Consider the following 57,671-nt stretch of genomic DNA (forward strand, 5'->3'; position numbering starts at 1 on the left):
ATCGCAAACGATAACCAGCCAACAAATAGCACCACAGGAATAAGTAATATTGAGTGCCAGCCATCTGGCATCTTGTGGCGAATATGCTCAGGTAGCTTAGTCCAGAAAAATGCCGTCGCTATCACAGCCAAAGGTAACAACAGTAATAAAGCAACAATTGCGGGTAAGTGTGTTTCAATCAATGGTGCTAACCATAGGCCCGCTAAGAAACCAAGAATAACCGTTGGCAGTGCTTCCATAATTTCTACTGTTGGTTTTACCACACGACGTAACTCACTAGACATGAAGTAAGCTGTATAAACGGCAGCTGATAATGCTATAGGTACAGCAAATAGCATGGCATACATTGCCGCTTTAATAGTACCGAATGAAATTGGGACTAGTGAAAACTTAGATTCAAAGTCATCTGAAGCCGAAGTTGATTGCCAAGTGTAGGCAGGCTCTGGATAGCCCTCATACCAAACTTCTTGCCACAAGGCAGACCAAGTTACTTCAGGGTGCTCATTATGCACATCAAATACTGATAGCTTGTTATCGGCCAGAACTAATACCGCATTTGAGCGAGGAGATACCGCAAACGACTCGATAGCACTTTCACTTACCTTACCTTGCCATAAATGCGCTTCACTAGTGGTATAGTAGATCCCCAAGTCACCACTGCTATTTGTAGTGAAAAAGGTGCGTCGATAATATTCGCTGTATATGTCTACGTTGCTATTTTTGGGCGTTTCAAATGCTCTGATTTTTTGAAATTTACGCCCCGTTTCAGAGTTTACTTCAAACCATTGCGATACTTCGCCATTATCATTTGCTAGCATCAGCGAATTAGCACCTGCTAACAACGTCGTTCCAACTAAATTTGCATTCTCTTCATTCGCAGCCAGTACTTGGATCTGTTCAACTTCACTTGGATAGCGAGTATCAAATATATAAATTTGGTTTGCAGAACGAACAAACGTACGCGTTGTATCAGGGCTCATTAATAGCTCATCAATGCGTCCGTCAATCTCAAGCTCAGTACGCTCAACAACCCATTCAACTTCGCCGCTGAACATGTTCTCTTCTGCCACAAAGGATGCAAAAATAAGACGTTTATCCGAAGTAAGCGCCACAACCGCTGTTTTATCTTCATAGTGGCTAAACGCAAAGCGCTTGATGGCTTTGCCCTGCTCATCGACAAGTAATTGCTTACCTTCTAGCGGATAGCTTAATCGCGGCGAAATAACGCGCTCATTACCAGGGAAAGTAACAAGAAATGAAGGTTTGACTAGCGCAACTTGGCCATTGTCTAAACCATATGCATATTGACCTAAAAATGGTGCGCTTTTCGCAACACTGGATACCTGACCATCAAGATTAACCGACAGGCGCTCAATATGCTCACCAGCCTGCGCCCCTTTAACTTGGTAGAAGTCGACATGTCCTGTACGTGTCAGTAGGTAAGCAATCTCCGTTTGTTCTTCAACACCAACACCCACATATTGCTGTGCGTTACTCAATGCAACGTCAACACGCTTTTTAACTGTGGCTGATTCGAATATAGGCTGAACGACATAGAGTAGATAGAAGAAAATTAGCAGCAATGCTACCAATACCATCACCCCACCAGCTGATATACCAAACTGTGCAAACCGGTCTTTGAATAGACGGCTTCTATCCGTTTTAAAAGACGGTTGCTGCGGATTTGAAGACATCAAAACACCCTTTCATTTTAAAGTTAGCGGGCATTATATTTCATCAAGATGACAGTTATGTTACACAAAACTGAGTGGCCCACCATAAAGTTGAGTCATTTTTATGCCATTTCCCTAGCTTTTTTGATTTGGTACAAATTGTTTTCATTTCTTTACAAACTAACTTTAGATTCCGTTGGACATCATGACTTGGTGAACTAATCTTAGAGCGCGGTATCTACCTTTGTAGGCTATGTATAAGGATTATACCCTCATTTGCTTAAACCGTATTTTTCCAACGCTATGCTTTTTCATAGCAAAAATAATTAAAGAGACACGCATTATGAAGCAGTTAGTTTTAACAATCATAGGAAAGGACCGACCCGGTCTGGTAGAGGAAATATCTTCAGCAGTACTCGCGCACCATGGTAACTGGCTCACCAGTAATCTCAGTCATTTAGCTGGCCAATTTGCTGGGATAATTCAAGTAGAAGTCGCCGAGGAACACTTACAACAACTTCAAGATGGCCTAGCTGTGCTTCCAGGACTAGATGTTAAGATGGAAACAGGAGATTTGCTTGATGAAGAACAAACTCCTGAAACAATCAACTTGGTTATAACGGGTAATGACCGTCCAGGCATCGTCCAAGAGTTAGCGAGTGTTATCCGCCATAAAGGAGCAAATATTACCCATTTAAACTCTCGTCAGCAAAGTGCACCTAATTGGGGCGTGCCTATTTTTAGTGCGTTTGCTACCGTAACTCTGCCCATCGGTATGAATAAAGACAATGTTATTGATGCATTGGAATCTATCACTAGCGATCTGATCGTCGATATTGAAACGGAATAACCTCCCCCAACAACAGATTTGCATTTTGCGTAAAAGCACGGATATACATGTATGGCAAGTGGTCAACATATAAGACACTTGTCATATCCACGTCATAAACTGGACCTATATTTGACGCAGCGTATTTTTCGTGGATTTAAAAATGCAAGCACTGCCCTCTCAGCCAAAAACCGTTAGTTATTTTGCCAAAGAACTAAGTTGGTTATCTTTCAACGAACGTGTACTTCAAGAAGCCAAAGACGATAGTAACCCAATCATTGAGCGCATTCGGTTTTTGGGGATCTTCTCAAACAATCTTGATGAGTTTTTCCAAGTGAGAGTTGCTGACGTTAAACGCCGAATCCTCCTAAATAATCTACCCGACACTAACTTTGAAGAAGATGAAGCACTGCTGAGCCAAATTAATCAAAAGGTGCTGCTATTAGGAAAAAAATTCAACCACATCTATCAGCAAATTTTAACTGACTTAGCAAAATACCACATTCATATCAGTCAACCTCAAACACTTTCTGAGTTTCATCAATCTTGGTTGAAGCACTACTTTGAAGACCAAGTATTACCCAATATGTCACCTGTGCTTTTGAGTGAAAGCAAAGATTACTCAGACAACATGAATGACACCATGACCTACTTTTTTGTACACATGAATGGTGAAAAGCAACACTATGCATTGCTAGAAATCCCCACTGATAGATTAGAGAGATTTGTACAGCTACCACCTGAGCGCACCCGCCGCCAAAAACATATTGTGATGCTTGACGACATCGTGCAGTTTTTCTTAGCTGATGTTTTTAAAAGCTTTTTCCACTTTGAGAGTATTGAGGGTTATTCAATTAAGTTAACCAGAGATGCACAGTATAATCTCGATGATGAGATTGAAGAGGGCCTATTAGACAAAATGTCCAAAGGCTTGAAGCAACGCCTATACGCAAAGCCTGTTAGGTTAGTCTACGATGAATCGATGCCCGAATACATGCTCAAAGTATTAAAAAAGCGTCTGAGAGTGACTAATCAGGACGCATTAATTCCAGGGGGCCGCTATCGCAACTTTAGAGACTTTATTGGTTTTCCTAATGTTGGCCGTCGTCACTTAGAAAACAAGCCACTTCCCCCTTTGCAAAGTCAATCTTTCAAAAAAGATGCCAGTGTATTTAATGCAATCTCAGAGCAAGATATTTTACTTTACTATCCTTATCACACATTTAATCACATGCTTGAATATGTTCGCCAAGCAGCGTTCGATCCTAATGTAACGCAAATTAAGGTAAATATTTATCGTGTTGCCCGCCAATCTCGACTAATTGCCTCACTGATCAGCGCTGCAAAAAATGGCAAACACGTTACCGTTATGGTTGAACTTAAAGCACGATTTGATGAACAAAATAACATTGAATGGGCAAAGCGTTTGAGTGAGTCTGGCATTAAAGTGATGGTCGGTATTCCTGCACTGAAAGTACACAGTAAGTTGTGTGTAATTCACCGCAAGGAAAAAGGAAGGATTGTTAAATATGCCCACATTGGCACCGGAAACTTCCACGAAAAAACAGCAAAAATATATACCGACTTCAGCTTATTTACTCGCCACCCAGAAATATGTGAAGAGTGCGACAATGTTTTTCGCTTTATCGAAACAAGCTATCGGCCATTTCATTTTGAGCATTTAATGATTTCTCCCATTAACGCCAGAGATAGGATACTTGATTTAATCGACCAAGAAGTTAAACATGCAGAACAAGGAAAAATCGCCAAAATAACAATAAAAATAAACAATTTAGTAGACAAACAGCTTGTTGACAAACTTTACTTTGCAGCCCGTCATGGTGTTAAAGTACGCATTATTGTGCGCGGTATGTGTGCGCTTGTCGCAGGCTTGCCACGCTTTAGTGACAACATTAAAGTGATCAGCATTGTAGACAGGTTTTTAGAGCATCCACGCGTAATGGTGTTCGAAAATATGGGTGAGCCATTAGTATATCTTTCTTCTGCCGATTGGATGACTCGTAACCTAGATCATCGAGTTGAAGTAGGTGTACCGATTTATAGTGAAGAACTAAAGCAACTTATCATTGATATTTTGGAACTACAATTTCGTGATCGAACTAAAGCACGAATAATAGATGCAGAGCAGAAAAACCATTATGTAAGACGTGGTAACCGAAAGAAAATTCGCTCTCAAATTGCGATATATGACCATTTAAAGAAATGGGAAATGAATAAGAGTCTCTCATGACAGAATACCCATCCATAGCCGCTGTAGACTTAGGTTCCAATAGCTTCCACTTATTAGTTGCCCGACAAGTGGATGGCAGCTTTCAGGTACTACATAAAGAAAAGCAACGGGTAAATTTAGCGGCAGGCCTTGGACCAGATATGATGCTGTCAAACGAGGCGATAGACAGAGCTCTTGTCGTGCTCAAGCAATTTTCAGCAACATTGCAAAACTTCCCCCATAGTAATGTGCAAGTTGTCGCCACCTATACATTGCGAAACTGCAAAAATATCAAGCACTTTTTAGCCAAAGCAAAACAGCATTTTAGCTTTAAGATTAATGTGATCTCCGGACAAGAAGAAGCGAGGTTAATTTACCAAGGCGTTGCTAACTACGAGCATAATGATGGAAACCGGTTAGTTGTTGATATTGGTGGTGGTAGCACAGAGCTTATTATTGGTGAGCACCTCACTCACAAATTATTGACGAGCAGAAACATGGGATGCGTCAATATCACGCAGCAATTCTTTAGTCACGCAAAGCTGTCAGAAAAGCGCTTTATGAGGGCACAAATAAAAGCAGAGCAATTATTGGAACCAATTACTGCCAATTATATCAAGCTTGGATGGCAATGCTGTTATGGTACCTCAGGAACGATTAAAGCGCTCGTGGGCGTCGCTCAAACTCTCTTTGATACCTCAGTCCTAACACACGGTATTTTGCTAAAAATAAAGTCGTTAATCTTGCAGTTCGATAATTATAATGATCTCAACATAGCTGGTCTACCAGATGAAAGAAAGGGCACGATCCCAGGTGGTTTAGCCGTGTTACTTGCCGTATTTGAGCAGTTAGGAATCAATGAGCTTCATTATAGCGATCATGCTCTACGTGATGGTTTGCTGCATGAAACCTCTACTAACAATGAATTTGATATTCGTACCAGAACTATCCAAACGCTCAGCGAACACTATAACGTTGACAGACAGCACAGTGAACAAATTTGTCGCACGCTAGAGCGTTTCTATGAGCAGCTTGATACTAGTTGGTCTTTGCAAAAAGTCGACCTGCAAATGTTATGCTGGGCGGCCAAGTTGCATGAAGTTGGCTTAGCTATAAATTCTTCTGGGCTACATAAACACAGCGCTTACATTGTCAAAAATAGTCAGTTGCCCGGTTTTACGCAAGAGCAGCAGCAGCTGTTGAGTAACCTGATCCGTTTTTGCCGCAAAAAAATCAAGCTATCAGAGTTACAACAGGCAAACTCAGTTGAGTTAAGTCACTTCTCAAAGCTACTTAGTCTCTTTAGGTTAGCTATACTCCTTAATGCCAAAAGACAAGATACTATTTGCCCTGTGGTAAAACTAACAAGCTTTTCAGACTCACTACTTATTGAGTTTGAGCCGCATTGGTTAATAGACCATACATTGATGGCAGCAAGCTTGGCTCAAGAACAACAGTTTCTAAAAAAGCTCAATATCTCTTTAATATTCAACTAGTTTTCACTACTGAGAATACGTCATCAGCGTATTCTCTACTTTCCATTGCAAAGTTATAAAGTGCTTTTGTTTTGGTTGCAGGGCGGATCGCATTTAAGATCATTTGTGCTGATTGCCAATCATTTTTTTCAACTTGCATGGTAAGTTGCAAAGCACCGCCTAATAATCCTTTATAGCTGAGCAAAGCACTACTAAGTGAATGATCGAGTGAAAACTCAGCAACAATCACCGACAACTCAACTTCAAGCACAGCATCTAAAACTGACATCAAGCCAATTAAGTAACCTTGTTCAGCCATTTCCTCTCCACCCGGAGCCAAAAATAACTGCATGAACTTAGCTCGCATAAGCCCCATCTTGGTTAACTCGGCAGGTTTGTCTACACCTAATTCGCTCAACGCTAGTACGCGAACGAATTGACGTATCGCATCTTCACCAAGGTACACAACGGCTTGAGAAATCGATTTCATTTCAATTTTATTCTCACCAGCCTTTGCGTTAGCAAGCTTTAAAATCCGTGCTGTTAAACTTAAATCTTTTGCAACTCTTTGTTGTACTTCTTTAAAACAAATATCTTTTTTGGCAGTACAGCGTAATAAATCAAAAACAATTAACTTTGATGGCTCAACGTTGCCATGATTCATCATTTCAGGACGAGCGAAGAAAAAGCCCTGAAAGTAATCGGCCCCTGCGCTTTTAACAAACTCGAAATGCACTTGAGTTTCGATTCGCTCCACAATAATGCGTATATCAGGAAAACTACGTTTGAGCTTTTTGATCAACATGGTTGTTTTAATGATTGGCTCCTCTATTTCGAGCTTAATGTAATCCATATGCTCGAGCAGGGGCTGCCATTTGGGATCACTGTCATAATCATCTAGCGCAAAATGATACCCTCGTTTTTTAAGCGCAATAACTGAGCCAACTAATTTGGGGATGTTTTTTGAACGCTCGACAATTTCAACAACCAAATTATCGGGTTTTAATAGGTTGGGTAACTCTTGAAGCAAAGATTCATCTGATAGGTTAATAAAGGCACGATGCCCGGCTGTTAACCTATCTACGCCTACGAATATTAAAGAGTTAAAGAACATCCGGCCTGTTGCTTGGCCATCAGAGACGCCCATGGGGAACGCATTGTTATTTGAGTCTCGATACAACAATTCATAGGCATAAAGATTCTGCTCTTTATCAAGTATTGCTTGACGAGCAATATACTGAACAGCCGAATTTTTCACTTTAGCAACAGTGCCACTCATTAACATCTAGATCCTTTTCTAGCAAATCAATAGTCGATGTTTTATTTGAGAATACGTGAACCATGACAACCGAGCAAATAAAACTTCCAATTAAATCGTGATGGTAACATGCTTCGTAACCACGATTATTTGACAATTGCCTATCGCCAGTTCGATAGGCTAGTATAACTGCATGAGAATACTATTAATCATAGTCGCTATTTTGATGTGTGGCGCATTAAAAGCAAACACACAGCTGACTTACAGTGTCAGTGGTTCTGGTAACTACTTTCCCTACTATACACATGACCCAAAAAAACCTGGGATCCTACCAGAGGTTGTCCGAGCGATATTGAATGAAGCTCAAATAGAGGGCAAGAACCTTTTACTGCCTGCCAAAAGAACCAACCTGTATCTAGAACAAGGTAAAATAGATTTTGATTTAATCAGCCCAAGCTGGTTGAATGAACAACAGCGTAATGACACAAGATTTGTATACTCTGAGCCTATTCTATCTGTAAACGAATATATTGTTGCAACGCAGCGATTAGCAAAGCCGATTTCATTAACAGGAAAAGAAGTCGGTACAGTTCGCGGCTACTATTACCATGATGATGCACACTTCACACGAATTGACTTTAATTCAGAGAAAGAGCTATTGCAGGCTTTGAGCCGAGGACGTATCGAGCAAGCTATTATGGGAGACTTACCTGCTACCTATTGGTCCGAGAAACTCAACGTCCCCCTGTTTCTAAACACCTTACACTCCCAAGGCTATATGCATATTCGCTTACAGGCCAAGCTCTATGCTCTGCTACCAAGTATAAATAGCGCTATCAAAACATTACAGAGTCAAAATCAATTTAAAAAGATTACCCAGCACTACGTAAAAAACATCCCTGTTAGTGGCACACAAAACCAGTGAGCAGTATAATGGGCGTTTTGACAATGGAACTGAGCTATGAGTATCGAGGCTACCTTGCAAACACGCAGCACTGGCAAGTGTGAGTTATGTACAAGTACAAAAGAATTATCTGTATATGAGGTCCCGCCAGTAACAGAAGCCCACTCTGACAAATGTGTTTACCTGTGCCAAGTGTGCAAGTCACAAGTTGAAGACAGCAATGATTTAGAGGCAAATCACTGGCACTGTTTAAATGACAGTATGTGGAGTCAGGTACCCGCAGTACAGGTGATTGCTTATAGAATGTTGAAACGCTTAGCAGCTGATAACGGCTGGGCACAAGACGCGCTTGATATGCTTTACCTAGAAGATGAAACGCGAACTTGGGCAGAGCAAGCGTTGGCTCACGAAGAGGAAGTTATACATTTAGACAGTAACGGTGCTAGATTAAATGCTGGTGACACGGTCGTGCTAATTAAAGACTTAGACGTAAAAGGCAGCTCACTCACGGCCAAAAGAGGCACTGCAGTTCGCAATATTGGCCTGACATCAAACCCAGAACATATTGAGGGGCGCGTTGAAGGTCAACGTATTGTTATTTTGACTAAATTCGTTAAAAAATAACGCATGAAACAGCCCCTTTCGGGGCTTATAAAATTAAATTCACTGCTCGTTATTCTTCAACCAACTGTTCACTTCTAAAGAAAGCGTCGCTATTTCCCAATATTTCAACGAGCTCAGGTAACACGCCATCCATGGTTTTTTTCAAAGTCCAAGGTGGATTAATCACTATCATACCGGATGCCGTCATACCATGTAGCTCTGTATCTTGCTCAGTAGCCAGTTCAAATAACTGGATATTTTTCATGCCAGAGTTTTTTAGTGCAAGTTCAAGCGCATCAATACGTTGACGAGATACAACAGGGTACCAGATCATGTATGTGCCAGAAGAAAAGCGCTTATATGCTTTGCTAATCATCAAAGCGGCTTGCTCATAATCAGTTTTTATTTCATAAGGAGGATCCATCAAAACACAAGCACGTCTGGATGCCGGTGGTACCAAACCGAGCAATCCCTTAAAGCCATCTTCGCCTCTGACACGCAGCGATTTCTTGCCATGCATGTTTTCTTGAAGAAGTTGCAGATCTTTAGGGTGTAACTCAAAAAACCAGCCTTTATCTTGGCGCCTAAGACAATGCTCGGCTATTTTTGGCGAACCAGGGTAAAAATCTAATGCACCGTGGTTAAATGTTTTAATCACGCTGACATACTCTGTTAGCGCCGTATTACTTCCTTGATATTGCCAAAGTTTAGTAATGCCCTGTAAATACTCTTGCGTTTTTTGTGCATCAGCATTGTTAAGCGCAAATAAACCAGCCCCTGAGTGGGTGTCAATGTAATCAAACCCACCCTCTTTGCGAGTCATATACTCAAGTACGTTTACCAAAACTAAGTGTTTAAGAACGTCGGCTGGATTGCCTGCATGAAATGAATGTCGATAGCTAAGCATAATGTTGCCTATTAATAAAACGGGGTTATTTAGCTGAACCGTTTCTGAATAAAATTGTGTATTAGCTCCATTATCGCTCAAACTCACATAAAAATCAGTATAAAGCCGTGTATTCACTAGCATCCTAAGCGACTTTGTTTTACATTTGCATGACAAAACACTGTGATAAGAGCGCATTTATGAATAACGATACACTTCCCCAACTCGAACAGCTAATTGACCAATTAATCGCCCAAAATGAGCGCTTAAGTAATCAACTTTCTGAGCTTAAAGAACAAAACTCAAAGCTAGTTGATGAAAATGAAACTTTGCAACTTGAAGTACTTGAAAGTGAAGAAAAGCAAAAAGACACAAGTAACACATTGGCAGGTCTACTAGAGAAGCTACAAAGCGCAACTCAGGCTAGCTAATGACAGAGAAAAGTAACCAGGTTGAAGTCACCTTACTAGGAAAGACACATCAATTTGCGTGTACAGAGGGGCAGGAACAAGTGCTCCTCGACGCTGTTTCTTTGTTAAATCAAAGAGTTGAAGACATGAAACAAAGATCAACAGTGAGAAATGAGCAAAATGCTCTTCTGCTTGCAGCATTGCATTTGTGCCACGATTTACAAGCACTTCAACAAACTAATGAATATCAACAAAATCAACAACAAACCCTCATAAACAAACTAACAGAACATTTGGGGAAGTAATTTGTTACTTCCCAAAAAATGCATTATCGGTTAAATTATCACCTCTTTTGTTGTAAGTAATAGGCGATTATGCGTTTAATCTTTGCTGCTATTATCAGCCTGCTATGTAGCGTTGCCCACGGAAACCAATGGCACCATGTTGATGCCACGACTTGGCTAGTATCGCCCTCAAAACCAGCACGCTATATTCAAGAAAATCAAGCAATTATTATTGGCAAGCACTGTGCGGTCATCGTCAACGCCCATGGTGACTTTGTGGCGCTTGAAAGAATGATAAATACAGCAAAGCGTCGATTACAAGTGCCTGTTTGCTATTTAGTCAGCAACTCAGCAGATATTCAACAAGTGATCGGTATATCTTTGCTTCAAAGGGCATTTCCCAGCGCTAAGTGGTACGCAGGACAAGCAATTGCAGACAACTTAGTTCAGTACAAACAAGCCTTAAATGACAAAGTAACACTGCTGCGTCAAAGCGTCTTACTAAGCAAGCAAAGGTTGTCAAAAGCAAAAAATAGTCAAAAGATACAAAAGCATATCGATATCGCTCAGCAAAGGCTGAATGATTGGCAACACTTGAACCTTAACGCTCCAATCGCATTACCTGAACAGGAACGACTGATACTAGAACTCGGTGAACTTGAAATTGAACTCAAAACAGAAACAGCCTTTAGTTCTGCAGACATATCTGTGTTTAACCCCAGCAACCAAGCACTGATCGCAGGTAATAGTGTTGATAGTTTGCCACTAATTAAACACCAGCAATTAGCCAATTGGCTTGCGTATCTAGATAGCCTAAAAACAAATGAGCAAATTAATTGGTTGCTGCCTGCCCACGGTAAACCCTATAAAAAAGAGTTACTGCAGCTGCCCATAATGTTCATAGAAGCGCTAAATAAAGACCTTTCGAATGACTATGTAAAACAGAGTCTATCCGCTCACTACCCTAAGATTGATAGACAGCGACTCATTCACTACTTCCAACTTGCAAAACGTCGCTTAGATACTTATCCGCAGGAAAATGAAGATGCAGCGCTATAATCTAAATCTGCTGCTCCTAAGGTTAAGGCTATTTAGCGTCATAGGCACGTGCGCACTTTTCCTAAACGCCTGTGCTACAACCCAACCTTCAGTAGAAAATAAGCAAGACACCGTAGCCATCAACAACTCATTGGTAAGCACTACTGTAGTTGAGCAGCCTGTAAATAACGAGACTAAAGAAACTGAAGAAGCTCCAAAAAAAATAAGTTTAACCAAAGCAGAGAAACCACAAATCACTGATCTGTGGCAAAGAATAAGTTCACAATTGAGATTTATCATTGAACCCAACGAGCGACTCGAAAAGCGCATCAATTGGTATCTCGCACAGCCAAATTACCTTGTATCTGTGTCAAAACGTGCCAAACCTTACCTTTATCATATCGTCAAAGAGGTTGAGCGACGTCGCCTGCCTATGGAGTTAGTGTTACTGCCATTTGTAGAAAGTGATTTTAGGCCCAAAGTGACTTCATCTCAGCAAGCCGTGGGCGCTTGGCAACTTGTGAACTCAACAGCTTATCATTTTGGTATCACAACCGATCAGTGGTATGACGGACGACAAGATGTGTTGGCTTCAACACATGCAGCCTTAGATTATTTGAGTTACTTGTACAGACGCTTTAACGGTAACTGGTTACATGCATTAGCTGCATATAATAGTGGCGAAGGACGTGTAAAGAGTGCGATAAAAAGAAACAAGCGTCGCGGTAAAAACACCAACTTTTGGCATTTATCGTTACCCAAGGAAACCGCCGATTATGTACCAAAGTTAATTGCGCTGAGTTATCTATTACAAACTGAACACCCAAACTTTAAACGACCAAACATACCAAATTATGCGCTAACAAGCCCATTAGATATTGGTCAGCAATTTGATTTTTCAATTTTGGCATCGTTAACAGGTGTCGACAAAGCATTATTGCATAAACTCAACCCCGGCTACCTGCGCCATCAAAGCTCCCCAAATGGGCCACATATCGTGTTACTTCCCTTTACAGAGCAGGCACTATACACAAGTAGCTTTTTCCAACGTTATTTTAGCCAAACTTATACGGTACAAAACAACGACACCCTTTATCGCCTAGCAAAGCGCTTCAACACATCTATTGAGACGATTAAACTGTTAAACAACAAAACCAGTGATATGATCCGCGTTGGCGAAACATTGAAAATAAGCCAAGCACAGGCCTTTGACAGCCTCCTTATTGACTACGAAATAAGCCCCTATGTCGCACAGGTACAACAACCTAAACAAATGACCATGGAGTTTCACCATACGATTGATGAAGGTGATTCACTGTGGAAAATAAGTAAGCATTACAAAGTATCAGTAAAAGACCTGCTAGTGTGGAACAAACTCAAACCCAACCAAGTATTGAAGCCAGGCAAAGTGCTCGTTTTACATTTGCCAAAAGGGAATGAAACACAGAAAAAACCTGCTCCAAACGTCTTTCTATCGGACTTAGAACGGCTAGTAAAGCCAGAAACTCGTTCTAACCGCTAGCTCTGAGCTCTTCGCTCACGTAAAATACACGCAAACAGATAAAATCGAGATAGCTATGCAAATTGCAAAAGATACCGCCGTTGAGTTTCACTACACGCTTAGTGAAGCTGGAGAACAAATCGAATCAAGCACTACGGGTGAGCCTCTCACTTATTTACATGGCAACGACAGTATGCTGCCAGGTCTTGAAAATGCCCTTGAAGGTAAGGCTTCAGGCGACAAATTCAGTGTGACTTTAGAGCCTGAGCAGGCATATGGAGAGTATCAAGAAGGTCTAATCCAACGCATTCCCCTTAAGCATCTGCAAGGCCTTGGCGATAACAAAGTATGGAAACCTGGCATGTCAGCTATTGTTGAATCAAATCAAGGTCGCCATCAAGTAAGCATCGTAAAAGTAGGCAGATTTAATGCCGATTGCGATCTTAACCACCCTTTTGCAGGAAAAACTCTCACATTTGATGTAGAAGTGATTTCTGTTCGTGAAGCGACTGCTGAAGAACTTGCACACGGTCATGTTCATGGTGCAGGTGGCTGTGGCCACTAAGGGATAAGCAAATGAATAAAGTTGCCATTGTCACCGGTGGCAGCTTTGGCATTGGCTTGGCCATTGTTCAAAAGCTGCTATCACAACAATTCCAAGTTTATAATTTAGATATTGCACCAAGTGATGTCGGTGAGTATGTACACTGTGATGTAAGCAAAGTGGCTGAAGTACAAACTTGTATAGAGCAGATCATTGCTCAAACAGGCGCAGTAGACGTGTTAGTCTCTAACGCCGGAAAGCACCTTAGTGCAAATATTGAAAACACTGATGAGCAGACCCTAGACAGTTTATTTGCGCTGAATGTCAAAGGAGCCTACGCGGCAACTAAAGCTGTGCTTCCTATCATGAAAACTCAGCGCAACGGTACCATTGTGTTCATATCCTCTGATCAAGCAATTATCGGTAAAACAAACTCGTTTGCTTATAACATGACCAAGGCTGCGTTAGCCTCGATGGCTCGTACCACCGCGCTGGACTACGCATCATTTAACATCCGAGCAAATGCAGTATGCCCCGGAACCATAGAAACGCCTTTGTTCCATAGCGCAATTGACAATTACTGCGCAAAAAGTGGTGCCAACAAAGCGGATATTGTTGCTGAAGAAGCACAATTACAACCACTTAATCGACTTGGTCAAGCCCATGAAGTCGCAGCACTTGTCGCTTTTTTGGTCAGTGAAGATGCTAGCTTCATTACCGGAAGTTTGCAGAGTATAGACGGAGGTTATACCGCCCAATGATGCCGATTATTGACCCTCACTTACACTTTTTTGATTTGTCTCAGGGTCAATATAGCTGGCTAACAGGTCCATCAGCACCTTCTTGGCCTAATTTGGATAAAATTGCCCGCAATCACGGACCTGAAAACTTAGTGCTTGATGATACGTTCATGCTTGCCGGCTGCGTTCATATTGAAGCGGGCTTTGATAATGATGCCCCTAGTGCCGAACTAGACTGGCTTGCGTCTCGGGTGACATCACTTCCCTACCAAGCTATTGCTTATCTAGATATCACTCAAGCGCCAGCATTGTTTGCAAAAAAGCTCGATGCGCTAAAAAGCAAAGCACACTTTATTGGGATCCGCGATATCAGTGAGGGTACTCATATCAGCAAATTGAGTCACCCAAATACACCACCCAACCTCGCATATTTGGCCCGCAATCAACTTATCTTCGAAGCCCAATTTGAATTGACCCATGAAACTGCAGCCAAGCAATTTTCAATACTATGCAAAGCACTCAACACACTTCAAGTTGTGGTTAATCACAGTGGTTTTATACAAAAAAATGATAATTGGCATAAGGGGTTAGAACACATGGCAAGCTGCAATAATGTAGCGATAAAATACTCAGGCCAAGAACATGTCAAAAGACCATTAGATGCAAAGGTACAACTAAATTATCTGCTAAATACATTTTCTGATGAGCGAGTAATGTTTGCCTCAAATTACCCTGTGTGTCTGATAAGAGCTGATTATGCCACTGTTTGGCGTGAATATTATCAGCTTGTAAGCAACTCTAAATTATGGAAAAAACTAAGTTACAGTAACGCCAAACGCCTCTACCAACTCTAAGAGCGGATCTGAACCAAATCATAAGCACTCAGGCTAGGCACAATTGTTTGCAAACGCGTCTCTGTCTTGTCTAGTGTGTTAAGACATTCACAATACTCTTCAGCCTTTTCTTCGAGTTGCAGCGCCTTTTTCTGTAATGACTTGTCAATTTCCTTTGAGATAATGTCCATACGCTGCCCCATATCCGTTATTCTATCTTCTATATTGCCTTCACGGGACTTAAACGCATCACCTAACGAAACCAAAATAGCGCCTAACGAGCCATGCACGGCAGAATGGATCTTTTTGCTTATCTCTTTGGTAAAAAAATCATCAATTTTTGAAAGCGACTGAGGAGCTATAAAGAAAAAATCGTCACCACGTTTAAACTTATCCATTAACGCGCGCTCTACATACTGCAGTTGAGTTTTAAGCACTTCAGGTTCTTTGTCAGACATACCCTCAACCACCTGCTCAATAGCACTTAGGCCCAGGTTAACCCCATCCGTAGCCAAATTCACTAGTTCAGGCACTGTGTCTCTTATACCTGTGGCATACTCACGTAGTACCCCTGTTTCTTGCTCTGATAACTCAACCCAATAACCGCGGATCAAAAGCTGATCATCGTTATTGATTTGCACCCTTGTTTGACCGTTATCAACGATGCGAATTTCACTGTCAGTGATTATTAACCCATGACTGAGCTCAACATCGCACTTATTTTTTGCCCATGCAGAATGAGAACCCAATAACATTAGTGTTGATAAACAGGCTAAGCGAAACAAAGCAGTGCTACTCCTCGAAAGAAAACGTGACCAAGAGTAGCAAATTTTTATCTAATGCCAAAGCTATTTGGCGTATCTAACAAGCCGCAAAAAGATATCTGATGTTTTAGCTTTTAGATTGTTTTTACCATCAGAGAATTGGTAGGCCCAAGCATGATCAACTTGAGACGTTGCTGTCGTACTAGTCCAATAATTGTCGCTTTGTGCCGATGTAAATACCGCTAAATTAATTGCAGGCTCAACACAACGATGCTCAAGAATGCTTGCTAATTCTTTAACATTGGGGACATGCCAGTCTTTAAACCCTGCATAATCACTATTTTTGCCTGCACTAAGCGCTTGCTGCCAATTAAGCTGCAACGCTGCACTGTTGCACTGTTTAGTTTGATTATCGAAGCTTTGGCCAAAATCACACACTTGCCACATCAGGCCGGTTTTACTATCTAGCACGGTGCCATTATCGTTAACAGTAAATCGTTCAGAGGGGGTCGTGCTGGGCGTTACCGTTTTTTCTACACAGGCCTGCTCAGCGTAACTGGGGATTGATAAAAATAATAAAATATTAAAAGTTATTAAGCTATAACGTATCTTCACGGCGTTCTCACCAATCTCACGTATGCGGTATTTGATTTTGGATAGGCAAGATCGTTACCCGTTTGCATATCTAAAATAAATGCTTGCGTTAAACTTCGCCCATCAACGCTAGTTTGGGCCGTCCAATAGTAAAGATGCCCAAGCTGTGACTGTGCCGGCATATTCGGAAACATCTCTGTATCAAGCAAATGCAAGGCTTCTTCTATGCCAAAATCAACGAGGCTAAGTAGTTCAACATAGGTTGGCAGTCTCCAGTTACTTCCACCACAAAAGTTACTACTATTGACCGTATCAATGTATGTTTGAACGCCACAATCTACATTACTTGGACACGTAGAGTTAGCAGCTCCAGTCACGCCACCTGGCAAGGCCTCACCTTTGTCATCTAAGACATACCATGTGTAATGGTTATTGGCATCTCTGACGTTGGTATTAGGTACCGTGCCTGTGTTTGCTAATTTAACTTCCCATATTAGTCCATTAATATTATCTCTAACGCAGCTAAAATTAGTTGCTGTATCTGGTAGCTCATCGGCAAACTCATTTAATTTTGTGTAATCAAATGAGGCCCTACCTTTACCGGATTTATCTATAAATGTAGCAACACTGTCTCGTCCAATATCCGCATCTTGGCGAGGATAATCACTACTCGCGCAACTTACTTTTGCGCTGCTATCATAACACTGCGTAACACCGGTATCTTGAATAAGTCCCAGTGCTTTGGGCTCAAGTGAAATCTCAGTAGTATCAGTATCATTAAAATTATTGGGATCTGTGACAGCCACTTGAAATGAAATTGACGTAGTCACATCAACATCTGGCGCAATAAATTGCGTTATACATTTGTTTTTATCTTCTATTTCAACCGACTTACTATTACCCGATAGCGCGACTTGCTCCCAAACACAACTAAAAATTCCTGATGCGGTTTTGCTATTCGATGCATCTAACACAACAGAGTCAAACTCTACCACGGTTTGCGGCTGTCCAGCGTCAGCGATAACAGGTTTATCAGCCTTAAGTAACGTAATGCTAAACTCTGTGCTTGCACTTCCCCCTTCATCATCTGTCAATGTAAGCTGAAATTTTGCCACATCATTTTTGACGAGCAATGGGTGAACAAACCGAAGCGTTTGTTCAGTCGTAGTATCCAGTGACAGAGCAGGCCCTGATATCTGCTGCCACGCATAACCAACGACCTGTCCATTTTCGTCAGGATCACTAGACTCTGCGGCACTGAACTCAATAACATCCAAATATTTAGCTTGTGTTTCTTCTGGAAGAGTCTGGGCAACAACAGGGATTGGCAACTGATTTTGAGAGGTGAATGAAACGGTTATAGTATCTGACACTACATTACCATCTGGCGCGATATAATCAGCTTTAAAATTAGCAACGGTATCAGACTTTACATCGGGTGCTGTAACGGAAACTTCTTCGCCATCTTGAGGAAACCCCTCAATGTTTGGTCCACTCACCACCTGCCAGCTTACAGTACCTCCTTGAGGAGACACCTGTGCGGTGAGCGTAAAATCTGACTTCTCCAAAACCGTAAAATCGTCGCCAACATTAATACTGGCATTTTCTACAGCAGAGCTAGAGTCAGAGCCACCGCCTCCACATCCAACTAACAATATGCCAATTAACAGCGGTAAAGCCTGAGTGATTTGCATCACCTCTCCTTTGTAATGTGTTACAAATAGCTATCTTGGTGTATTCGTACAAAAAGCTTTGTACCTACTTTTGAATAGTCCACTTTATATTCTCTACCGTCTAAAGCCTGAATAAACAGTAAACGTTTTACTTCACCAAAAATATCAACGCTTGAGATTTGAACTACTTCTAGGTAGCGCTCTTTTGCCTCCCTTCGATTTCTCGGTAACTCTTCTTTGAACGGCACAAGGCCCATAGGAGTTACTTTAATCTTTGGGTGAGTCTCGCCATTCACAATAACTAAATCGAGCTTTTTCTCTTTATGTATGATGGTGTTTCTGCCACTCTTAATAAAGGCTCTTTCTGTGCTCATGGATTGTTCCTGTTACTTCTTTCGTTATGGTTGTTTGCTATCCAGCAACAATGCAACCACCTCATCTGGACTTAACTTCCAGCGATTTAATAATGTCGAAAAATGCCATATATCCCTATCTAAAACCGTTGCTGGCAAAAGCAAATCATATCCAGTCAACGTTTTAAGATTATGCATTCTATTTGCAAACATCGCTATCAAACCAGTGTACTGGGCACCTGATGGTGAGCGATAATCGTTCGGTTCAACTAGCCATTCTGATGGGCAGTTGCCGTTTTTGCAATGTATTTTAACAGCTTGTAAAAAAATATACCGCTGTTCTATCAACAATTTTCCAGCTAATCTTGGGCTTAAAGCATTCAAAAACTCATCAATATCCTTAAGTTTAATACCAACCGCATTTAACTCAAGAATTTCAAGTCCCTGTGATACCGTTGGCACCCCTGCGCTATGGAAATTTTCATATTGAATACGCCACATTCCAAACCGGTGTATATAGCATATTTCTTTATTATCAATAACTAAACTATAATACGGCTGCTGACTTTTCAAAAAACCAATTAATATTGCTAACAATGCAGCCGCACTCAACAAAATTTCAACTATGCTGATTGGAGTGCTTCGCAACGAAACAAATAGCATGATAACGATTAAACTAATGGCACCAACCAACATAAACTCAACACTGTGGCGGTTCGCCAAGGCACGTAATTGTACTCGCTTATTCGACATAAAAACCAAAATAGAAAATAAACATCAACAACGCCCAAAGAATCACATATCTTATTGTGATACAGGTACTACAAGGTGCTCGCTTCGGCTTACCTTGTTTTTCAGAACGGTTTAATTGTTTCAATACGGTCAACTTTTCGGCCAATTCACAAAATTATGAGATACCTAACTATATGTATATGAGTTGTATTTTGTACACTAGTAGTATCTCTTTTGGTGGTATTTTTTTATGTTCACACAACAATCTGGCAAAGCACTATTTCCATTTATCATTTTGCTCCTCATTGCCATAACCGGTTACTTATATCTACCCAGCACCCAGGGGAAAATGACTCGAGGCGCAAACAGCGCCACAACGGTTAATGCTCAAACCGTAACAAAGCAAAGTAAAACAATATCACTGTCTGCCGTTGGTAGCGCCCGAGCGAATCATGCTGTGCATATATCAAGCGCTCAAAATGACTACATTACACACATTTACTTTAACGATGGTGATGAGGTTAAGCAAGGCGAGCCGCTGGTACAGCTACAAAGTCAGCAAGAAAAGTTTGCCGTCAAAGAACTTAAAATTAACCTCAAAGAGCAGCAAAGGCAGCTAAAACGATTGGAGGACTTAGCCAAAAGCCAGTCGGCTGCGCGTTCGCAACTCGAAACGCAACGCTCCATCGTTGACGCATTGCAAGCTAGCTTGCAACTAGAGCAAAGTAAACTGGACGAACTGTTGATTAATGCCCCTTTTTCAGGTGTTCTAGGCAAACGGCTCGTCTCTGTTGGTAGCTTTGTCAGCTCTAACACCCCAATAACCACATTAGATGATATCAGCATCATCAAAGTCGACTTTCACGTACCTGAGAAGCACCTAGGCACACTTAAGCTTGGTATGACCGTGGTCGGCAAGAGTGATGCATATTCGAATCAAACTTTTGCTGGCACAGTCACTCACATAGACCCTAGAATTGATAGCGATACCCGCACAGTCCAAGTAACAGCAAGTTTTGACAACACCAACGCCCTGCTTCGCCCAGGCATGCTCATGCATATAGAGTTACAACTTACGTCACTGCATGCTGTAATGCTACCAGAGAAAAGTGTGATCCCTCGTCAAGATAAACATTATGTCTATGTTATTGATGAGCAAAACAAGGCCCAACAAGTTCAGATAAATATACTCGCGCGATTTAAAGGCTGGGTTGCGATTTCATCCGGAGTGGAGCAAGGTCAGCAAGTGATCACCGAGGGGGTAATTAAAATTCGCCCTGGCAGCAACGTTATGGTCAAAGGATAGGAGTCGGCTGTGAGGATCACTGATACCGCCGTAAGACGGCCCGTTTTTGCCATAGTTATTAATCTACTATTATTAACGTTTGGCATAGTCGCATTTAGCATGTTGCCGTTGAGAGAATATCCTGATATTGAAACCCCGATAGTGAGTGTGAGTACCAACTATACAGGCGCGTCTAGTGAAGTGGTTGAAGCTAAGATCACTCAAGTGCTTGAAAACAGAATATCAGGTATTGAAGGCATAAAGAGCATCACCTCATCTAGTCGCAATGGTCGGTCAAATATCACCATCGAATTTAATATAGACCGAGACATCGATGCCGCAGCCAATGATGTTCGAGAACGCGTGTCCCGAGCTTTAGATAGTTTGCCAGAACAAGTACGCCCACCAGAGGTCTCAAAATCTAATTCTGATGAAAGTCCAATTGCTTGGTTTGTGCTTAATAGTGAAACGATGAACACGCTACAACTGTCAGATTATGCCCAAAGGTTCATCGTTGACCGTATTGCGGTAGTGGATGGTGTATCAAATGTTCGCATTGGCGGTGAACGTCAATATGCGATGAAGATTTGGTTAGATAGAAGAGCGATGGCAGCTCGAGGCGTGACTAGTAGTGATATTGAACAAGTACTGAGGCGAGAAAACGTAGAGTTACCAGCTGGCGAAATAGAGTCAATGGATAGAGATTTTGCGGTTCGCATCACCCGTAGCTATAAAACCCAAAAAGACTTTGCCAACTTGATCATCAAGCGCGGTGAGCAAGGCTACTTGGTCAAACTCAAAGAAGTTGCTGACGTACGCCTTGAAGCCGTTGATGATGAAAGCACCTTTCGTGGTAATGGCAACAACATGATTGGCCTAGGCATTGTTAAACAAGCTAAGGCTAACACACTGGATGTAGTTGATAATGCTAGAAAAGAGCTTGAAAAGATTAAACGAAACCTACCTGAAGGCACTACCATAGAAGACAGCTACGACTCGTCGGTGTTCATTCGTGAGTCTATCACCGAAGTGTATCGCACTCTTGCCATTGCAATGGCGTTAGTGGTTGCAGTGATTTTCTTATTCTTGGGAAATGTGAGAGCAACATTGGTTCCAGCACTGACTGTACCAGTGGCATTGGTAGCCACATTTATGTTTTTGCTGGCCATGGGTTATTCAATCAACTTACTCACTTTACTTGCGCTGGTGCTAGCGATTGGCCTTGTCGTAGATGATACCATCGTCATGTTAGAAAATATCCACCGCCGTATAGAGCTAGGTGAACCACCTTTACTAGCGGCATTTAGAGGCGCAAGACAAGTAGGATTTGCGATTGTGGCAACAACGCTTGTATTAATAGCTGTGTTTGTTCCACTGGTATTTATGGATGGCCGAATTGGCGCACTATTTACTGAATTTGCGATGGCGGTAAGTGCAGCTGTACTATTTTCTAGCATTACAGCGTTAACTTTATCTCCTGCCTTATGCTCCAAAGTACTTAAACCAAGTGAAAAAGAAAACCGCTTCACTCAATGGACGGAAAAGCTGCTCTCACGTTTGGAGCAAAGCTACCGAAAAGTACTTCAAGATAACCTTGTTCGTAGATACAGCCTGATAGTGACACTGGCGCTTGCAGGACTAGCTAGCTATACGCTCATGCAACACATTTCTTCTGAGCTCACGCCAAAAGAGGACCGAGGTACTTTCTTTATCATGATGAATGGCCCTGAGGGGGCGAGCTACGAAAATAATTTAGCTAATATGGAACAAATAGAGCAACGCTTGCTCCCATACGTTGACAAGGGCGAACTGAGCCGAGTCTTAGTGCGTGTGCCCGGATGGGGCGGTCGCGGGGGCGTTGCCATTGTTGGTATGCCAGATTGGGATGAGCGCAAGCGCTCTTCATGGGAAGTCATGGCAGAGATCAGTGCAACTATGCGCGAAGTAACCGATGTGCGAGCGTTTGCAATTATGCGTCGTGGTATTGGCGGTGGCGGCCAATCTAGACCAGTCGAGTTTGTGCTGCAAGGTAACGACTACGATGAGTTAGTGCAATGGCGAGATAAGATTATTGCGCGTGCTCAACAAAACCCAGGATTAGTAAGAATCGATCATGACTATAAAGAAACTTTCCCTCAATTTTTAATCAGTATCGATAAAACCAAAGCCGCCGATCTTGGCGTGTCGATTAGCGACATAGGTCGCACCCTAGAAACAATGTTAGGCCAGCGCCGTGTCACCACATTTATAGACCGTGGTGAAGAGTATGATGTCATTTTAAAAGGCATAAAATCTGACTTTAGCGCTCCCAACGATATCCATAATATTTTCGTAAAATCTCGCACCGATGCGCTTGTACCACTTGATAGTTTGATCAGTATCCGTGAAGAAGCAACTGCAGCGCGACTTAACCGTTACAACCGTATGCGGGCAATCACGATTACTGCCAACCTAGCTGACAATTACACACTCGCTGAAGCACTTACATTTTTGAATGACGTCGCAGCACAAGAAAATGACATTGATGGGGCGATTGATTATAAAGGCGAATCACAACTTTATTATGAAGGCGCATCAGCAATGACGTATGTGTTTGTGTTAGCGCTGACCGTTACCTTCTTAGTACTGGCCGCACAATTTGAAAGCTTTGTGCACCCATTGGTTATCATGTTAACCGTACCGCTTGGGCTCGTCGGCGCGCTTTATGGGCTCTATTTAACAGGTAATAGCCTTAATATTTATAGTCAAATAGGTATCGTGATGTTGATAGGGTTAAGCGCTAAAAATGGTATCTTAATTGTTGAGTTTGCCAACCAACTTCGTGATCGCGGTATCCCCTTTGAACAAGCGATCTTAGATGCCTCTGTACAAAGGCTAAGACCCATCATCATGACCTCTTTGACTACCGTAATGAGTGCGATCCCATTAGTTTTAGCATCGGGGCCCGGTGCTGAAAGCCGTATGGTAATAGGTGTGGTTATTTTTGCAGGGGTAAGTGTCGCGACAATTTTGACGCTATTTATAATCCCATGTGCATATAACGCGTTAGCGAAACACACACAATCTCCTGAGTTTATTAGCCAAAAACTGGCCTCTCAGGCAAAAGAACACAAGGAGTTAGAACATGACTAACCTACACAAAGCGACTTTAGGAGGCGGATGCTTTTGGTGTATTGATGCCGCTTTTCGTCAAGTAAATGGAGTTGTTAAAGTGCGTTCTGGGTACTGTGGCGGACACATCGAGCAGCCAACTTATCAGCAAATCTGTCAAGGTGATACAGGCCATGCAGAAGTCGTTGAGATCCTATTCGATCCCCAAGTTATCAATTACAAACAACTACTAGAGATGTTTTTTACACTGCATGATCCAACTCAGTTGAATCGACAAGGTAACGATGTGGGTACACAATATCGCAGTGTGATTTTTTACCATGATGAGCAGCAACACCATCAAGCAAAGGATGAAATAGCGTCACAGCAAACTGCCCACCCCGAGCCGATTGTGACTGAAGTATCTGCTGCATGCCCATTTTATAGTGCAGAATCATACCATCAGGACTATTACACCAATAATCCTAACCAAGGATATTGTAGTATCTTAATAGCCCCAAAACTGGCTAAGTTCAAAACACAATTTAGCCACCTATTAAAAGAGTAAAAAGCAAAAAGCCAGTTTCATGAAACTGGCTTTTTGATTGACCACATATTTAATCTACTAAACAATTAAAATTGTACTGTTACACCGACATAAGCTTGCCTACCCTGCGGTACATATCCCAAAGTGTCGCCATTTGTTGCAATACCGGTAGCAGCCGTAATGTACTCTCTGTCGGTGAGGTTTTCCAACCTCGCGTTAAGCGCAATATTATCAAACAGTGCATAGTTTGCCGCTGCACTAAAGATGGTATAAGCACCTAAAGTTCTTTCCACAGCATTAAATTGGCTATCGTACAACGTGATACTGGGTCGCGATGAGCGATATTGCAGTGTTAAACTCGCATCTAGTTGCTGCCATGATTTCGAGAGTGTGTAATTGAATGACGTATCTGGCCTACGTACTAGTTTTTTACCTGTCGAGTTATCTTTTGCATCTAATAAAGTTAAATTAACACGATGGTCAATTCCCCAAGCAGAAGCAACCGCTGATAATTCCACTCCTTTCATGCTCGCTTTATTGATATTGCTAGCCACATATTTACCTGTTTCGTTTGGCAAGCTCACGATCATCTTATCTATTTTATTATTGAAGACAGCGACATCGTAGTGGCCCCACCCAGTTTCAAGTGACACACCGATCTCGCTATTCGTGGCTTCTTCAGGCTTAATATTTGGGTTAGGCAAATACCATGGGCTGTTTTTTACATACGCATGAGTTAGTGTCGGTGCTCTAAATGCCGTTCCATGATTCACTCTAAAAGTAACAGTATCATTTGCTTTAAAGCCAACCCCTGCTGTGTAGGTATTAGCTCGGCCGTGAAAGTCATATTCATCTGTACGTGTCACTATGTTTGCAAGCCACGGTCCCTGCTCAAAAAATCCGCCAACATATATCGCTTTGTTTGTACGTTCAGAGTGGGTAAATTCGGCTGACGCCTCAGATAAGTCCTCGTTTAAATGACTTAGACCCGCTGACAACTGCAGCGCCTCTGACCATCGATAAAGTGCGCGATATTCAAACTCAACACGCTCAGTACTATAAACATCATGCTTAGGTGTGCCAGTTTGGGTATTTTCTTCTTGTGATGTACTCACACTCGCGTAATGCTCCACTGCACCATATCGCTTGTCCCAGCCAAGTTTAGCAGTATAATTTTCAAACTCGTAGGCATCGTTGCCCCATGAACTATCATAATCACTATCGCCCTCACTATATTGTACTTGTGCCGAGAGTTTACCGGCAAGTTGACTGTCATAGCTCAAATTAAAACCGATATTTTTATTCGTATAACCATCGCTATCATGGTTTTTATCAAGAGGCATATCAGCAGCCTTCGCCGTTACATCAAAGCCATCCGTGTCTTCATAACCAAGATTAAAGCTAAACGACAATGCCTCAGATGAAAAGTGTCCAGCTTGCTGATAAGCAACATAATTATGACTACCTGATGTAAGACTTATTTGGTGCTGCTGTGCTTCTCTAGTAATAATATTGATAACGCCAGCCAATGCATCAGAGCCATAAACGGCGGCACGCGCACCTTTTACTACTTCAATACGCTCAATACTGTTCAATGGAATGTTAGTAAACGACACGCTGCCCGAATTTGCATCACTGATCCGCACCCCATCAACAAGCACCAACACGTGCTTGGTGGCAGCCCCACGCAAAAACACGCTCGCTTTTTGGCCAAAGCCACCATTTTTCACAACATCGATACCTGCGACAGTATTCAATAATGAAGGTAAATCTCTAAGATTGCTTTGCTCAATTTGCGCACGTTCAATAACATTGACCGTTGCCAACGTGTTGTTGATAGCTTGCTCAAACTTATTTGCAGTAACGGTTATTTTTTCAATGTCTTGCTGTGTGGTTTGTGCACAGACACCAGATGATACAGCAGCTAAAATAGCCACTGCCAAAGTTGATTTGTTTTGCATGATATCCTCAAACTTGCGCCCACCGCACAAGTAATACTAGTAAGTTGAATTTAAGGCCGGTCTCCGGACTTTGCCACTTTGACATCACCGTTGCGGGGGCAGTGTTGGATTACAGTCACTCCTATGAATGTCACCAACTTCCCGATTATCTTAGCTATTTAATTGAAATTTTCTTTATCACGACAGCGCAACACACTGTCTAGCTAAGCACCTTAAATGGAGGCGCTATTGTGCGAACTTTAGAAAGGATTGTCAATGGACGTCTAGAAATCTAAAGCAAGCAAATTCAGTCAGTGCTTGCTTTAGATGATTTGGGTTGTTTTTTGCAATTGAGCGCAAGCTAAAGCACGCTTAATTAATCTCGGAAGTTTTTAAACTGAAAAGGCTGGCCAAGCTCTGCACCACGTATAAGCTGCATCACTTCTTGTAAATCATCACGCTTCTTACCGGTCACGCGTACTTCTTCACCTTGAATAGCCGCTTGTACTTTAATTTTTGAGTCTTTGATCAGTTTAACGAGCTTCTTAGCCATCTCTTTTTCGATACCTTGCTTTAAAGCAACTTTACGCGACACATGTTTGCCAGCACGTTCGATATCTTTTAATTCTAAACTAGCCACATCAAGGCCTCGCTTAGATGCCTTATTTGCTAAAATATCAAATAATTGCATAACTTGAGGATCGGCTTCGGCTTTTAACGTGATCATTTCATTCGTCAACTCAATAGATGCATCGACCCCACGGAAGTCATAGCGCGTTTCAAGTTCACGCTTTGCATTATCAACCGCATTTTTTGCTTCGGTCATTTCGATTTCAGACACAATGTCAAAAGAAGGCATGTTATTCTCCTAAAATATGAATAGCTCAATTATATCAATCAAAATAAGAATGTGGGTAAAAAAGTGATATTCACCCACCAGCCAGTTTTAGGTGATATACTGAGCCCCAAATAAACGGCTTTTAACCAGATAGGAAGTTTTGTGACCAGGCGGGTTTATCAAGTTTTACTTTTAGTAACATTGGCTATATGTACCTATTTATTCGCAAAGGAATTTCAGCACTCAGGCGTAAGGTTTGAGCATGCTGACAAGGTGGTTCATTTCGCTATCTTTTTCGCCTTGGCATTTATCATGCACCACGCTTTCAAATGGCCCATGATTGCACAATTGGTATTGTTAGCGGCCTATGGCATTGGCATTGAAGTAATGCAAGACTCGCTCCCATACAGGCAAGCCTCTCTTGGGGATTTTGTTGCTGATTTCTTGGGCGCACTATGCTACTACCTAAGCTACCTTGCCTTGCGAGCGTGGCGCACTAACAAGCATGGCTAGAGTACATATTATCGGTGCGGGCGCAATTGGTTTAACATTTGCCAACGCACTAAGTAAAAAGCACAACATTACTATCGTGTCACGTCATAAGCACTTCAGTGAGTGGCGATACACACAGCAGCACACGGCAGCAATAAATGCCAATACCATGACATTAAAACAGGCTCAATCAGAGCCTACTACAATTGAAAACTGCTTTGTTTGTGTGAAATCATACCAATTGCTGCATGCTTTGACGGATGTGCTCCCGCTGTTATCCGATACAGCCAGCTTGTTTATTAGTCACAATGGTATGTCGGATCTGACACAGTTAACTGAGCAACTTAAGCCACGCCAAGCACTTTATTTTGTCAGCACCGCTAGGGGCGCATTAAAGCTAAGCGATAATCATGTTAAAGCAACAGGAATAGGCGATACGTTTGTTGGGGCTTGTAACCGATGCGCAAAAAATAACTTAACGCAGGCTTACCAAGGCTTCTTTGAAACGATACTGCCACCAAGCTATATACATAACGATATAAACTTACTCCGATGGCAAAAATTAGTCGTTAATATCGCAATTAACCCGTTAAGCGCACTTCATCAAGTCCCTAATGGTCAGCTTAGACAGCCGCGCTTTGCCAGCACTATTTTATCGCTCCTTAACGAAGCATGTACCATTGCCAAATGTGAAGGTATTCACCTGCCTCTGTCACAAGCGCTTGATAGTGCATACCAAGTTATGGCGCGTACTCAACATAACTTCTCATCTATGGCACAAGACGTTACACATAACCGCGAAACCGAAATTAATGCAATTTGCGGATATATTGTGGAACTTGGCGAAAAACACCATATTGCTACCCCTATGAATACATCAATGCTACACACTATCCGCGCTTTGCACTTGGCATAAAAAAACCGAGCAGGCTCGGCTTTTTAAAACAGTTAGACTTACTCTGGTTTATACACTTTGACGTTCATAAAACCATTTTCGTGTAGGATCAGCGCTTGCAGTTGGCTCATTACCCCTTTGGAGCAATATAAAAAGTATTCTTTATCTTGTGGCAGATCAGCAAACTTTGTAGCAAGGCGGAAGAATGGCAAGTGCACCACTTCAACACCTTCAATTTCTAGTGGATTAGCATCTTCTTCATCAGGAGAGCGAATATCGAGCACCACGCCATTGCTTGGCAACTCACTGGCGGTTTCGGCTTCTTTCACTTCTTCTTTTGCTTCGGCTTCAATGTCGCGAATGTCTTTAACAATCGCGTTATTAACGACCGTATCTAACACGTCAAAGTCAAATTTCTGCTCTTCAGCCAAAATGGTGTCTAATTTAGCTTTTACTGTCGGCTTTTTAGAGATAACACCGCAATATTCAGGCATTGCCTCTGCCATTTCAATGGTGCCAATTTCACGGGCGATTTTGATGATATCAGCCTTATCATGCTGAATAAGCGGGCGAACAATCAACGTTTCGGTTACGCGGTCGATAACATTCAGGTTTGCTAGCGTTTGGCTTGATACTTGACCAATGCTTTCACCTGTGACAAGTGCCGGTATGTTGAACCGCTCTGCAATTTGGCTACCAGCGCGCATCATCATGCGCTTAAGCACCACGCCCATCTGACCATTTTCAACATTTTCTAAGATCTCAGTTACAACCGGTTCAAAGTCTACAGTGATAAACTTAACGCGGTGTGTCGAGCTATATCTTTTCCATAAATAGTGGCTAACCTGCTTAACTCCAATCTCGTGTGCAGCACCACCTAAATTGAAAAACAAGAAGTGTGTACGCGCACCTTTTCTGATCATTTGGTATGTCGCCACGCCAGAGTCAAACCCGCCAGAGATAAGCGACAACACATCCTCTTGGCTTGGTAAAGGAAATCCACCCACACCGTAATGCGTATGAGTCACGATATAAGCAAGCTCATCTTTTATTTCAATCTTAACTGTTACATCTGGTTTGCTGAGCTTAACCTTAGCCCCAGCAACATTTTGGTTAAGTCCGCCCCCCACATAACGCTCGACATCGCTTGAGGTAAAATCATGCTTGCCATTACGTTTAACACGAACACAAAAGGTTTTATTTTCTACAGTATGACCAGCAAGCTCCAGCGTGCGCTGGTAAATATCATCGAGGCTATCAAAAGTTGTTTCTTGCACTTCAATAAATTGCACAATACCCGGCACACGCTTTAAGTTGTCAATCAAGGCTTCGCGAGTCTTATCATCAGAGCACTCGCTCACAACTGCGATGTTATCCCAGTTATTCTTTACTTTTACTTGGTCGTCAACGCGGCTTAAAAGAATTTTAATGTTCTTCTCTAGCAGCTTAGTAAAACGTTTTCGGACTGATTTGCTTTTTATGGCAATTTCAGGGTGCAGTTTGACGATAAATTTAAACATAGAAATAACTCTTTTGCAGGGCGAATGCGCGCCGGGATATCGGGCGCGCGATTATAGCAAATTTCTATGCGTCTAGGAAATAAACAAACCGATTATTGCTTTTTGCTATGCAATGCTAGGCAGTGACTCATCAGCAAGTTGCTGATATTGAGTCTGTAAACTTTGGATTTTATCAACACTTAAGTCTGTACAGTAAGGCTTAAACAACATCAGTACTTTTACAATACCATTGTAAATATCTTGCTGTTCGAGTACGCCGGTCATTCTGCGCGCTTTTACATACGGAGTCCAAAAGCTTACGGTCATTTTCAGCATATGAGCAAGCTCTTTGGCATCTTCATCGGTTATATCAATTACTTTACTTGTTCTTAGACCAATAACAACGGAACGAACCTGCTCAAACAAATCGGTTTGAAACTCAATATATTGCTTTTTAAGTACGCCATCTCTTGCCAAGATGTCAGTTAGGTTGTCGTAGAAAAAATGATAACGCCACATTAAATCAAATAAAGAGTCTAAATATTTTGTTAACTGCTCCAGTGGTTCAAATTCGGTATCTAATGGCTTAAAGTGAGTGCTTAAGTGCTCACGATATAAGGAGAAGATATTGCGAATAATGTCTTCTTTGTTTTTAAAGTGGTAGTACAGATTGCCAGGGCTAATGCCCAAATTTGAGGCAATGTGATTCGTCGTAATGGCTCTTTCACCATGTAGGTTAAAAAGAGCGATACTGGTACGAATTATTTTTTCCTTGGTATTCATATCCTGATCTCTTTGACACGCGATTAATAATAGGATGTGTTTCACTAACTGGGTCAGTATAGTCAATTAGCTACTCTGAAAATAGCACTAAAGGGTATATGATATAAGTGACCATAGTGCAAAGCAGACCAGTGAAATATAGATAAAACATTGCTACCATAGGGCAAATTTTTTTGCCGATACCATGTTATGAAAGTTACAGCTCTATACCCAGGTACTTTTGATCCGCTCACTAATGGCCATGCTGATTTGATTAAGCGCGCAGCAAAAATGTTTGACGTTGTGTTATTGGCTATTGCTCACAACCCAAACAAACAACCTTGCTTTTCATTAGCAGAGCGCGTGGCGCTCGCTGAGCAAATACTTGCTGAGTACAAAAATGTTAAAGTTATTGGTTTTTCTGGGCTCTTGGTCGATTTAGCTAAACAACAAAACGCCAATGTATTGATCCGTGGGATCCGTGCTGTCTCTGACTTTGACTATGAGTTTCAACTTGCAAACATGAATCGACGCTTGAATCCCGACTTAGAAAGTGTGTTTCTCACCCCTTCTGAGCGTAACTCTTTTATTTCTTCCACTTTGGTAAAAGAAGTTGCGCTTCACAAAGGAGATGTAAGTGATTTTGTTCACCCCTTAGTCGCTAAAGCTTTAAAGGAAAAATTACACGGATGAAGTTAACCAAACTAAGCGCTATTCTCACTCTGGCTTTAAGCCAATATGCTGTTGCCAGCCCTTGGATAAATAGTGACGAAAACGAGTTAAAACACTCTATAGACTTATTGGTCAGCCATGGACTCATTAACCGACCCGTCAATCAATACCCTTTGTTATGGCAAGGACTCGTGCAAGACTTAGCGCAAATTAATGACAAGCAGGTACCTCAAAGTGCCGAATTTGCCCTTGCTCATGTGAGATATGCGCTAAAACAAGCTAAACGCAATCAATACTCAAGCATCAAAGCACACTTTGACGATGAACCCAAATTACAAGATGGCATCGGAGAGCGACACGCCTCTCATTCAGGTATATCAAGCTTTGGAATGATCACTGGCAACCATGTAAGCGCTAAAGTGCAGGTTAACTACACGGATAATGCGCTCGATGGTAAGAAAGTGAATCATTATGGCAGTCATCTCGCCATTTTATATGGTAACTGGGCACTGAGTGCCGAGCGACTAAATTATTGGTGGGGCCCCGCCAACGAAAATGCACTGATGCTCTCTAACAACGCCGCGCCTATGACAGCAATAAGAGTGAGTCGTGCAAATAGCGATTATGCCGGCCCATCTATTTTTTCGTTTGTTGGCCCTTGGCAAGTCACAGCCATAGCCGCAAAACAAAAACCTAGCCTGACTGATAAGCGTGATGGTGATTTTTGGGGCCTGCGCCTATCAAGTTCCCCAATAAAAGGGTTAGAGCTTGGCTTTAGCACCACCTCTAGTGATTTTGTGCTTACGCAACCAATACTTGAAACGCAGTCACCTACAGAGCAGCGCTTAACTAGCATTGATATTAAGTATGCAGGCACACTGTTAAACCAAGCTTGGGCCGCCTACGCAGAGTTTGCAGGTAATAATGATGCAGGCATCCTACCAAGTGAAAGCATGGTCACGTTGGGTATTGAGCACTACACGGGTAATACACAGTATCGCCTAAAAAGCTATATAGAATACAGTGATAGCACCACTGACTGCCAGGCACTACAAGCAAGCTTTCAGTGTAACTTTGAGATGGTCTCGGGCGGCTCTGAATACACACAGCGTCAACAATGGCTTGGTGCTGCCATAGGTCCACAAGCCAAAAGTGTAACGCTTGCTGCAGATTACCACGCATTATCCGGTTTTGGCGGTTTTGCTAAGTTAAAGTTTATTGATTTCGAGCGCCAAGCAACCGAGCGCACATTACTAGAGCTAGGTTATCAACAAGGCTTATTCAATGGACTACTTAAAACAGGCATCTCTATTTGGCAAGATCAACACGAAGCTAAAGAAAAAGAGACCGAGAGCGCTGTTAAATTAAGTTGGGAGTACCAATTTTAATTGCTTTAAAAAAGTGGTGAAGCAAGTCGCATATGCTTAAGTTACTTGCTTACCCTTACTCAAACGAGCAGTTATTTTCTTCGCCATGTATCTAAGGTATAGAAAGTCTCTATTTGTGATAAGTGCAATAACGAGCAGCACGTCGTCTACCTTTATGGTATATGTGTAAAGGTACCAAAGCCACCAAGCTTCTTTCCTACCAAGTATGTATATATCTATGTACATAATCAAAAAGAACAAACTATTTATACATAGAAAGATTGTTACATATCTAAGAGCATTAGAGGGGGTTACATTTAAGAGTTTGTGCAGGCCCAACAATAAAAATCATAATTGTGCGTCGTAAGCGATATATACTAAGTACTGATTTAGGTTAGCAGAAAAGACATCATATGATAAGAAACTAGAGGAATATGATGCAGCAACTAAACTTGAAGTCATTAATAATGAGTTGCTAATATTTTTATTTAGAACGTACTTGGAACAAGCATGTAAAAAAAATGACGACACCAAACACAATGAAATGAATCGATCAAATAAGTAAGGAATTATAACAAAAAAATAATGCTCCCAATCTTCAATTAACACAACAACGTCCCACAAAGCCATACAAAAAATAAAGAGGTTTCGTTTAAATTACTTATAGCTTAACTTTCGTATGTAAAAGGCTTTGACAATAATCCCCTTAATTTCTTACAAGCAAACTTTATGAAGAAAATGTCTCGATTTAAAATCAACACCGCTATCATCATCAAATCAAATACATTGATAGAAATACTGTAAATTGTCCACAATATCCAAGGCTCTGAGTTTTCTACAACCTTTCTATCAAAGTGCATTGCAATAAACATAAAACTATTGGCCATTAAACCAAACATCACATAAAAATAAGCTAGGGTTGGCTTTGCTGTAAAAAGCTTATGGCAACTCCATATACAACCCATAGTGACGAGGTCATAAACAAGCCATACAAGATATGGTGAAGTTGCAACTCTAATCGCTTCATAAAAGTGGTTGCTCAAAAAATAAGACAAAGCCATTGAGCCAGAAGTGATTAACAGTGAATAATTTTTAATAACTTTCAGAAGAGCAAAACTTACATTAAGAGCAAAGGCAAGGATGAAGCCTAAAACAACAATAGTATCAAAATGTAAACTAAGCTCTCCGAACAAAATAGCTACCTTATTGTGTCTAGATTAGAAAGAATTTGACCAGCGCCACGAGCACCACTGATTTGTGACAATAACTCTTTATTTAATAGCACTTTAGCAGAAAGTTCAAGGCTTTGGCTAGGCCCATGATTCACTGTTTGTTGTTTTTTGGTCGCTTTTAATGCTTTTAGCTGTTTCATATTAACCTCGTTGATTAAATTCAAATAATAAAAAGTTATTAACTTTGCCGTTACAAATTTGAACCAAACGAAAGCAAAAGGTGGGCCATATTTTTTTGACGGGGATAAAGCTGAGATGAGTAAACAAAAAAATAAGTCAGTTTTCAAAAATAAAAAGAGCGCTTGGGATCCGCCAAGCGCCTTTTGTCGTCTTCAGGGAGTTTAAGCCACAAATTTACACGGGATCACCGTACTTTTTGCCGCCTTTAATACAAATTCCATCGCTACTTCATCACAATTATCTTTGCGTAAACACAAGTCGCAATCCTTCATGACTTTTTCCGGCAACGTATCTTTTGTGCAATAACTAAAGCCTTGCTTTGTGAAAAAGCCAGGCACTCGGGTTAGCACAATAATGCGATTTAGCGCCAATTTTCTCGCTTTTGATAACAAATGAGTGACTAACTGCATGCCTTGACCTTTTACTGGCGTTTGCGGATCGACACCTAAAGAACGGATCTCGGCAAGGCCTGTATCGTATATATATAGCGATGCGCAACCCGTTACTTTGCCGTCTACCACGGTGACCGCAAACTCATTAATAGAGTGGATCATGTCACTTTTGGCACGAGGCAAGTTTTCGCCAACTTTTGCCCAGTGCTGGATCAGTTGGGCAATTGCATCAACATCATCAAGAGTCGCGTCTCTGACTAAGATCTGTTGTTTTTTTTTCGCCGCCCGCACAGCACTTTCAACTTGCGTGACTGAAGTGCCTCCAAGCGCTTGACGCGCGGCAATGCCTGCATCTAGCTCAAGCACGGGGTACACATCCTCATCAATCACATCACAAACACTTTTGAAAGTGGCTATGCTCAGCTCTTCTAAACTCTTACCCTGTGCTATGGCTATTTGCACCAGTTGACCAACAATGTGATGCCCTTCTCTAAAAGGGATCCCTTTGGCAACTAAATAATCGGCAAGCTCTGTGGCATTTGCATGGCCACCTTTTGCCGCTTCGCGGGTTTTTTCAGCGTTTACTTTTACGCCTTCAATACACGCTTGCGCCATATGAATACAAGCAAGCCATGTTGGCATGGCATCAAACAAACCTTCTTTGTCTTCTTGCATATCTTTATTGTAGGCAAGTGGTAACGCTTTGAGCGTCATCATCATGGCGCTAAATGCACCAAATACTCGTCCTGTTTTACCACGGATCAATTCCAGTGCATCTGGGTTTTTCTTCTGTGGCATCAGCGATGAACCTGACGTGACGTTATCCGCAAGTTCTATAAATCCGGCTTCGCCCGAGTTGTAAAAAATCAAGTCCTCTGCAAAGCGAGATAAGTGCATCATAGAGATGCTTGCACAACTAAGTAGCTCTACCACAAAATCTCTATCAGAAACCGCGTCTAAACTATTACGACACGCATGACTAAAACCTAAATTGGTTGCAAGCGTTTCTCGGTCAATGGGGTAGGCTGTACCGGCAAGCGCACCACTGCCAAGAGGGCACACATTTAAACGCATTAGCGCATCTTGCAAACGAGACTCATCACGTTCTAACATTTCAACATATGCCATACACCAGTGACTAAACAGCACCGGTTGCGCACGTTGTAAATGTGTATAGCCAGGCAAGATAGTGCCCAATTCGCGCTCTGCTAACTGTACAAATGCCGATTTTAGCGCCCCTAGTGCCCCAAGCAACTGCTCGGCGCTTTGGCGACTCCAAAGCCTAAAATCCGTGGCGACTTGGTCATTACGGCTACGCCCTGTATGTAGCTTTTTAGCCAAATCACCCACTTGCTCTATCAGCTTTGCTTCAACATATGAATGAATATCCTCATACCCAGCCCCAGCAACTTCTTGCGGATCACCTTGCACATGCTCAAGTAACGCGTTCAACGCAGCAATTAGTTCCTGATGTTCTTGCTCACTTAAGACATTTACCTGCAAAAGCGCACCAGCCCAAGCAATTGAGCCTACAATATCCTGCTCTGCCAACTGATAGTCAAATGGCAAAGAATCATTAAACTGTTTGAAGGCCGCATCCGGACCCGATGAAAAACGTCCGCCCCATAACGCCATAATGTTTCTCCTAACGCTCTGAATTACGACTTTTTATTTAAAGCCGCGATCCGGCTAGATAGCGAAAATAAACGAATAAACCCTTCGGCATGTGATTGATCGAAAACATCATCTTCACCGAACGTTGCAAAATCTTCACTGTATAAACTATTAACCGACTGCTTTTGCACTGCACTGACGTGGCCCTTGTAAAGCTTTAACACCACCTCGCCTGTTGCCACTTCTGATAATGCTTGCGCCCCAGCCAAAATTGAATCTTTCAAAGGCGTAAACCAACGGCCGTCATACACCAAATGCGCAAACTCTCCACCAAGCGTTTCTTTCCATTTGCGGCTAGATTTATCCAGTACTAACTCATCAATAGCCTGAAGTGCAGCCATGATCACCGTGCCGCCCGGTGTTTCATAGCAACCACGAGATTTCATGCCGACTAAGCGGTTTTCAACAATATCAACACGCCCTACACCGTGTGCAGCGGCAATGTGGTTTAGCTGCACCAAACATTGATACGGGCTGTAGCGCTCACCGTTAACCGCGACGACTTCGCCTTTTTCAACGAGTACGCTCACAAACTCTGGCTTATCTGGTGCTTGCTCCGGAGACACGGTCATGGTCCAAACTTGTTCACTTGGTTGATTCCAAGGATCTTCAAGCTCTCCCCCTTCATGGGAAATATGCCAAGCATTCGCGTCACGACTATAAATTTTTGTCGCCGATGCTGAGCACGGGATATTACGTTCAGCTAAGTAATCCAACAGCGATTCACGACTTGATAGGCTCCACTCTCGCCATGGTGCAATCACTTTTAGATCAGGCGCAAGCGCAGCAAAGCAAGACTCAAAACGCACCTGATCATTACCTTTACCTGTGCAACCATGAGACAAAGCATCCGCCCCTACTTTACGTGCAATTTCAACTTGTGCTTTTGCAATGATAGGGCGCGCCATTGAAGTGCCTAATAAATAGGTGCCTTCGTAAATTGCGCCAGTTTTAAGCGTTGGGTAAATGTAATCACTGACCATCTGCTCTTTGAGATCAACGATATGACACTCTGATGCGCCAGATGCGATGGCTTTTTCTTCAACACCAGCCAACTCTTCTTCGCCTTGGCCTACATCTGCAACAAACGCAACCACTTCACAGTCGTAGTTTTCTTTTAACCAAGGAACAATTGCCGATGTATCCAAGCCACCAGAATAGGCCAACACTACTTTTTTAATTTCGCTCATTTTGCTTTACATCCTTACACATAATTTGGATTTAACAGTGATACCAGCAGAGCATTCTGGGCATGCATGCGGTTTTCAGCTTGTTGAATTATTTTTGAATTTTTACCATCCATCACCTCAGAGGTGATCTCATATTCACGGTGAGCAGGCTGGCAGTGCAGCACCGTACTTGCCCCTGTTTTCTGCACAAGCGCCGCATTGATCTGGTATGGCATAAAGGTCTGTTTTACTTGCTCTAAACACGCATTGTTACCCATAGACACCCACGTATCTGCGTAGAGCACATTCGCACCAACTGCAGCTTCAACTCGGTCACTTATCAGCACTGATGCACCATTTGATGCAGCTATTTGCTCAGCCTGCTTCACAATTTGCGCATCGGGTGAGTGCCCTTTGGGGCAAACTGCAACAAAATCACTCCCCAATGTGGCAGCCAACAACATCAAAGAATGAGTAACGTTATTGCCCTCACCTAAGTAGGCCAGTTTCAATTGACTCACGTCACCGTGTACTTCTTGTAGGGTTAAAAAATCGGCCAAAGCTTGGCAAGGGTGATATAAGTCACACAAGCTATTCACCACAGGAATAGACGCGTGCTCAGCCAATGTATTTAAGGTGCTGTGATGATTTACCCGTGCCACTAGGCCGTCAGCCCATGCCGAGATATTCAGCGCAAAGTCTTTGACCGACTCACGGTTGCCCATTGCTCCATTTTGTTGGTCGAGGTAAACCGCATGCCCCCCTAATTTATTGATACCAATATCAAACGATAACCGAGTACGCAGGCTTGGTTTTTCATAAAGCGTCACTATCGACTTACCCGTCAAGGCATTGGCATACTCTTGTGGCTGACTCTTTATATTTTGTGCAAGCTGTAATAACTTTAAAATCTTTGCTTGGTCTAACTCTAGACCGGTTAAAAAATGCTGTAACATATTCTTTCCTATGGCGTTATCTTTGTACCAACATGTGCGCCATTGAGTAACGCACCGAGATTTTCTGGCTTTTGCCAACTTGAGATATACACGCCACGTCGTAAGTGTTGGGCTGCGCGAAGGCTGGTCTTTACTTTGACCTCCATTCCGCCCACGATGACTCCTAAGTCTATTAACTCTTCTATTTGCGCTTGATTGAGCTGATGCAAAGGCTGTTTATCGCCATCTAGCACAGCTTCAACATCCGTCATAAAAATAAGTTCAGCATTGAGGAGACTAGCAATCTCAGCCGCAGCTTCATCGGCATTAACGTTGAATAACTGTCCATCATCTCCAAGGCCTACAGAGCTGACCAATGGCGTACGGCCAAGCTCCAACATAGCTGGCAGTAAACTCGAGACTCCCTTAACACACTCACCAACTTGACCAAGTGCTTTGAGTTTTTGTTTTGCAATTAGTCCTGCTTCATATAAGCAACATCCAACGGGCTGCAATCCAGCAGTGATTGCCTGTGCCATCAACTGCTTATTGGCACAGCCAGCTAACGCGCCAACAATGTATGGCATCTGTTCTTTGGGGCTAATACGTAAGCCTTGGTGTTTTGCCGTAGCAAACCCAGCATCGTTCAACCAACGATCAACCAGCGCGCCGCCACCATGTACCACGACAAAATGCTTGTTTTTGTCTTGCTCACTCACATGAGCCAATTGTTTAAATAAGGCATTGGCTGCATCTTCTGTATCGAGTACCGCACCACCTACTTTTATCACCCAAGTTTGCATTACCATGCTCCCTTTAAACCCAATTCAGGCTGCAATTGACTGGCTAAATTCATGCATTGTAATGCTTGACCCGCAGCACCTTTTAAAAGGTTATCAATGGCAACAACCACTATCAGCTGACTCCCTTGTTGCTGCCAACCAATATCAACATATGGCAGCCCTGCAACCCCTTTGATTGAAGGCAACTGCGCACCTTTTAATCTGATCAATGGCTCATCGGCTAACACTTGGTATGCGGCTTCAACTTGTTGACTGGTCACTTGTGGGTTTAGCTGAAGATAAATAGTTTCTAAAATGCCACGAGCAAAATTGCCTAAATGCGGAGTAAATAGCACTTCATGGCCAAGGTATTGGCTAATTTCAGGCGTATGGCGATGGTTAAACAAGCCATAAGGAGCCAAAGAAACTTCACAAAAATGAGTATTAATACTGGCCTTTCTACCTGCCCCCGTTACTCCAGAAACGGCATTGATTATAATTTTTTCATCTGCGATTAAACCGGCTTGTTTAAGCGGTTTTAGTGCATTAAGCGCAGCGGTTGGATAGCAACCAGCAACAGCAACCAGTTGTGCTGTAGCTATTGCTTGAGCATTCCACTCAGCGAGGCCATATTCAGCTTGTGCTAGCCAATGTTCATAAGGATGACTAAAGCCGTAATATTGCTCGTAATCTTGATTCGTTGCTAAACGGTAGCCACCTGATAAATCAAATACCTTTTTCCCCATTTCAAGAAACTTTGGGGCAAGTTCAACACTAACTTTATGATCAGTGCACAAGCACACATAATCAGCGTGTGTTTGAATTTCAACAAAAGCTTGCTGCGTTAAAGGCAGTAAAGGCGTGTCGAGCAAAACTCCATGCTCTGGATATAACTGACTCAATAATTTGTTTTTATCCAAGCTTTGCTCTGACACGTAACAACCTGACAGGGAGAAGTTAGGGTGTTTGGCTATCAAACTGGCAAGCTCCGCGCCGCTATAACCACTGGCGCCAACTACTGCGATTTTTTTCGTTACATTCATCATTTTTGACAGTGCTCTCTAATTTGTATTGCGTTTTCTAGTGAAAATGAAATTAAATGGTGAATGAGTATCGTCGCATGCCAGCCTCTAAATATATTTATGCTAAAAAAGTGAATTGATATTCATACTAAACACCTTTAAATTGTTATGCAAACACTTTGGATAAATATTTTGGATTTTTTATGAGCAGCCCCTCTTTTTTAGCAATGTATCAGCAATTAATTGCCAACCCGTCAGTGAGTGCCTTAGACGAATCTTTGAATATGAGCAACCGACCGGTGATTGATTTACTCGCCAGCTGGTGCGAAAGCTTAGGCTTTACCGTCGAGATCACCGAACTGGAAAATGCACCTGGAAAATTCAATTTATTAGCCAAACGCGGGCAAGGTCATGGTGGTTTAATGCTTGCAGGACACACCGATACGGTGCCCTTTGATGACAGTAGATGGAACTTCAACCCCTTCAAGCTGGAGCAGCATGACAATCGTTTATACGGTCTTGGCTCTATTGATATGAAAGGTTTTTTTGCGTTTATTATAGATGCAATAAAAACCCTTGATGAACAGGGAGCCGTACAATCTGAGCCTCTGCTCATTCTTGCCACTGCAGATGAAGAAACAACGATGGCCGGTGCACAACAAATAGCTATGCACCCAGATTTAAAACCTGCGCGTTGCATCATCGGCGAGCCTACCGACATGACACCGGTTTATACACACAAAGGGCATATGAGTAGTGCCATTCGCGTGACCGGACGCTCAGGTCATAGCTCAGATCCAGCACGTGGGCTCAACGCAATTGAAATCATGCACAAGGTCATTGCACAATTATTACACCTTAAAGAAGAGTTAAAGAATAAATATTCACTTAGTGATTTTGCGATCCCTTACCCAACTTTAAACTTGGGCCATATCCACGGTGGGGATAATGCCAATCGCATTTGCGGTTGCTGTGAATTACATATTGACCTGCGCCCATTGCCAGGTTTGAGCATCAAAGAACTACAAGCTTTGCTTCTTGAGGCAGTCGCACCGCTCAATGCTCAATACCCAAATAGCGTCTCTGTTATCGACTTGCACGACCCAATTCCTGCCTTCAGTGGTAAAACGGATAGCGCCTTAGTGAAACTGGCAGAACAAGTATCAAAAACTAAAGCGGTTGCTGTAAATTACTGTACTGAAGCCCCCTTTATACAGCAACTTGGGTGCGAAACCATTGTCATGGGACCTGGCAGTATAGAACAAGCGCACCAACCTGATGAATACTTAGCCATGGAGAAGATAGCTCCTACACAGCAGCAAGTCCGCCAGTTAATAAATGAATTGTGCTTTAGTTAGTGCTTTAAGTAGGCATCTATGCTGATGTAAACTAGAAAAAAACCCAATAGCCAGACGCGAATGACTGTAAAAAAGTGGACCCTAAAAAGCATTGCTGCACACCTTGGTGTATCAAATGCAACTGTATCAAATGCTTTCAATCGACCCGATCAGTTATCAAAGCGAAAGAGAGAAGAGATCTTATCTGCATGTCATGAACTTGGCTACTTTGGTCCAAATAAAGCTGCACGCTCTCTTAGAAAAGGTACCTTTAATATTGTCGCACTGGTTTTGCCCGACAGCATTGAATATATGGTCTCGGATCCTGTCGCTAGTAGCTTTATGCGGGGTGTTGCAAACGTGCTTGAGCCTCAGGATATCAATTTGCTGCTGTTCTCTGGTAACGCAGATAACGTCAGCAATGTCGTTGACTTTGTTGATGGCTTTATCTGTTATGGCAGACCAAGAAATACCAAACTCATTGACCACCTAGAAGCGCTAGATAAAGACGTGGTGGCGGTCGATTTTGAGCTTAACAAACAAGCAAGTGTAAATATAAATAATCACCAAGCGGCCTATGATGTTGCCAATCAGGCATTCAGCGCATTTAAAAATACCGAAATAGCAGCAAATGTTGCCATTTTGGGGTTGCGTCTATTAGACACCGAGCTTATTTGCCGTGTCTATGATCACCACTTGCCAAAACTCAACACTTCGATTGCACATCAACGTTTGTCAGGGTTTAGGCAAGCATTACACGAAGCCAATATCGCCATACCAGATGATCGAACTTGGAATATCCCCGAAAGCAGTGAACGCTGGGCACGTATCGCCGCTAAAGAAGCCTTAAGCGTGCAACCACGTCCAAATGTATTATTATGCATGAGTGATTTAATTGCGCTTGCCGCGGCACGTGAGGCACTTGAACAAGGGATAAAAGTGCCTCAAGAACTAAAAATAGTGGGTTTTGACGGTATTGAGGAAGCCCAACGGTTTAACCCCGCTATCACCACCATACACCAAAATAGTGAGGCTAAAGGGCAACGGGCTGCCGAACTGTTTATCAATAAGCACAAACAACAAGTGATCTTACCGTTTGAATTAAAAATGGGCCAATCCACTTAGCCCCTTTGATTTTTGAACCTTACTAATTAACCTCAGCTGCACATAAGAGAATTTGCCCAATAAAGCTATTTCACTCACTCTCTTCGTTATTTTCATTTGTAATAGCTCGCTATTACTTCACGAAAATGCCTTGATAGTGAGCGAAATATCGTCATTGGATATTGAAGGGGTTGCAATGTCTCTCTTCTGAGCTATCAAAACTCTTATCCGCAGCTGAGGTTAATTATTAAGCAAATCCGCTAAGTTAATGACCTTATTTTGTTTGGCGCTACTTAAGCTAAGTACGGTTGTTCCTTGTATCAAATCAATATCGAGACAAGCAAGCTCTTGTTGATTTTGCCACTTCATGCTCAGTATGCTATTGCTACCTTGCACTGAAAACTCTCCATTGAATGCATTACTCTCATTTCGCAGTTTAATAAGCGAAAACAATCCTTTAACAACGGGTTTAGCTAAGTGTTTTTTCACTTGCTCTAAAGATAAATAACTTCGGTTGATATCTCTGCCTACTTGCGTTTTTTCCAGCAATGCCATGTCGTTGTTTAATGCCAATAACCCACCGTAGTATACTTGCGGTACACCTGGTGAAAAAAACTGTATCGCCCGTGCGGTTAAATACGCAAAGTCATCTTTACCCAATGCGTCGTAATAGCTGCAATTTACTTGGTATAAGTCAACATTACTTGCAGCAGCCCCCGTCGCTTTTAAACTCTCTCCTTGACTATTGGCATGAATTGTTTGCACTAAATGATCGACCTCTGTGGCAGTTAATAGCCCAGCTTTATCACCTTCAGGACCCGCATCAACAATACCAATGCCATCATGGGTATCAAGCACCGTTAAACAATTTCGAGGCGAGATAGTTAACCAAGATACCAACGCGTCTACATTTTTACTAAACAAGGTGTGTAAGATAAGCGGTGGCAGTGCAAAGTCATAAACTCTATCGACTTTTTTAGCCACCGCTATCTGAGTTTTATAATGACTGTGGATCTCAGCGATAGTTTCCATGCCCAACTCATGCGCTTGCTCAGCTAATTGCTTTATAAACGCAAAAGTTTCATCTGTCATAAAACAACTGGTACCAGCGCGCTTAATCGCAAATCCAGCAGCATCAAGACGAATAATTTTCACACCATTTTTAGCAAATAAATTCAAAACCTTATCTAAATACCCCTTACCCGCATCAGTCTCAACATTGATGTCTATTTGATTGTCAGTAAAAGTAGTCCAAAAATTGACAACTTCGCCGCTCGCCAGCTCTTTAGGCGAAAAACAGCTCGTTGGCCGCGGTCTGAAAATCGCATCGGCTTGGGTTTTAGTTATACCATGAGGAAATACATCGGTTTCTTTTAAAAACATAGACCAGTAAGATGAACTAGAACCATTTTTCAACACATCTTTAAACTCAACCGACTGAGCAGAAACATGATTGACTATTAAGTCAGCCATCACTTCATACTCTTGCCCAATATCGCTCAGTGCCTGCCAATTACCAAGGCGACTATCTACCTGTGCATGATCAATAGGATCAAACCCAGCGTCACTGCCATCTATGGGGTAATAAAATGGTAAAATGTGTACGCCGCTGAATAACCCGTCAAATGATGTATCAAGAAGTTGCTTCAGTTGTGCTAAACCACTTCCAGTTAAACGATCAGCATAAGTGATCAATTGCACTTGGTTTTTCATATTTTCACTCAATATTCTAATGTTGATTCTTAATCGATTAAGATATATCTTTATTCAACACCTAGATATATTCAAGCATTATTTACAATAAAATTGGCTGATCCACCTGAAACAACCACTAGACTTATTACAGATCAGCCGCTTAACCGTTGAGGTAAGTTTTATGACAACCAGCAACCTAACTACACTTCGCTGGCTCACATACATGATGTTCTTTATGTTTGCTATGACATCAGATGCTGTGGGCGTGATCATTCCAGAGTTGATCGAGCAGTATAATTTAACCATGACACAAGCCAGTGCATTTCATTATGCTCCCATGATTTGGATAGCAATAAGTGGCCTATGCTTGGGTTTTCTGGCGGATAAAATTGGCCATAAAACAACGATTTTGATTGGTTTAACGCTGTTTTCTATGGCTTGTTTTGCGTTTGCTGCAAGCAACAGTTTTTTGGTTTTCGTGATATTACTGAGCATTATAGGAGTTGCGATTGGCCTATTTAAAACCGCTGCTTTAGCATTACTGGGTAGTCTAAGTCCGACTAGCCATGCACACACCAAAACGATGAATACCGTTGAGGGCTTTTTTGCACTAGGCGCTATTGTAGGGCCAGCTCTGGTAAGTTACATGATAATAGCGGGTGTAAGCTGGATTTATCTTTATGTTTTAGCAGGAATACTGTGTATTTTGCTTGCCTTAGCAACGCTCAAAGTACGCTTTGCAGCCAAATCGCAACCGGTATCTTCTCAAGCACCGAGCTTTAAGCATACTCTATTGATGTTTAAAGACTTGCACGCCTTAGGTTTTTCTGCAGCCATTGCCCTATATGTTGCCACCGAAGTAGCCATTTATGTTTGGATGCCTACCCTACTAAAAACCTATCAAGGCGAATGGACTTTACTAGCAACGTATGCGCTAACTATTTTCTTTATCTTAAGAGCCCTCGGGCGGTTTATGGCCACTTGGCTACTCAACCTATTTAGCTGGCAACTGGTGATGCTTGTATTGAGCACTGCAATTTTCTTATGTTATTTAGCTACTTATCTTTTTGGCGTAAACGCAGCCGTAGTAAGTTTACCGCTCAGCGGGCTATTTATGTCAATGATTTACCCAACTTTAAACTCTAAAGGCATATCTTGTTTTGCAAAACATCAACACGGCTCGGTAGCAGGGGTTATCTTGTTTTTCACCGCACTATCAGCAGCAGTGGCACCATTATTAATGGGTGTAGTGAGTGACCACTTTGGCCATATCGAATACGGCTTCGCGCTCGCCACCGCATTTGCCGCTTTGTTGATGCTGGCAATGTTATATAACTGGTGGCAAGACCCTGCGCAAATACGCCTAGCCGACAGCTAACCTCACGTTAAAAGCGCCCAACACTGCACCAAGATGGGCACTTTTTTCGTATTAATTACAACCAGTTAAAAATAAACGCACAATTATCGCGCAAATATTCATTGCAAAACATGTTATTTTTGCTAACTTACTTAATCGATTAAGTATGTAACTACACATGAGTGGTGCCATACTGCAAATTGACAACAACGAGGCACATTATGAGAAGAATAACCCCAACTTGGTTTGCCCTAAGTGCAATTACACTTGCGATAGGTTCAAATGCATCAGCGCAAGAGCAAGCCCAAAGTATCGCCAAACCTAAAAATGAACTAGAAAAAATCATCGTAACGGGCGTGCCACAAAAGCGCACAGTCATGGCGTCTAGTGTCTCGGTTAGTAGCATCTCGGCTGAACAAATTAATGTATCAACTCCTAGAACCACGGCTGAGGCATTTAGAATTCTGCCCGGAGTTCGCTCTGAATCTACAGGCGGTGAAGGTAATGCGAATATCGCCGTCAGAGGTCTACCCGTAGCATCTGGCGGAGCTAAGTTTTTGCAATTACAAGAAGATGGCTTACCGATTTTACAATTTGGCGATATTGCTTTTGGTAATGCTGATATTTTTATGCGCCTTGATACTACCGTGCAAAATGTCGAGTCTATCCGCGGAGGTTCGGCTTCAACTGCAGCAAGCAATGCACCCGGTGGTATTATTAACTTTATCTCTAAAACCGGAGACAGTGAGTCGGGCAGTATCACAACCACATTCGGTTTAGATTATGACGAGTTTAGAACCGACTTCGAGTACGGCAGTTACCTGTCGGATTCTGTGCGTTTTCATATTGGAGGCTTTGTACGTCAAGGCGAAGGAGCCAGAAATACCGGCTATACGGGTAACCAAGGCGGTCAAATCAAAGCGAACCTAACCAAAGACTTTGATAACGGTTATGTTCGACTTTACTTCAAGCATTTAGATGACAAGAGCACGGGTTATCTGCCCATGCCAATGCGCGCAAACGGCGACTCCATAAGCGGGTTTGACGCGCTTAGTGATACACCTCATTCAGCGTATTTTATCAAAACACAAGGTTTAGGCGCGGACAATGAAAATCGACAAGGGGATATGCGTGATGGCATGCATCCGCAAGTTGACAGCTTTGGGGTAGAAGCCAGTTTTGATTTAGACAACAACTGGACAATAGAAAACCGTTTACGCGTTTCTAGCGTTAAAGGCACCTTTAATGCACCATTTCCTGCCGAAGTGGGTGATGCACAAAATATTGCTGCTAGTATTGCTGGTGAAAGTGCAACACTGAAATATGCCAATGGCCCGCAAGCAGGCATGACTGTAAGTGACCAAAATATCATGCGAATTCATACCTTTGATGTAGAAATGCAAGATTTTGGTTCACTCGTTAACGATATTAAATTAACTAAAACGTTAGCAAGTGACACCTCCATCACTGTGGGCTTTTACGCGTCAGAGCAAAGCATTGCCATGTCTTGGCTGTGGAATTCTTATCTAATGGAGATCAAAGGCGATAATGCCGCATTGATTGATGTATTTGCAGTGGATGGTGCATCATACTCAGACAATGGCCTTTATGCTTATGGTACACCTGCATGGGGCAATTGCTGTCAACGTAACTACGATACCGATTACTCAACAAGAGCCCCTTATATCGCAGTGTCTAGTCAACTTGGTGATTTTACCTTTGATGCAAGCGTGCGTTATGACTGGGGTGAAGCAACAGGCACATACGCAGGCGCCGTGGTGTCAGAGCGTGATATTAATGGTGATGGGGTTATCTCAAAACCCGAAGAGCAAGTGGCAGGAATTAATCTAGCTAATCCTAGTGTGGTTAATTATGACTGGGATTACACCAGTTACTCTATCGGCGGTAACTATCAGATCAACAATAGCCGAGCTGTTTTTGCCCGACTCAGTGAAGGGGCGCGTGCCAATGCAGATCGCTTACTGTTTGGTAAAGTTGCGCCAGACGGCAGCGTTACAAAAGAAGATGCGATTGATGAAGTCACACAAGTTGAATTAGGCCTTAAACAGCGCTTTGACAATGGCAGTTTATTTGCCACCGCCTTTTATGCGCAAACTGAAGAGCAAAATTTTGAAGCCACCAGCCAACAATTTTTTGACCGCCAATACGAGGCACAAGGCATTGAGCTTGAAGGCGTTTACTTTTTTGGCTCATTTGATTTTAGAGGTAATTTAACGTGGACCGATGCTGAAATTACCAAAGATGCATTATCTCCAGATGTGGTTGGACACACGCCTCGCCGACAGGCTGATTTTATCTATTCCCTGATGGGACGGTACAACATGGCACAAGGAGCCATTGGAGTGAGCTTGATTGGTACCAGCGATGCCTATGCGCAAGACAACAACGACTTAAAACTTGATGGCTATACTCAGGTCAATGCTTTTGCCAGTTACGATGTCACTCAAAACCTGTCAGTGTCTTTGAATGTTAATAACCTATTCGATACTGTCGGGATCACAGAAGCTGAGGAAGGCGTGATACCAGATAATGGAATTATTCGCGCCCGCAGTATCAATGGCCGTACAACGTCATTTACACTCAAGTATCAATTCTAGAGGGCTTACTATGTCACACTGTGCTGCGATGAAATTAACCTGTTTTGGCGAGGCGTTAATTGACTTACTGCCAGATCAAAAAGGCGCGCTATTGCCCATTGTCGGAGGTGCCCCCGCCAATGCGGCCGTGGGTTTTGCGAAGCTCGGCGGTAACGCTGAGTTTATAGGTGGACTGGCAAACGACGCTTTTGGCAAAAAGATCCGCAGCACATTAGAATCTTATGGTGTAACGACAAGGTATTGCCCAGCTTTTGATAATACTAATACGGCACTTGCTGTCGTGACCCTTGACGAACACAACGATAGGCAGTTTAGTTTTTATCGCACTCAAAGCGCCGATCTATTAGTACGCGAAGCTGACTTTGCCAAGTTTCAGTGGCCTGTGTGTGGGTTATTCCATTTTTGCTCTAACACGCTCACTACCAGTGAGATTAGCAAAACTCATATGGCGCTACTTAAACAAGCAGATGTACACCAACAACTTATTAGTTTTGATATAAACCTTAGATTGAATTTGTGGCATGACGTATCGCAACTGAGCAGTCGTGTGGAAGCCTGTTATGCCTACTGCGACATTCTCAAATTTAGCCTTGAAGAGCTGGAATACTTGAGCGAAGCAGCTAATTCAACACCCCAACAATACTGCCATTGGCTATTTTCTTTGGGCGTTAAAGTTGTGTTGGTTTCCAATGGTCAGCACCCTGTGCAGCTGCGTACTCAAACACAATATGTTGAAGTAGCCACGCCAGATATTGAGGTGATTGATACCACTGGCGCGGGTGACAGCCTGATCAGCGGCTTTTTATTCTATATCTCACAACTTGGTGTGAACAAAGTGAATTTAGCCAATAGCACTGATAAGCTGGAATTAGCCGCTAAATTTGCAGTTAGGTGCGGCGCGCACACCTGCACTCAACTTGGTGTAATGCAGGCCTTGCCAACGCTAGAGCAAGTCTCTTAACCCCTTTTAAAAACACAAAAGCTGGCAAATGCCAGCTTTTTCTTACAACTTACAGCCAATTTTATTAAATCGGTGATCCTGGTGGCATTTTCAGTGCTTTAAAGCCTTCTGGCCATTTGCCAGTGTCTAAAAAGGCATTGACCTGTCTTGCCAGTTCATGACGATAAGCGGTTTCTTCACTCACGTTGCTAAATAACGATTGCTCATCAAACTGCTTGGCAACTCGCATCAACTGAAATCTCAGCTGTGCTTGTACTTCTGGCTCTACTTTGTCAGAGCTGGCAAGTTGTGCCATACGTGCTGCCGTCAAATACTGTACACGTTGGCTAAGTTTTAGCGCCATTGCACCACTTGCTTGTGCGTCAAATACCTTTCTATATAAAGCGTTTAGCATTTGCACCAAACCAAAATGCTTGGCATCGCGGGCATGATGTTGTGATAAACGATTTAAACGCTCAGCATTGAGTAATAGGCTCAAACTATGATTGGCAGCCACTTCAGGCAACGCCATAGCATCAAGTACTAGGCCGGTTCTGCCATAAATGCTTTCACGCGTTTTGCTTTCACCATAGGCTTTAGGCGGAATCAATGCTAATACTCGCTCAGGGATACGTAACTGCTCAGCATCTAAGGTTTTTAATACCGCCTGTAGTGCTTTTCTTTGCTGTGCATTGTCTACAATCTTAGCGCCTTTTACGGCTTGAGCACTGCGTACTTCATAACTGTAATCTACCCCACCTATGAGTTTAACCGCAGACTCCACTTGATAACGGTGGAATAGATAAAGTGGCACCAGCTTTTCTTCTAGTTGAGACAACGCCACGCCTGACTTAATATTGTTAATGCCAAAGCTATTTAGCGCCTGCTTGCGCACATCAAGCACACGTTGCAGCTCTGCGGCTGGGTCATTACCGTTATCCCATAAATGCGCCGTAGGATGCGCGCCACCTTGTGCTCGAGCATCACTATCTGAAATAAATTCTAACCCTAACTCACGGTTTTCATTCAAAATAGCCTGCAACCCTTTAGCTTCATCGGCTTTACTAAAGTCGCTGTAGCCATATTTAATCACCTGCGTATCCCACTCACCCATGCCTTTAGCATAGCCCTGGCTGATATCTAACTTACCATTTTTATCAAAGCCAACCAGAGGATGTGGATAATCCATCACCGACGCTCTATCTTTGGCAGATGCCGAGAAGTTGTGGGCAATACCTAGCGTGTGACCAATCTCATGCGCACTTAGCTGACGAATTCTATCCAGTGCCATATCGTGCAAACGACTCACAACTTCATCACCCTTAACAAATGGTGCCGCTAACGCCTCAGCAATTAAGATATCTTGACGAACTCGCAGTGAACCCAGTGTCACGTGGCCTTTAATGATCTCACCTGTACGTGGGTCAATGACTGATGCACCGTAAGACCAACCGCGCGTTGCTCGATGCACCCACTGGATCACGTTATAGCGAATGTCCATTGGATCGGCGCTATCAGGCAATATTTTAATTTGAAAGGCGTTTTTATAACCCGCAGCGGCAAATGCACTGTCCCACCACTTGGCACCATCTAGCAACGCGGTTTTTACCGGCTCAGGTACACCTGGGTCTAGGTAATAAACAATGGGCTCTACCGGCTCACTCACTTTGGCTGAAGGGTCTTTTTTTACTAAACGATGGCGAGGAATGTAGCGAACCAACATAGACTCGCCTAACGGCGCTGAGTAATCTTTATGCTCTATGCTCCAATAACCCGACTGTGGATGGAATTTACGAGGTTGGTAATTATCATCTGGCAATTTAACCAATGAATGATGCTGATGAACGGTGATGGCATATGGGTCTGCAGCTGCTTGGCGAACAAATTCACCCGGTTTAGACCCAGTAAAGGTGAGCACCGCTTCTAATTCCGTGTTTTCAACAAAAGCCTTACTGCGAGGCATAAACACCGCGCTACGGCTTTTATCTAGACTAAAACTACCCTGCTCACGCTGCGCCAGTGTTCTACTTACTGCATGGACATCCGACAATAAATAAGGCGTGTAATCAATAAGCACACTGTCAGCGTCTTCTGCTACGACAGTGAACCCTTGCAGGATACTGGATGCAAACGCTTCGTTGACACTTTGCTGCTCCGCGGGATTTGCAGAGCTTGCACGATAGTAACTGTTTAAAGCGCGCAGCATCACTTTATCGCCAAAGCGCTCAAATTGAACGAGATATGTGCCGCCTAACTGCCCTCTATCTAGGCCAATGTCATTGGAACCCACCCCGTAAGGTAAGCTATGCTGTAATAAAAATGGTTGCTTAAGCTTGTCGACATCTAAGTAAATTTTGCCGCTGTTGGTATCGGCATAAAAGGAATAATAGCCAGGAAAACGATTTAACTTGTCAGTAAACTCGTCAATGGGCTTAATTGCTGCGACGGCTTGAGTTATCATAGCGCCTAGCAAAGTAAAGAGAACGAAAGATAGCTTCCCTATTTTTCTCATATTCTTACCTTGTTATTAGTGGTTTTAATGGCTGATTAAACCCCAGTATATAAAGTTGTATACAAAATTCAGCTATTTTAAGACGAAATTACGTGCAGCGTTGGTCTCCTCTCACATATAAAGGCCGCTGCCACAACGTTATCAGGATCAAAAATATGCGTAGACTCCCTCCAGTGCTTATTGAAGATGGTTGTTCAAGAGAGTTACTTTCTCTTATTCGTACAATTTTAGCGGCATGTAAAGAGATTTCATTCCGTGTTGGTCAAGGCGCCCTATCTGGCGTACTCGGCTCAACACTTGATGAAAACATTCAAGGTGAAACTCAAAAAAAGCTAGATGTTTTATCTAACCAACTTTTAAAAGACATTCTACTTGAGTCTGGCTACGTTAAAGCAATTGCATCAGAAGAAGAAGACTACACCGTAGCGGGCAACCCTGACGCCGAATATATTGTGGCATTTGACCCACTAGATGGCTCATCAAATACTGACATTAACTCACTTGTGGGTACCATCTTCTCCATTATGAGAGCGCCAAAAGATTCAGATCCTGCCGATGAGCGTATTTTTATGCAGCCAGGCCATCAGCAAGTTGCGGCAGGTTATGTACTTTACGGTCCATGCACCACCTTAGCACTGACTATAGGTAAAGGCACACGTATTTTCACATTAGATAAAACTCACGGCAGCTTTATGCTAACCGAGGAGTTTGCCAAAATTCCTGAAGACACCAAAGAGTTTGCAATTAACGCCTCTAACCAGCGTCATTGGCAGCCTGAGATGCAAAACTACGTCAATGACTTGTTGGCTGGTGAAACTGGCCCGCGTGGTAAAAACTTCAACATGCGCTGGATAGCCGCCATGGTTGGCGACGTACACCGCGTACTGTGCCGTGGTGGTTTGTTCACCTACCCTGCGGATACCAAAGATCCAAACAAACCATATAAGCTACGTTTATTATACGAAGCCAACCCAATGGCCATGCTTGTTGAGCAAGCAGGCGGTATAGCTCATACGGGTGAAGAGCGTATTTTGGAGATTGAGCCGCAAGAGATCCACCAGCGTGTTTCGGTGATCTTAGGCTCTAAAAACGAAGTGGAAGCGTGCTTGGGGTATCATAAGTAAGCTAAACATTTTAAAGCGAAAAGCGAGCATCAGCTCGCTTTTTCATTGTAACAGCGCCATTAATTGACTGATTTTTTCGAGGGTTAATTCACCCATTTGTTCGGGGTTAGAAAGCGCATAGAGTACCCCCTCAACGTGGCTATGATCTATATCACCACGCATTTCTAATAAATTTGCCCATAACTCTATTTCATCAATATCTACCTGTCCTTGCAGTACTTGCCTCAAAGCAGCACATATATCGACGTTACTAACAACGTAGCAGCTCTGATCCTGTGGATAATTCATCAGGCGTGTGTAGACATTTTGATAGCCTGGCGCAAAACGCACCAACGTTGCTAAATCTTGGTAATGGGCTGTGGTATTATCTATGTCGTTATTCATCACGTTGGAAATTTCATGCTCTGTTCTAATTGCAAGCAACAAATCAATTGCAGTGCCAATCAGCAATGCTGGTGTATGGAGTTGCCCAACATTTTACCTTTATCAGACGCTGATGGCTGTTTATGCCGAGCTTGTTTGATCACAAAGTTACGCACGTACATTGATAGCTTAAGCCAAAAGCCCATAGCGGAGCAACTGGCATTAGCCCGTCCGTTCAAGCATTCAGCGGCCATTGAAGGGCTTGATTACAGCATTGAAAAAGGCTTTTTAGTCATGAGTCGCTGGGCGCATCTAAAACGCGGCAGCTGTTGTGGCAATGGCTGTAAACACTGCCCTTTTAGCTAAACACCCGTTGCAACAGGCAAATCACTAGGTTGTCCCCATTCGCTCCAAGAGCCATCATATACCGCCAAGTTTACAAAGCCGCACTCATCTGCTGCCATTGCTAAAATGCAGGCCGTTACGCCAGAGCCACAGCTAAACTGCAAGGCTTGATCGGTCACGCCTAAGTTTGCAAAAAGCGTCTTTAATGCTTCCACTGACTTTACCAAACCTTGCTCATTGAGTATTTGCTGATACGGTAGATTTTTACTATTGGGAATATGCCCACTTCGCATGTTTTCTCGCGGCTCTGAGTCTTCGCCTGTAAAACGTTTAGTCCCACGCGCATCAAGTAAAAGTATCGCGTCATTATTTATCGCTCTGAGCACCTGCTGACTATCAATAAAGTAATTCGCTCGCGGTTTTGCAACAAAATCTCCCACGTCTTGATTGATGGCGTACTCTTGCACACACGGCAAATCAAGTGCTTGCCAACGCGGTAAACCGCCATCGAGCACGTATACCTGCTCAAAGCCCATACTTTTAAACATCCACCACGCTCTTGCAGCACTAAACAACCCCATGTCGTCATAAACAACGACGGTATCTGTTTGATTAATACCTAGCTGGCGCATATTGGCTTGAAATTGCGTACTTTCGCACATGCTATTAGGTAAATCTGTATTGGGATCTGATAAAGCACCACTGATATCAAAACGTTTTGCGCCGTGAATAATGGCACTCGGAGCATAGGATGTCTTTACGCCGGGCTTGACTATGCCAGCGTCCAATACATGCACTTTATTGAGGTGCTCAGCCAGCCATTCACAGCTTTTTAAATTCTTCACTTCTACTCCTTTTTGTTCACCGTAACAGATGAAGTTTTATATATTATCAAGTTATACTAGGCCAATATAATGGTGCAATAAAGCTTCGATATAATTTTGAAAACACTGCAAACTGAACAGGTAAAAGGTCCAATTCTCGTCGTATTACCTAAATTTATTGGTGATGCTATCAATGCTATACCTGCTATGAAGCTCTTACATACCCTGTATCCCAATAATAAATTAGTGCTGTTAGCCAGCGCTGCCGTATGCGAATTGCTCACTCGAGCTGAATTTACTAACCTTGATTTTGTATGCGTTGATAGTTTTGGCAAAAGCAGAGTTTCAATAAAACTGATTAACGAATTACGAAAGCGTAAATTGTCACTCGCTTTTTTATTTAGGGGCTCGCTTGGCGATGCGTTATTGTGCAAACTTGCTGGCATAAGGACACTTATTGGTTATGCACAAAATGGTCGTTCTCCGCTGTTAAGTTACGCTCTGAGACTAAACCCTAACCATCACTATATCAATCGCTATTGTAGACTTATCAATGAGCCTCATAACAACCCTTTTGCGTATTTTACTCATCCAACTTTGCGCACTGACTCATATACACGCCCTGATAATAGCCAAAATAGAAAAGTCATTTGTGTATATATGGGTAGTGCAAATAAGGGGACTAGATATTACCCAAGTCAAAGTGCCCACACTGCACTTTCACAAATCGCTCGGCAAACTGAGTGTGAGTTCTTGCTTATAGGCGCTGAGCACGAAAAAGCAGACAATGCTCAATTATGTCATGCGTTAAAGTCAAGTAATATCGAAGTGACTGATCTCAGCGGTAAAACCAATATGACAGAACTAGTCGACACTATCGCACAGTCAAATTTAATGATTAGTATAGATTCTGGCCCCATGCATATTGCATGTGCTGTTAACGTAAATTGTATCGCTTTGGTTGGCATAGGCACGAGCCCTTGGTCATCTGTCGAGCCACTCACAAAACGATGCATCCCTCTTTTTGCTAACCCTCTTATGCTTGATGATTCAAAAAAGCTCGCATCTATCTCACCAGATAAACTAGCAAAACTTGCAATCAACTTACTTAAAACACAAATCGACAAGGACACTGAACGTGAATACTCGCAATAAGACAACCCCCATTCCCGTAAGTGTATTCATTGTCACGTTAAATGAGCAACGCTACATAGCGCAAGTACTAGAAAGCATAAAAAGCTTTGCTGAAATTATCGTTGTAGACTCTGGCAGTTCTGATGAAACAGTTAGTATCGCAGAGCATTTTGGCGCAAAAGTTTACCACCAAGATTGGTTGGGGTTTGCCAAGCAAAAGCAGTTTGCTTTGGAAAAGTGCAGTTATGACTGGGTACTTAACTTAGATGCAGATGAAGTATTGACTGATGCTTGTATCGACGAAATTATTAAACAAATTGAGCTCGATAAGTATTCTGCAGTGCGCTTTCAACGGGATGATATTTTTATCTATAAAAAGCCCAGTTTACTTGCTCGCAAAGATAATAATGTGCGATTTTATAAACGCAATAACGCAAAATTTAACGTAAATCAACAAGTACACGAAAGTGCTAAAATTGAAGGACCAGAGCTCAAATCAACAGCGAGCTTTGTTCATCATGGGTACAATGAAGTCGCAACGCTAGTTCTGAAAACCAACGACTACTCCACATTAAAAGCGCAAGACAAATTTGCCAGTAACAAGCGCAGCTCTCTAGTTAAACTACTACTGGTTTTTCCTGTTACTTTTATCAAAGAGTTTTTTATCAGAAGAAAAATATTTTCGGGCAGAAGAGGCTTTATTTTATCGATGATAAATGCGCAGTACGCTTTTTTAAAAGAAGCAAAACTTTTTGAGCTCCACGAAAAAGCGAAGCATCAACAAAACTAGATCTTTATTATCTGTGCACGCATTGGAGCCAAACGCGCTAGAATTTTATTTTGTATTGGATGAGCAATACCCGTTTCGCTCATGGCGGCTATCAGCAAGTCTACCGTATGATTGAAGTCATGTTCATTAATTTGCATGCCTGTGTGGATCTGCGCCATGCTGTCACCTTCGTACGTGCACGGGCCATCTAATACATCACACATATGGGCAATAAATCCAGCACGAAAATGGCTCACATTGGTTTGCTTAAAATAGGCAAAAACCACATCATCTTTACCGATTTGATTGATAAACGCATCCACTAGCTTCTCTAACCCAGCTTGTTCGCCTACCTGCTGATATAAAGAGTTTGGTGAGCTTTGACAGGCTGGTAACGCAATCAGCATGGTTATAATAAGTAATACGTTTTTGTAAAGTTTGCCCAGCGCCATTTAAAAGTACCCTGTGATAGATAAATACCAACCCATTTGTGCATCAACGCCAGCAATAGAGCCTAAATCTAACCATGCTGCGGTGATGTTAAACGATTTGTTAGGGAACCACGCGATGAATACATCTTTCCAGTGTGTTTCACCTAACTTCAAATTATTTGGCTTTTCACGAAACTCAACCCCAATCGCCACCTCTCTGGAGAGAAATACCGCACTACTGGCTTCCAGTAACCATGCCTTATCCGCTTGCTTCCCGCCAAACCCTAGTAAACCAATTTGGTTGGCCTCACTGTATCTCGTTGTTATACTCCAAAACCAGTTGTAGCCATTGATTGCACCCAAATGCAACTTACTTGCAGCTAAATAGATATCATCACCACGGGTACTATGCGCACCTAAAAGCTTGGCCACTTTGCCATCTTTTAATGATTTATGCTGTACGCCCACACTCAGTTGTGGCCATTTACTATACACAATATCGCCATAAAGCCTCACTTTAACGCCACTTACTGTTTGCTTAATACGGGTACTTAAGGCTGGAACATCAAATGTCTGCTGCGCGTAACTAAGCTCAACGCGGTCAAATAAATTACCTTGAAGAGCACACACATCTAACCGATAGTTTTTAACACTACCGCGACTACAAAAGCTACTAATAGACCATTCATTCTCGCTCGCATAGCCGGCCAATTGAGCCCAAGGAACAAGCCCCCCACCCGCACTGCCTTCTACTTGCGACACCCCAGGTGTTGCCAGCAATTTACCATCGGCAAATACTGCACTGCAAAACAGTAGCAGCGATAAAAAGCTAATCCACTTCATGGTAGTTACCAAGCCAATCCAAAAACTCCTGTGCTGGAAGTGGCCGACTTAAATGATAGCCTTGTGCATAATCACAACGCATTTGTTTAAGTAGATTTAAAGACTCTAAGTTCTCAACCCCCTCTGAAACCACCGAAAAACCCAATTGATGCCCCAGAGAAATTGTTGATTGCACAAT

54 protein-coding genes and 1 riboswitch (2 of these 55 cut by a window edge) are annotated in these 57,671 nt (G+C 42.5%); of the genes, 28 read left to right on the plus strand and 26 right to left on the minus strand.

The annotated features are described in order from the left end of the window. Nucleotides 1–1,694: the 5' portion of an ABC transporter permease subunit gene (locus GDK41_RS14605; RefSeq protein WP_152087101.1), read on the minus strand. 541 nt of this gene lie to the left of the window's left edge; 1,694 of the gene's 2,235 nt are visible here — the first part of the coding sequence; its start codon is at nt 1,692–1,694; its stop codon lies beyond the left edge, outside the window. A gap of 322 nt (nt 1,695–2,016) precedes the next feature. Here GDK41_RS14605 and GDK41_RS14610 point away from each other — a divergent pair, with 322 nt between their 5' ends. From GDK41_RS14610 to GDK41_RS14620, 3 genes are all read left to right on the plus strand, one after another. Further along, a complete protein-coding gene (locus GDK41_RS14610; RefSeq protein ID WP_152087102.1) occupies nt 2,017–2,523 on the plus strand; it encodes a glycine cleavage system protein R in 507 nt (168 codons plus the stop codon). 142 nt (nt 2,524–2,665) lie between these two features. Continuing rightward, a complete protein-coding gene (ppk1, locus tag GDK41_RS14615) occupies nt 2,666–4,753 on the plus strand; it encodes a polyphosphate kinase 1 (RefSeq protein ID WP_152087103.1) in 2,088 nt (695 codons plus the stop codon). Continuing rightward, nucleotides 4,750–6,228: a Ppx/GppA phosphatase family protein gene (locus GDK41_RS14620; protein ID WP_152087104.1), complete on the plus strand. Its 1,479-nt coding sequence runs from the start codon at nt 4,750–4,752 to the stop codon at nt 6,226–6,228. Before ppk1 ends, GDK41_RS14620 begins: the two co-directional genes overlap by 4 nt. Here the strand turns inward: GDK41_RS14620 and GDK41_RS14625 are convergent. Then, nucleotides 6,221–7,492, minus strand: a complete 1,272-nt coding sequence (locus GDK41_RS14625) for an EAL and HDOD domain-containing protein (protein WP_152087105.1) — start codon at nt 7,490–7,492, stop codon at nt 6,221–6,223. The genes GDK41_RS14620 and GDK41_RS14625 overlap by 8 nt on opposite strands. Nucleotides 7,493–7,658: 166 nt before the next feature. On the opposite strand from GDK41_RS14625, the gene GDK41_RS14630 reads away from it, so the two are divergent. Next, entirely contained in the window at nt 7,659–8,390 is a 732-nt protein-coding gene (locus GDK41_RS14630) for a transporter substrate-binding domain-containing protein (protein WP_232056469.1), read from the plus strand. 36 nt (nt 8,391–8,426) lie between these two features. Continuing rightward, entirely contained in the window at nt 8,427–8,993 is a 567-nt protein-coding gene (locus GDK41_RS14635; protein ID WP_152087106.1) for a PhnA domain-containing protein, read from the plus strand. A 49-nt stretch (nt 8,994–9,042) separates the two neighbouring features. Here GDK41_RS14635 and GDK41_RS14640 read toward each other — a convergent pair whose 3' ends face one another. Continuing rightward, nucleotides 9,043–9,879, minus strand: coding sequence for a 23S rRNA (adenine(2030)-N(6))-methyltransferase RlmJ (locus tag GDK41_RS14640; RefSeq protein ID WP_152087595.1), 837 nt, complete (start codon nt 9,877–9,879; stop codon nt 9,043–9,045). Between the two features lie 179 nt (nt 9,880–10,058). On the opposite strand from GDK41_RS14640, the gene zapB reads away from it, so the two are divergent. From zapB to GDK41_RS14675, 7 genes are all read left to right on the plus strand, one after another. Continuing rightward, complete coding sequence (gene zapB / locus GDK41_RS14645; RefSeq protein ID WP_152087107.1) at nt 10,059–10,289, plus strand: cell division protein ZapB; 231 nt, start codon at nt 10,059–10,061, stop codon at nt 10,287–10,289. Continuing rightward, nucleotides 10,289–10,573 carry a cell division protein ZapA gene (locus GDK41_RS14650; RefSeq protein ID WP_152087108.1) on the plus strand — a complete coding sequence of 95 codons (285 nt, stop codon included), beginning with the start codon at nt 10,289–10,291 and terminating at the stop codon, nt 10,571–10,573. The genes zapB and GDK41_RS14650 overlap by 1 nt, the downstream gene beginning before the upstream one ends. Nucleotides 10,574–10,642: 69 nt before the next feature. Next, the gene (locus tag GDK41_RS14655) at nt 10,643–11,611 is read left to right on the plus strand and encodes a hypothetical protein (protein ID WP_152087109.1); all 969 of its coding nucleotides are present in this window, start codon (nt 10,643–10,645) and stop codon (nt 11,609–11,611) included. Continuing rightward, a complete protein-coding gene (locus tag GDK41_RS14660) occupies nt 11,598–13,112 on the plus strand; it encodes a LysM peptidoglycan-binding domain-containing protein (protein WP_152087110.1) in 1,515 nt (504 codons plus the stop codon). Before GDK41_RS14655 ends, GDK41_RS14660 begins: the two co-directional genes overlap by 14 nt. A 55-nt stretch (nt 13,113–13,167) precedes the next feature. Next, nucleotides 13,168–13,656 (plus strand): FKBP-type peptidyl-prolyl cis-trans isomerase, encoded by a 489-nt coding sequence (locus GDK41_RS14665; RefSeq protein ID WP_152087111.1) that lies wholly within the window; start codon nt 13,168–13,170, stop codon nt 13,654–13,656. A gap of 11 nt (nt 13,657–13,667) precedes the next feature. Then, nucleotides 13,668–14,396 (plus strand): SDR family NAD(P)-dependent oxidoreductase, encoded by a 729-nt coding sequence (locus tag GDK41_RS14670; RefSeq protein ID WP_152087112.1) that lies wholly within the window; start codon nt 13,668–13,670, stop codon nt 14,394–14,396. After that, nucleotides 14,393–15,229 carry an amidohydrolase family protein gene (locus GDK41_RS14675; RefSeq protein WP_152087113.1) on the plus strand — a complete coding sequence of 279 codons (837 nt, stop codon included), beginning with the start codon at nt 14,393–14,395 and terminating at the stop codon, nt 15,227–15,229. The genes GDK41_RS14670 and GDK41_RS14675 overlap by 4 nt, the downstream gene beginning before the upstream one ends. On the opposite strand, the gene GDK41_RS14680 is transcribed toward GDK41_RS14675, so the two are convergent. From GDK41_RS14680 to GDK41_RS14700, 5 genes are all read right to left on the minus strand, one after another. Next, nucleotides 15,226–15,963 (minus strand): YggN family protein, encoded by a 738-nt coding sequence (locus tag GDK41_RS14680; protein WP_152087596.1) that lies wholly within the window; start codon nt 15,961–15,963, stop codon nt 15,226–15,228. The genes GDK41_RS14675 and GDK41_RS14680 overlap by 4 nt on opposite strands. Nucleotides 15,964–16,056: 93 nt before the next feature. Beyond that, entirely contained in the window at nt 16,057–16,587 is a 531-nt protein-coding gene (locus GDK41_RS14685; protein ID WP_232056470.1) for an Lcl C-terminal domain-containing protein, read from the minus strand. Next, entirely contained in the window at nt 16,584–18,260 is a 1,677-nt protein-coding gene (locus tag GDK41_RS14690; protein WP_152087114.1) for an Lcl C-terminal domain-containing protein, read from the minus strand. Before GDK41_RS14690 ends, GDK41_RS14685 begins: the two co-directional genes overlap by 4 nt. A 20-nt stretch (nt 18,261–18,280) precedes the next feature. After that, entirely contained in the window at nt 18,281–18,613 is a 333-nt protein-coding gene (locus GDK41_RS14695; protein WP_152087115.1) for a hypothetical protein, read from the minus strand. A 24-nt stretch (nt 18,614–18,637) separates the two neighbouring features. After that, entirely contained in the window at nt 18,638–19,288 is a 651-nt protein-coding gene (locus tag GDK41_RS14700) for a DUF2982 domain-containing protein (RefSeq protein ID WP_442960189.1), read from the minus strand. Nucleotides 19,289–19,574: 286 nt separating this feature from the next. On the opposite strand from GDK41_RS14700, the gene GDK41_RS14705 reads away from it, so the two are divergent. Genes GDK41_RS14705 through msrA form a run of 3 tightly spaced genes read left to right on the plus strand, consistent with a single transcriptional unit; the run spans nt 19,575 to nt 24,267 of the window. Beyond that, a complete protein-coding gene (locus GDK41_RS14705) occupies nt 19,575–20,630 on the plus strand; it encodes an efflux RND transporter periplasmic adaptor subunit (RefSeq protein WP_152087117.1) in 1,056 nt (351 codons plus the stop codon). Nucleotides 20,631–20,639: 9 nt separating this feature from the next. Next, nucleotides 20,640–23,741 carry an efflux RND transporter permease subunit gene (locus tag GDK41_RS14710; RefSeq protein WP_152087118.1) on the plus strand — a complete coding sequence of 1,034 codons (3,102 nt, stop codon included), beginning with the start codon at nt 20,640–20,642 and terminating at the stop codon, nt 23,739–23,741. Beyond that, nucleotides 23,734–24,267 carry a peptide-methionine (S)-S-oxide reductase MsrA gene (msrA, locus tag GDK41_RS14715; RefSeq protein ID WP_152087119.1) on the plus strand — a complete coding sequence of 178 codons (534 nt, stop codon included), beginning with the start codon at nt 23,734–23,736 and terminating at the stop codon, nt 24,265–24,267. Before GDK41_RS14710 ends, msrA begins: the two co-directional genes overlap by 8 nt. Before the next feature lie 65 nt (nt 24,268–24,332). On the opposite strand, the gene GDK41_RS14720 is transcribed toward msrA, so the two are convergent. Together GDK41_RS14720 and GDK41_RS14725 are read right to left on the minus strand one after the other, a co-directional pair. Beyond that, nucleotides 24,333–26,207, minus strand: a complete 1,875-nt coding sequence (locus tag GDK41_RS14720; protein WP_152087120.1) for a TonB-dependent receptor domain-containing protein — start codon at nt 26,205–26,207, stop codon at nt 24,333–24,335. Between the two features lie 37 nt (nt 26,208–26,244). Further along, nucleotides 26,245–26,382: riboswitch (cobalamin riboswitch) on the minus strand. A gap of 180 nt (nt 26,383–26,562) precedes the next feature. Then, nucleotides 26,563–27,045: a YajQ family cyclic di-GMP-binding protein gene (locus tag GDK41_RS14725; RefSeq protein ID WP_152087121.1), complete on the minus strand. Its 483-nt coding sequence runs from the start codon at nt 27,043–27,045 to the stop codon at nt 26,563–26,565. A gap of 141 nt (nt 27,046–27,186) precedes the next feature. Here GDK41_RS14725 and GDK41_RS14730 point away from each other — a divergent pair, with 141 nt between their 5' ends. Both GDK41_RS14730 and GDK41_RS14735 read left to right on the plus strand, forming a co-directional pair. Then, complete coding sequence (locus GDK41_RS14730; protein ID WP_152087122.1) at nt 27,187–27,537, plus strand: VanZ family protein; 351 nt, start codon at nt 27,187–27,189, stop codon at nt 27,535–27,537. Beyond that, nucleotides 27,530–28,432: a ketopantoate reductase family protein gene (locus GDK41_RS14735; RefSeq protein WP_152087123.1), complete on the plus strand. Its 903-nt coding sequence runs from the start codon at nt 27,530–27,532 to the stop codon at nt 28,430–28,432. The genes GDK41_RS14730 and GDK41_RS14735 overlap by 8 nt, the downstream gene beginning before the upstream one ends. 38 nt (nt 28,433–28,470) lie before the next feature. Here GDK41_RS14735 and thiI read toward each other — a convergent pair whose 3' ends face one another. Next, the gene (gene thiI, locus GDK41_RS14740; protein ID WP_152087124.1) at nt 28,471–29,931 is read right to left on the minus strand and encodes a tRNA uracil 4-sulfurtransferase ThiI; all 1,461 of its coding nucleotides are present in this window, start codon (nt 29,929–29,931) and stop codon (nt 28,471–28,473) included. Nucleotides 29,932–30,036: 105 nt separating this feature from the next. After that, nucleotides 30,037–30,693, minus strand: coding sequence for a TetR/AcrR family transcriptional regulator (locus tag GDK41_RS14745; protein WP_152087125.1), 657 nt, complete (start codon nt 30,691–30,693; stop codon nt 30,037–30,039). Between the two features lie 189 nt (nt 30,694–30,882). On the opposite strand from GDK41_RS14745, the gene coaD reads away from it, so the two are divergent. Both coaD and GDK41_RS14755 read left to right on the plus strand, forming a co-directional pair. Continuing rightward, entirely contained in the window at nt 30,883–31,365 is a 483-nt protein-coding gene (gene coaD, locus GDK41_RS14750; protein ID WP_152087126.1) for a pantetheine-phosphate adenylyltransferase, read from the plus strand. Further along, nucleotides 31,362–32,732, plus strand: a complete 1,371-nt coding sequence (locus tag GDK41_RS14755) for a capsule assembly Wzi family protein (RefSeq protein ID WP_152087127.1) — start codon at nt 31,362–31,364, stop codon at nt 32,730–32,732. The genes coaD and GDK41_RS14755 overlap by 4 nt, the downstream gene beginning before the upstream one ends. A gap of 647 nt (nt 32,733–33,379) precedes the next feature. On the opposite strand, the gene GDK41_RS14760 is transcribed toward GDK41_RS14755, so the two are convergent. The 7 genes from GDK41_RS14760 to argC all read right to left on the minus strand — a co-directional run bounded on the left by GDK41_RS14760 (nt 33,380) and on the right by argC (nt 40,118). After that, complete coding sequence (locus GDK41_RS14760; RefSeq protein WP_152087128.1) at nt 33,380–33,904, minus strand: hypothetical protein; 525 nt, start codon at nt 33,902–33,904, stop codon at nt 33,380–33,382. Between the two features lie 5 nt (nt 33,905–33,909). Continuing rightward, nucleotides 33,910–34,083 (minus strand): hypothetical protein, encoded by a 174-nt coding sequence (locus GDK41_RS20255; RefSeq protein ID WP_172971623.1) that lies wholly within the window; start codon nt 34,081–34,083, stop codon nt 33,910–33,912. Nucleotides 34,084–34,284: 201 nt separating this feature from the next. Beyond that, a complete protein-coding gene (gene argH, locus GDK41_RS14765) occupies nt 34,285–36,150 on the minus strand; it encodes an argininosuccinate lyase (RefSeq protein WP_152087129.1) in 1,866 nt (621 codons plus the stop codon). Between the two features lie 23 nt (nt 36,151–36,173). Beyond that, nucleotides 36,174–37,379, minus strand: coding sequence for an argininosuccinate synthase (locus tag GDK41_RS14770; protein WP_152087130.1), 1,206 nt, complete (start codon nt 37,377–37,379; stop codon nt 36,174–36,176). Nucleotides 37,380–37,393: 14 nt separating this feature from the next. Then, complete coding sequence (locus tag GDK41_RS14775; RefSeq protein ID WP_152087131.1) at nt 37,394–38,314, minus strand: ornithine carbamoyltransferase; 921 nt, start codon at nt 38,312–38,314, stop codon at nt 37,394–37,396. Nucleotides 38,315–38,322: 8 nt separating this feature from the next. Next, the gene (argB, locus tag GDK41_RS14780; RefSeq protein ID WP_152087132.1) at nt 38,323–39,102 is read right to left on the minus strand and encodes an acetylglutamate kinase; all 780 of its coding nucleotides are present in this window, start codon (nt 39,100–39,102) and stop codon (nt 38,323–38,325) included. Beyond that, nucleotides 39,096–40,118, minus strand: a complete 1,023-nt coding sequence (gene argC / locus GDK41_RS14785) for an N-acetyl-gamma-glutamyl-phosphate reductase (protein WP_442960216.1) — start codon at nt 40,116–40,118, stop codon at nt 39,096–39,098. Before argC ends, argB begins: the two co-directional genes overlap by 7 nt. Before the next feature lie 182 nt (nt 40,119–40,300). Between argC and argE the strand changes: the two genes are divergently transcribed. Continuing rightward, the gene (gene argE / locus GDK41_RS14790; protein ID WP_152087134.1) at nt 40,301–41,455 is read left to right on the plus strand and encodes an acetylornithine deacetylase; all 1,155 of its coding nucleotides are present in this window, start codon (nt 40,301–40,303) and stop codon (nt 41,453–41,455) included. A gap of 60 nt (nt 41,456–41,515) precedes the next feature. Further along, the gene (locus tag GDK41_RS14795; RefSeq protein WP_152087135.1) at nt 41,516–42,559 is read left to right on the plus strand and encodes a LacI family DNA-binding transcriptional regulator; all 1,044 of its coding nucleotides are present in this window, start codon (nt 41,516–41,518) and stop codon (nt 42,557–42,559) included. Between the two features lie 219 nt (nt 42,560–42,778). Here GDK41_RS14795 and gtfA read toward each other — a convergent pair whose 3' ends face one another. After that, a complete protein-coding gene (gtfA, locus tag GDK41_RS14800; protein ID WP_152087136.1) occupies nt 42,779–44,251 on the minus strand; it encodes a sucrose phosphorylase in 1,473 nt (490 codons plus the stop codon). Nucleotides 44,252–44,414: 163 nt separating this feature from the next. On the opposite strand from gtfA, the gene GDK41_RS14805 reads away from it, so the two are divergent. From GDK41_RS14805 to GDK41_RS14815, 3 genes are all read left to right on the plus strand, one after another. After that, nucleotides 44,415–45,611, plus strand: coding sequence for an MFS transporter (locus GDK41_RS14805; protein WP_232056471.1), 1,197 nt, complete (start codon nt 44,415–44,417; stop codon nt 45,609–45,611). A gap of 200 nt (nt 45,612–45,811) precedes the next feature. Further along, nucleotides 45,812–48,208, plus strand: a complete 2,397-nt coding sequence (locus GDK41_RS14810; protein ID WP_152087137.1) for a TonB-dependent receptor domain-containing protein — start codon at nt 45,812–45,814, stop codon at nt 48,206–48,208. Then, nucleotides 48,141–49,169, plus strand: a complete 1,029-nt coding sequence (locus GDK41_RS14815; protein WP_232056472.1) for a carbohydrate kinase family protein — start codon at nt 48,141–48,143, stop codon at nt 49,167–49,169. Before GDK41_RS14810 ends, GDK41_RS14815 begins: the two co-directional genes overlap by 68 nt. Before the next feature lie 64 nt (nt 49,170–49,233). On the opposite strand, the gene GDK41_RS14820 is transcribed toward GDK41_RS14815, so the two are convergent. After that, nucleotides 49,234–51,660, minus strand: coding sequence for a zinc-dependent metalloprotease (locus GDK41_RS14820; protein WP_152087138.1), 2,427 nt, complete (start codon nt 51,658–51,660; stop codon nt 49,234–49,236). A gap of 155 nt (nt 51,661–51,815) precedes the next feature. Here GDK41_RS14820 and GDK41_RS14825 point away from each other — a divergent pair, with 155 nt between their 5' ends. Further along, the gene (locus GDK41_RS14825) at nt 51,816–52,784 is read left to right on the plus strand and encodes a class 1 fructose-bisphosphatase (protein ID WP_152087139.1); all 969 of its coding nucleotides are present in this window, start codon (nt 51,816–51,818) and stop codon (nt 52,782–52,784) included. Nucleotides 52,785–52,826: 42 nt separating this feature from the next. On the opposite strand, the gene GDK41_RS14830 is transcribed toward GDK41_RS14825, so the two are convergent. Beyond that, the gene (locus GDK41_RS14830; protein WP_442960217.1) at nt 52,827–53,168 is read right to left on the minus strand and encodes a hypothetical protein; all 342 of its coding nucleotides are present in this window, start codon (nt 53,166–53,168) and stop codon (nt 52,827–52,829) included. A gap of 15 nt (nt 53,169–53,183) precedes the next feature. Here GDK41_RS14830 and GDK41_RS14835 point away from each other — a divergent pair, with 15 nt between their 5' ends. Next, entirely contained in the window at nt 53,184–53,513 is a 330-nt protein-coding gene (locus tag GDK41_RS14835) for a DUF5522 domain-containing protein (protein WP_152087141.1), read from the plus strand. Here the strand turns inward: GDK41_RS14835 and GDK41_RS14840 are convergent. Next, nucleotides 53,510–54,337 (minus strand): sulfurtransferase, encoded by an 828-nt coding sequence (locus GDK41_RS14840; protein ID WP_152087142.1) that lies wholly within the window; start codon nt 54,335–54,337, stop codon nt 53,510–53,512. The genes GDK41_RS14835 and GDK41_RS14840 overlap by 4 nt on opposite strands. A 96-nt stretch (nt 54,338–54,433) precedes the next feature. Here GDK41_RS14840 and GDK41_RS14845 point away from each other — a divergent pair, with 96 nt between their 5' ends. Together GDK41_RS14845 and GDK41_RS14850 are read left to right on the plus strand one after the other, a co-directional pair. Next, nucleotides 54,434–55,471: a glycosyltransferase family 9 protein gene (locus GDK41_RS14845; protein WP_152087143.1), complete on the plus strand. Its 1,038-nt coding sequence runs from the start codon at nt 54,434–54,436 to the stop codon at nt 55,469–55,471. After that, complete coding sequence (locus GDK41_RS14850; protein ID WP_172971624.1) at nt 55,455–56,240, plus strand: glycosyltransferase family 2 protein; 786 nt, start codon at nt 55,455–55,457, stop codon at nt 56,238–56,240. Before GDK41_RS14845 ends, GDK41_RS14850 begins: the two co-directional genes overlap by 17 nt. Here the strand turns inward: GDK41_RS14850 and GDK41_RS14855 are convergent. The 3 genes in view from GDK41_RS14855 to GDK41_RS14865 are tightly spaced (at most 45 nt apart) and all read right to left on the minus strand, a layout consistent with a single transcriptional unit that may run on beyond the window. After that, nucleotides 56,237–56,626: a group I truncated hemoglobin gene (locus GDK41_RS14855; RefSeq protein ID WP_152087600.1), complete on the minus strand. Its 390-nt coding sequence runs from the start codon at nt 56,624–56,626 to the stop codon at nt 56,237–56,239. The genes GDK41_RS14850 and GDK41_RS14855 overlap by 4 nt on opposite strands. A gap of 45 nt (nt 56,627–56,671) precedes the next feature. Next, nucleotides 56,672–57,493, minus strand: a complete 822-nt coding sequence (locus GDK41_RS14860; RefSeq protein WP_152087145.1) for a DUF3034 family protein — start codon at nt 57,491–57,493, stop codon at nt 56,672–56,674. After that, nucleotides 57,480–57,671 carry the 3' portion of a bifunctional diguanylate cyclase/phosphodiesterase gene (locus GDK41_RS14865; RefSeq protein ID WP_152087146.1) on the minus strand. Its footprint extends 2,124 nt past the window's final position, so only the last 192 of its 2,316 coding nucleotides appear in the window; its start codon lies beyond the right edge, outside the window; it ends in the stop codon at nt 57,480–57,482. Before GDK41_RS14865 ends, GDK41_RS14860 begins: the two co-directional genes overlap by 14 nt.

This window comes from Pseudoalteromonas sp. A25 (genome assembly GCF_009176705.1).
Classification (GTDB): Bacteria; Pseudomonadota; Gammaproteobacteria; order Enterobacterales; family Alteromonadaceae; genus Pseudoalteromonas.

Excerpts from the sequence above, each read along its gene's own strand:
- GDK41_RS14640 (WP_152087595.1), bottom strand. The coding sequence starts at position 9,879 with ATGCTTAGCTATCGACATTCATTTCATGCAGGCAATCCAGCCGACGTT.
- GDK41_RS14675 (WP_152087113.1), top strand. The coding sequence starts at position 14,393 with ATGATGCCGATTATTGACCCTCACTTACACTTTTTTGATTTGTCTCAG.
- argH (WP_152087129.1), bottom strand. The coding sequence starts at position 36,150 with ATGGCGTTATGGGGCGGACGTTTTTCATCGGGTCCGGATGCGGCCTTC.
- GDK41_RS14670 (WP_152087112.1), top strand. The coding sequence starts at position 13,668 with ATGAATAAAGTTGCCATTGTCACCGGTGGCAGCTTTGGCATTGGCTTG.
- GDK41_RS14665 (WP_152087111.1), top strand. The coding sequence starts at position 13,168 with ATGCAAATTGCAAAAGATACCGCCGTTGAGTTTCACTACACGCTTAGT.
- GDK41_RS20255 (WP_172971623.1), bottom strand. The coding sequence starts at position 34,083 with ATGAAACAGCTAAAAGCATTAAAAGCGACCAAAAAACAACAAACAGTG.
- GDK41_RS14705 (WP_152087117.1), top strand. The coding sequence starts at position 19,575 with ATGTTCACACAACAATCTGGCAAAGCACTATTTCCATTTATCATTTTG.
- GDK41_RS14855 (WP_152087600.1), bottom strand. The coding sequence starts at position 56,626 with ATGCTGATTGCGTTACCAGCCTGTCAAAGCTCACCAAACTCTTTATAT.
- GDK41_RS14755 (WP_152087127.1), top strand. The coding sequence starts at position 31,362 with ATGAAGTTAACCAAACTAAGCGCTATTCTCACTCTGGCTTTAAGCCAA.
- argC (WP_442960216.1), bottom strand. The coding sequence starts at position 40,118 with ATGAATGTAACGAAAAAAATCGCAGTAGTTGGCGCCAGTGGTTATAGC.
- GDK41_RS14735 (WP_152087123.1), top strand. The coding sequence starts at position 27,530 with ATGGCTAGAGTACATATTATCGGTGCGGGCGCAATTGGTTTAACATTT.
- GDK41_RS14620 (WP_152087104.1), top strand. The coding sequence starts at position 4,750 with ATGACAGAATACCCATCCATAGCCGCTGTAGACTTAGGTTCCAATAGC.
- GDK41_RS14680 (WP_152087596.1), bottom strand. The coding sequence starts at position 15,963 with ATGTTATTGGGTTCTCATTCTGCATGGGCAAAAAATAAGTGCGATGTT.
- GDK41_RS14810 (WP_152087137.1), top strand. The coding sequence starts at position 45,812 with ATGAGAAGAATAACCCCAACTTGGTTTGCCCTAAGTGCAATTACACTT.
- GDK41_RS14775 (WP_152087131.1), bottom strand. The coding sequence starts at position 38,314 with ATGTTACAGCATTTTTTAACCGGTCTAGAGTTAGACCAAGCAAAGATT.
- GDK41_RS14830 (WP_442960217.1), bottom strand. The coding sequence starts at position 53,168 with ATGAATAACGACATAGATAATACCACAGCCCATTACCAAGATTTAGCA.
- zapB (WP_152087107.1), top strand. The coding sequence starts at position 10,059 with ATGAATAACGATACACTTCCCCAACTCGAACAGCTAATTGACCAATTA.
- GDK41_RS14660 (WP_152087110.1), top strand. The coding sequence starts at position 11,598 with ATGCAGCGCTATAATCTAAATCTGCTGCTCCTAAGGTTAAGGCTATTT.
- GDK41_RS14725 (WP_152087121.1), bottom strand. The coding sequence starts at position 27,045 with ATGCCTTCTTTTGACATTGTGTCTGAAATCGAAATGACCGAAGCAAAA.
- GDK41_RS14820 (WP_152087138.1), bottom strand. The coding sequence starts at position 51,660 with ATGAGAAAAATAGGGAAGCTATCTTTCGTTCTCTTTACTTTGCTAGGC.
- ppk1 (WP_152087103.1), top strand. The coding sequence starts at position 2,666 with ATGCAAGCACTGCCCTCTCAGCCAAAAACCGTTAGTTATTTTGCCAAA.
- GDK41_RS14815 (WP_232056472.1), top strand. The coding sequence starts at position 48,141 with ATGGAATTATTCGCGCCCGCAGTATCAATGGCCGTACAACGTCATTTA.
- GDK41_RS14825 (WP_152087139.1), top strand. The coding sequence starts at position 51,816 with ATGCGTAGACTCCCTCCAGTGCTTATTGAAGATGGTTGTTCAAGAGAG.
- GDK41_RS14625 (WP_152087105.1), bottom strand. The coding sequence starts at position 7,492 with ATGTTAATGAGTGGCACTGTTGCTAAAGTGAAAAATTCGGCTGTTCAG.
- GDK41_RS14770 (WP_152087130.1), bottom strand. The coding sequence starts at position 37,379 with ATGAGCGAAATTAAAAAAGTAGTGTTGGCCTATTCTGGTGGCTTGGAT.
- GDK41_RS14805 (WP_232056471.1), top strand. The coding sequence starts at position 44,415 with ATGACAACCAGCAACCTAACTACACTTCGCTGGCTCACATACATGATG.
- GDK41_RS14720 (WP_152087120.1), bottom strand. The coding sequence starts at position 26,207 with ATGCAAAACAAATCAACTTTGGCAGTGGCTATTTTAGCTGCTGTATCA.
- GDK41_RS14650 (WP_152087108.1), top strand. The coding sequence starts at position 10,289 with ATGACAGAGAAAAGTAACCAGGTTGAAGTCACCTTACTAGGAAAGACA.
- gtfA (WP_152087136.1), bottom strand. The coding sequence starts at position 44,251 with ATGAAAAACCAAGTGCAATTGATCACTTATGCTGATCGTTTAACTGGA.
- GDK41_RS14695 (WP_152087115.1), bottom strand. The coding sequence starts at position 18,613 with ATGAGCACAGAAAGAGCCTTTATTAAGAGTGGCAGAAACACCATCATA.
- GDK41_RS14700 (WP_442960189.1), bottom strand. The coding sequence starts at position 19,288 with ATGTTGGTTGGTGCCATTAGTTTAATCGTTATCATGCTATTTGTTTCG.
- GDK41_RS14630 (WP_232056469.1), top strand. The coding sequence starts at position 7,659 with ATGAGAATACTATTAATCATAGTCGCTATTTTGATGTGTGGCGCATTA.
- GDK41_RS14745 (WP_152087125.1), bottom strand. The coding sequence starts at position 30,693 with ATGAATACCAAGGAAAAAATAATTCGTACCAGTATCGCTCTTTTTAAC.
- argE (WP_152087134.1), top strand. The coding sequence starts at position 40,301 with ATGAGCAGCCCCTCTTTTTTAGCAATGTATCAGCAATTAATTGCCAAC.
- thiI (WP_152087124.1), bottom strand. The coding sequence starts at position 29,931 with ATGTTTAAATTTATCGTCAAACTGCACCCTGAAATTGCCATAAAAAGC.
- GDK41_RS14635 (WP_152087106.1), top strand. The coding sequence starts at position 8,427 with ATGAGTATCGAGGCTACCTTGCAAACACGCAGCACTGGCAAGTGTGAG.
- GDK41_RS14610 (WP_152087102.1), top strand. The coding sequence starts at position 2,017 with ATGAAGCAGTTAGTTTTAACAATCATAGGAAAGGACCGACCCGGTCTG.
- GDK41_RS14655 (WP_152087109.1), top strand. The coding sequence starts at position 10,643 with ATGCGTTTAATCTTTGCTGCTATTATCAGCCTGCTATGTAGCGTTGCC.
- GDK41_RS14795 (WP_152087135.1), top strand. The coding sequence starts at position 41,516 with ATGACTGTAAAAAAGTGGACCCTAAAAAGCATTGCTGCACACCTTGGT.
- GDK41_RS14835 (WP_152087141.1), top strand. The coding sequence starts at position 53,184 with ATGCTCTGTTCTAATTGCAAGCAACAAATCAATTGCAGTGCCAATCAG.
- GDK41_RS14860 (WP_152087145.1), bottom strand. The coding sequence starts at position 57,493 with ATGAAGTGGATTAGCTTTTTATCGCTGCTACTGTTTTGCAGTGCAGTA.
- argB (WP_152087132.1), bottom strand. The coding sequence starts at position 39,102 with ATGGTAATGCAAACTTGGGTGATAAAAGTAGGTGGTGCGGTACTCGAT.
- msrA (WP_152087119.1), top strand. The coding sequence starts at position 23,734 with ATGACTAACCTACACAAAGCGACTTTAGGAGGCGGATGCTTTTGGTGT.
- coaD (WP_152087126.1), top strand. The coding sequence starts at position 30,883 with ATGAAAGTTACAGCTCTATACCCAGGTACTTTTGATCCGCTCACTAAT.
- GDK41_RS14690 (WP_152087114.1), bottom strand. The coding sequence starts at position 18,260 with ATGCAAATCACTCAGGCTTTACCGCTGTTAATTGGCATATTGTTAGTT.